This is a genomic window from Pinisolibacter sp. DMC100, assembly GCF_056313705.1.
This window is the reverse complement of the sequence record NZ_JBQUZT010000002.1, coordinates 448981-504125: the sequence shown is the minus strand read 5'-3', so window position 1 is coordinate 504125 and position 55145 is coordinate 448981. Positions and strand designations below refer to the sequence as shown.

The following is a 55145-nucleotide window of genomic DNA, read 5'->3' as shown; positions in this document are numbered from 1 at the left end:
GGATGTCGAGCACGCCGCGATCGATCAGGAAGCGGTTCACCACCGTGTCGAACCAGCTGTAGTAGACGACGTTGTTGACGTGGCCGTAGACGTCGTTGTCCATCCAGCGGGTGGGGACGGTCAGGAAGTGCGGATAGGCCGCGCGGGTCTCGCTCTTGCGCTCCATCGTGCCCTCACAGAACCGAGGCGTAGATCGCGCGGGCGTCGGCACGCGTGACCTCGCGGGGATTGTTGACGAGGAGGCGCGTCACCTTCATCGCGTCGTCGGCGAGGAGGTCGAGATCGCTCTCGGTGATGCCGACTTGGCCGAGCCGCTGCTCCATCGGCATGTCGGCGACGAGGCCGCGCATGGCTTCCAGCAGATCCTCGCCACGGGTCTTCCCCGGCAGGATCGCCGCGGCGATCTCGCCGTAGAGATGACCGGCGGCCTCCATGTTGAACTCCATCACCGGCACCAGCACGAGGGCATTCGACAGCCCGTGCGGCACGTGGAAATGCCCGCCGATCGGATAGGCGAGCGCATGGACGGCGGCGACCGGGGCATTGGCGAAGGCCATGCCGGCGAGCGCCGCACCCTGCAGCAGCGCCGCACGTGCCTCCGCGTTCTGCCCGTCGGCGATGACGGTCCGCAGATTGCCCCACAGGAGCTGCATCGCCTTCAGCGCCAGACCGTCGGAGATCGGGTTCTTCTTGTGCTTCGTCGTATAGGCCTCGATCGCATGGACCATCGCGTCGATCGCCGTCATCGCGGTGATGCGCGGCGGCAGGCCGAGCGTCAGCAGACCGTCGAGGATGGCGAGGTCGGGATAGAGCAGGGGCGAGACGACGCCCTTCTTCTCGTGTGTCGGCGTCGTCACGATGGCGATCGGCGTCACTTCCGAGCCGGTACCGGCGGTCGTCGGCACCTGGACGAGCGGCAGACGCGGCCCCTTGGCGAGCCCGATACCGTAGATGTCGGGGAGCCTCTGGTCGGTGCCGACGAGCAGCGCCACGAGCTTCGCCGTGTCCATCGACGAACCGCCGCCGAGCCCGACGACGCCGTCGACGCCGGCGGCCCGCGCCGCGGCGACCGCCGCCTCGACCGAGGCCTCCGGCGGATCGGCGAGGACGTCGGTGAAGAGGGTGATCCTGCGCCCCGCCTTCTCGAAGGCGGCGACGACCGGGGCGAGGAGACCGGCGGCGACCAGCCCCTTGTCGGTGACGACGAAGGCATGGCCGATGCCGAGTTCGCCGCAGAAGTCGGCGAGGCGGGCGGCCGCGCCGTTCTCGCAGACGAGGCGCGGCGTCGTCTCGAAGGTGAAGTCGATCATGGGTTCCTCCCGAGGTCTCAGCCGGCGCTGACCACGCCGCGTTCGATGCGATAGGCGCGATCGACCAGATCGGCGGAATGGGTGTCGTCGCTCTCCGACAGAATGACCGAAAGTCCGAGCGAGCGCAGCTTGGCGATGACTTCCGTCAGCCGCCGCGACAGGACCGGCGCGACGCCCTCGAAGGGCTCGTCGAGCAGCAGCAACCGCCGCCCCGGCACCAGCGCGCGGGCGAGCGCCACGAGCTTCTGCTGGCCGCCGGAGAGCTGGAGCGCCCGGCGATCCCGGAAGGTCGCGACCTCCGGCATGATCTCCCAGATCCATTCCAGACGCTCCTTCACGTCCGGGATCGGATTGGCCCAGGCCGGCATCAGAATGTTCTCCTCGACGGTGAGCGAGGGGATCAGCCGCCGGTCCTCCGGCATGTAGGAGACGCCGAGCGGGGCGCGGCGATGGGCGGGCTCGGCGGCGAGATCGACGCCGTCGAGCGTCATCGAACCGGCACGCGCCGGCAGGAGGCCCATGATCGAGCGGATCAGCGTCGTCTTGCCGGCACCGTTGCGGCCGATCAGGCCGATCATCGTGCCGTCCGGCACGTCGAGATCGACGCCGCGCAGGATCGGGATCTTCTCGATCGAGACGTCGAGGGAGCGGATCGAGAGACTCATGACGCCTTCCTCTTCGGACCGTGGCCGACCACCAGTTCGCGGACGCGAGAATCGTCGAGGACGGCATCCGGCGCCCCGTCGGCGATCACTTCGCCGGCGTAGAAGGCCAGGATCCGGTCGACGTAGCGGGCGACGATCTCCATGTCGTGCTCGACGAAGAGCACGGTGACGCCGTGCTTCTTCACCGCCGCCATCACCGCGTCCATCAGCGGGAACTTCTCCTCGACGGCGACGCCGGAGGTCGGCTCGTCGAGCAGCAGCATCTTCGGCTCGCCGATCAGCGCCATGGCGATGTCGACGAGCTTGCGGGTGCCCTGCGGCACCGCCGTGACGGTGCGGTCGCGCATCTCGAGCACGCCGAATTCCGCCAGCGCCGCCTCGGCCCGGGCGATGCGGGCGGGCGTCCTGAGCGGCTTCAGGAACGACGGCCGCGGGCTCTCGGCGGCAGAGAGCGCGATCAGCATGTTGTCGAGCACCGTCAGCTCGGGGAAGAGCTGCGCCACCTGGAACGACCGCGCCATGCCCATGCGGGTGATCTGGCGCGGCGCCTTGCCGAGGATCGAGCGGCCGTCGAAGTCGATCTCGCCGGAGGAGGGGGCGAGGTACCCCGTCACCATGTTGATGAAGGTGGTCTTGCCGGCGCCGTTGGATCCGATGACGCCGACGACCTCGCCGCGGCGGATCGCCACCTCGACGTTCTTGGCCGCCGTCACCGCGCCGAAGTTGCGGTGGAGCGCCCGGGTCTGGAGAATGGGGATCTCGCTCATGCGGGGCGCGCTCCCTTGTTGGAGAAGCGGGTGAAGAGGCTCCACAGGCCCTTCGGCAGGAAGACGATGATGCCGAGCAGCACGAAGCCGAGGATCATCTGCCAGGAGTGGGGCACGAACTCGATCGCGTAGGTGCGCACGAAGGAGAAGAGCGTGGCGGCGAGGAACGGCGCCGCGACGTGGCCGGTGCCGCCGAGCAGCGCGATGAAGACGAACTCGCCCGAGGTCGTCCAATAGGCCATCTCCGGATCGACGTGGCCGGTGGCGAACGCCGTCAGCCCGCCGCCGAGCGCCGAGGTGGCGGCCGCCAGCACGTAGGTCGCGTAGAGCGTCCAGCGCGGCGACACGCCGAGATATTCGACGCGCACTTCGTTCTCGCGGATCGCCTCGCAGACCGAGCCGAGGCCGGAGCGGGCGAAGCGATGCAGGAACACCGCGACGACCGCCGCCAGGAGGCAGGTCGCGACATAGACGAAGAGCTTGGCGTTGGCCGCCGGTGCCCAGCCCAGAAGCGTCGGCGCGCGGACGTTGAAGCCGTCGGTCGAGCCCAGCGACTGGCTCTTCGCCAGCACGCCGAAGAGGATCATCGAGAAGGCGAGCGACAGCATCGCGAAGAAGATCTCGCGATAGCGGGTCAGCAGCAGCCCGAGGATCATCGCCACGACGATCGCCGCGGCGACGGCGGCCGCGAGCAGCAGCGCCGCGTCGGAGATCTTGGCGAAGTGGCCGCCCATGCCGACGACGTAGCCGCCGATGCAGTAGTAGAGGCCCTGGCCGAAGGAGACGAGGCCGGCGCGCATCTGGACGACGACGCCCTGGATGACGAGGCCCTTGGCGAAGGCGATGGTGAGCAGGAAGGTGAGCCAGCCCGGCAGCACGAAGGCGCCGAGCGCCAGCACCACACCGGCGCCGAGAAGCAGGAGTTCGGTTCGATCGAGGCGCATCGTCAGATCTTTCTGGCAAGCGTGCGGCCGAAGAGGCCCTGCGGACGCACCGCGAGAACCACCGACATGACGCCGTAGATGACGAAGAGTTCGAGTTCCGGCGCGAGATGGACCGCGGCGGCGCGGGTCAGGCCGACCAGCACGGCGCCGGCGGCGGCTCCGCCGATCGAACCCATGCCGCCGACCACGACGACGGCGAAGGCGAGCACGATGACCTCGACGCCGATGCCTGGCGACACCGAGATCGCCGGGGCGGTCAGCGCGCCGGCGAGCGTGCCGAGCACCGTGCCGACGGCGAAGGTGACGGCGAACATCGTCTTGACGTCGACGCCCATGGCCTGCGCCACCTCGCGATCGTGGATGATCGCCTGGAGGAGCTTGCCGCGATGGGTGCGGTTGAGCACCAACCAGAGGAGGCCGCCGACCGCCAGCGACACGACGACCAGCGCCAGATCGTAGTTGGCGAAGGCGAGCGCCCCGATCGAGGTGCGGCCGAGGAACGAATAGGGCTGGTAGGTGAAATAGGGATCGACGCCCCACAGCAGCTTGGTCGCGTCCTCGAGGATGAGGAGCAGCGCATAGGTGACGATCACCATCAGGATCTCGTCGCGCCCGACCATGCGTCCGAGCAGGCCGTATTCGACGACGAGCCCGACCACCAGACCGGCGACCAGCGCCGCGGCGACGAGCAGCAGATAGCCGATCCACGGATTGCCGCCGACCGAGTTGAACCACCAGCCGACCAGAGAGGCGGCCGAATAGGCGCCGATGGCGTAGAAGCTGCCGTGCGCCATGTTGAGGATGCGCATGACGCCGTAGATCACGGTCAATCCGGCCGCGACCAGAAAGAGCCACGACGCATAGATGGCGCCGTCCATCAGGATGGCGAGAAGGGTCGTCATCGGTGTCTCCGTGGGGCTTCCCGGCGGCGGGCCGCCGGGATGTCTCGGGAATGGGGGCTCGGCCGGGTCGGGGCACCCGATCATCCACCCCGTTCCGCTTCACCCTGAGGTGCCCGACCGAAAGGTCGGGCCTCGAAGGGCGAAGCGACGACGGGCCGTGCCTCTCGGTCCATCACCCTTCGAGGCTCGCTTTCGCTCGCACCTCAGGATGAAGGACCTCTGCATCGGAGAGAGGATCGGAGCTCCCTTCGGTCGATCTCAGTCGCACTGGGCGCCGGGCATGCCGGCCTTGATCCAGTCCTGACCCGAGGTGCCGTCCGGCGGGGTGACGCAGGTGTCCTTGTAGGACTTCACGTTCTTCAGGACCGGCTTGCCGCCCTCGAAGTGATATTCGCCGTAGGCGATGCCCTGCATCGCCTGATGGCCGCCGGCGCGCGCCATCTTCACGGTGCCGGAGACCGACTCGAAGGTGAGGCCGGTGAAGGCCGCGGTGATCTCGTCGGCGGTCGGGATCTTGCCCGCCGCGCCGCCGGCCGCCTTCTCGGTCGCCGCCTTCAGGCCGAGGATCGCCTGGGCCATCTTGAAGGACGGGTAGATCGGCTGCTCGTTCCACTTGGCGACATAGGCCTGACGCAGCCAGTCGGAGAGCGCGTTCTTCGGCGCGAAGGCACCGAAGGGACCGCGGCCGCCGATGATCATGCCGTTCGGCGCCTGACCCTTGTAGTGGTCGATGCCGGATTCGCCGCAGGTCAGCACCAGGGCCGACTTCTCGAACAGGCCGCGGGCGTTGCCCTGGAGCACGAAGGCCTCCATGTCGCCGCCCCAGAAGCTCGAATGGATGACGTCCGGCTTGGCGACCGACAGGGCCGAGATCTCGGCGCCGTACTGGCCCTGGAAGATCTTCGGGAACTGCTCGGCGACGATCTTGGCGTCGGGCTTCACCTTCTTCAGCGTCTCGGTGAAGTCCGCCCAGCTGTCCTGACCCCAGGCGTAGTTCTGCTGGATGCCGGCGATCGCGGTCGCCTTCGGACGGGTGTCGGCGAGGTAGCGCACCGCGCCGACGTTGTCGACGACGGCGTCGAGGCCGGTGCGGAAGACGAACTTCGGCGACTTGTTCTCGACGAAGAGGCGCGAGGCGCCGCAGTCGTAGAGCACGGTCGGGATCTTCAGCTCCTCGGCCACCGGCGACACCGCGAGGCAGTCGCCCGACGAGATGTAACCGATCACCGCGTCGACCTTCTGACGCTCGACGAGATTGCGGAACTCCTCGACCTGCTTGGTCGCGCCGCCGTTCTCGTCGATGATCACGGCTTCGATCTCGAGGCCGTTGATGCCCTTCTTGTCGTAGGGCGCCGGCAGGCCGCCCTTGTTGAGCGCCTCGATCACCGTCTCCGCCGCATGGGCCGAGGGCACGCCGAACGGACCGGCGGCGCCGCCCGAGAGGAAGGTCACGATGCCGAGACGGAACTTGCCGTTCTCGGCGGCCGACACGCCGGTCGCTCCGAGGGCGACGAGACCGAGAACCGCGCCGGCGAGCAGGCGGCCGACCAGTGGCTTCACGAGTTTCATGCGTCTTCACTCCCTGTTTTTATGGGTATTTCCGATTTCGAGGCCGACCGCGGATCCCCGTCGCCGCGCCACCACGTCGGGCGGGGGCAGGAGATCCTCGGCGGCATAGACCCGCCAGTCGCCGAGCATGACCTCGGCCGGCGGGAATGCGCGGTTCGGCACGACCCGACCGATCGCCAGCGGATGGACGATCTGGTGGGTGTTCGCGTCGATGTAGGAGGTGAAGCCCTCCGGATCCTTCGGCGTGTGCAGCCGGAGCCCCTCGAGGGCGCGGATGTGGTCGTCGGCACTGCCGTTCGGCCCGGCGGCGGCGACGGCGGAGGCGATCGCCATGATCCCGGCATAGGCGCCCGCCGCGGCATAGGTCGGGTAGCGGCCTTCCATGGCGTGGAAGTCCGAAACGAACCGGCGGTTCTCGTCGGTCTCCGGCCAGTTGTTGTGGTGCCGGGCGGAGACGATCAGGCCGGGCGGCGGATTGGCGCCGAGCGCCACCATCACGTCGAAATTGCCGCCGGTGTCGAAGTTGGCGAGCCGGATCCTGTCGAAGAACGAGGTCGAGGCCGCCTGGCGCAGGAAGGCGATGAAGTCGCCGCCCCACAGCGCGGTCACGACGACGTCGGGCTTCGCCGCGATCAGCGCCTCGATGTAGGCGGAATAGTCGGGCTCGTAGAGCCGCGGCCAGAGCTCCGCCACCACCTCGGCCTCGACGCCGAGCTGGGCGAAGTTCTCCTTGAGGTCGCTCCACGACACGTGACCGTAGTCGTAGTCCGGGCCGATGAAGGCGATGCGCTTCCAGCCCGTCTCCTTCTTCAGCGCCGCGAGATGGCGGGCGCCGGCGGCGTTCGAGGCCCAGCTGTCGTTGGTGACGCGGAAATAGTGGCGATCGAAGGCGTCGAGCGTGAAGCGCGAGGAGGCGTGGTCGGTTCCGATCATCACCACCGAATGGGCGCTCGCCACCTCGCGCACCGCCTGGGCGACGCCCGAGGAGACCATGCCGCAGAAGAACTTCGCCTTGTCGCGCCGCAGGAAGTCTTCCGCCATGCGCACCGCGAAGGAGGCCTTGGAGCGGTCGTCCTCGACGATCACGTGGATCTTCGGCGGCGTCGCCCCGATCGCCCCGCGGGCGAGATCGGCGAGCGCCAGCCGGATGCCGGCGACGCTGTCGCGGCCGTAGATCGAAGAGCGCCCGGACATCGGATACATGCAGCCGACCACCACGTCGGCCTCGGCCGCCGGCACGCCGAACTCCATCCGCGCCTGCGCCGTCGCCGGTGCCAGCAGCACCGCGCAAAAGCCGACGACGATACGGACGAGACGACCGAACGCGTTCGGTCGCGGCCCCCTGCCTGGACGCATGTTTCTTCCCCCCGGAGCGATGGTTGATCCGTCGCTTCCGTAACCGAACGCCGTCGAGGGCGCTCGACAAATCGGTTCGCAATCGCCGTGCCAGTCGAGGCGACGAGGCGGCGCGCCGCTGCCGTCGGGGGAGGGGCGGGGCGCTCGAGCGGTTTCCGCTCGAGGCGCGCGTCAGGACGAGCGGTTTTCGCTCGAGAGGCCGAGCCGTTGCAGCCGGCGCTTCAGCGAATGGCGCGAGATGCCGAGGAGTTCGGCGGCACGGCCCTTCTGCCCGCCGGCCCGGGCGAGCGCGTCGGTCAGCAGGTGCCGCTCGGAGGCGTCGAGCCGATCGTCGAGCGCGGCGTCGTGCGCGCGGGCGGCCCCGTCGGTCATCTCCGGCGGCAGTTCGGCGGGCGAGATGGTGCGGCCGGGGTGGAGGATCGTCAGCCGCTCGACGAGGTTCTTGAGCTGACGCACGTTGCCCGGCCAGCCGTGGCGCTCGAAGAGCCGCGACGCCGCCTCGTCGAGGGTGATCGGCGCGACGCCGCTCTCCGCGGCGAGCTTCACCGCGAAGTGCCGCGCCAGCGCGACGATGTCGCCGCCGCGTTCCCTGAGCGCCGGCAACTTCAGCTGGATGACCGCGAGCCGGTAGTAGAGATCCTCGCGGAAGCGCCCGGCCTTCACTTCGGCCGCGAGATCGCGGTTGGTGGCGGCGATCACCCGCACCTCGGCGATCCGCGCCTGACCGGAACCGATCGGCCGGTAGCTGCCGTTCTCGAGGAAATGCAGGAGCTTCGCCTGCAGGGCGAGCGGCATCTCGCCGATCTCGTCGAGGAACAGCGTGCCGCCGTCGGCGAGTGCCACCAGACCGAGGCGGCGCTGGTGGGCGCCGGTGAAGGCGCCCTTCTCGGTGCCGAAGAGTTCCGCCTCGATCAGTTGCTCCGGCAGCGACGCGCAGTTGACCTCGACGAAGGGCCCCTTGGCGCGGGCCGAGCGATTATGGATCGAGCGGGCGACGAGGCCCTTGCCGGTGCCGGATTCGCCGAGCAGCAGCACGCGCGTCGTCGCCGACGCCGCGACCCGGCGGACGGTCTCGGTGAGATCGCGCATCACAGGGCTGTCGCCGACCATGCCGTCGTCGCCGAGGATCGCCTCGCGGTGCCAGCTCACCTCCGCCGCGAGCTTCTCCCGCTCGAGGATGGAGCGGATGGCGTGGATCAGGTCCTCGAGCTCGAAGGGCTTGGTCAGATAGTCCGACGCCCCAGCCTTCACCGCCTGCACCGCGGCGCGGGTGTCGCCGTGGGCGGAGATCATCACCACCGGCACCTGGATCTGCTCGCGCCGGAGCTTCTCGACCACTTCCGTGCCGGTCATGTCGGGCAGGCGCTGGTCGAGCAGCACCAGATCCGGCATGGCGCGGGCGATCTCGGCGAGGCCCTCGGCCGCCGTGTGGGCGCCGCGCGCCGCGATCCCTTCCTCGCGCAGGGCGAAGAGGAGCGAGCGGACCAGTTGCTGTTCGTCGTCGACGATCAGGACGGAAATGTCGGACACGTCAGTCTCCGTCGGCGGCGCGGGGCAGGAGGAGGGTCACCACCGTTCCTTCGCCCGGCCGGCTGGCGATGTCGATCGTTCCTTCGTTGACCGCGACGAGTTGTCGGCAGATCGACAGACCCAGGCCGGTGCCGAAGGAACGGGTGGTGAAGAAGGGTTCCATCACGTGCGGCAGGTCGCCGTCGGCGATGCCGTCGCCGGTGTCGGAGACCGCGACGAGGACGCCGCCCTCCGCGCCTTGCGCCTTCAGCGTCACCGCGCCGCCGGCGGCACACGCCTGCATGGCGTTGACGATCAGGTTGAGCAGGATCTGCATCATGTGGTCGCGGTCGGCGAGCAGCACGAGGTCGCCCTCGCCGAGCACGGCGAAATGCAGGTCGCGCCGCTCGATCTCCGGCGTCACCAGCGCCTCGACCCGGCGGAAGAGTTCGCGAACGGGGACGCGCGTCGTCTCCGGCGAGCGCGGGCGGCCGTATTCGAGCAGGTCCTCCATGACGCGGGCGAGCCGGTCGATCTCGGCCGAGACGCCGGTCAGGATCTCCTTGCGTTCGGCGACCTTCTCGTTGCGGGCGAGCGCCTGGACCGAGGTCTTGATCGCCGCCATCGGGTTGCGCACCTCGTGGGCGACGCCGGTGGCGAACTGGCCGAGCACCGCCATCTTCTCGACGCTGACGATCCGCTCGATCGACCGTTCCAGCTTCTCCGACATGGCGTTGAAGGCCCGCGAGACGACGTTGATCTCGTCGTCGCCGCGCTCCGGCAGGCGATAGTCGAGCCGGCCGGCCGACACCGCGTCGGCGCCGACGACCAGATGCCGCAGCCGTTGGCGCAGACGGTTGGAGAGGCGCAGGAACAGCACGATCAGCGCCGCCGCCGAGCCCACTACCAGCATGTAGAGCCAGTGGCGCGCCTGATTGAACGGCCCGAGCAGCGCCTCGGGCTGGATCGCCAGCGCGACCCGCCAGCCCGGCGCGATCTCCGGCCCCGACATCAGGTCGCCGACCGGCCGGGCAGGGCGCCCCACCGTGTCGAAGACCATGCCGCCGGGGGCGAGCAGCACCGGCTGGACGAGGTTGCCGAGTTCCGACGCCCCCATCAGCTCGGTCACCGAGGCGAGGCGGACGTGGAGGGCGATCTTGCCGCTCTCCGCACCCGTCGCGGGATCGCGCAGCGTCTGGCGCATCAGGAACCAGCCCGGCGCGCCGTTCTTCGGCGGCACGGGCCCGACGATCTCCGTCGCCCCGGTGCGGGCGCGCGGCAGTTCGGCGAGATCGGGCGCGGCTCCCTTCCAGTAGGGCGCGCCCGATGCCGCCTGACCCGCGATGACGCGATCGAGCCCACCGACCCGGTCGAAGAACCAGATGCCGTAGAGATCCGGCACGTCGGCCTCGATGCGGAGGATCGCGGCGATCTCGTTGTCGGCCGCGCTCTCGCCCTGGATCGAGGGATAGTTCGACAGCGTGTCGAGCTGGTAGATGCGCGAATCGAAGAAGGCGCCGATGCGGCTCGCGGTCGCGGCGAGCTGGGCGGAGAGGCGTTGGCCGGTCAGCGCCTCCAGCATGTCGCGGGCATAGGTGTCGTAGAGATGGCCGACCACGGCGAGCGGCACGACCGCCGCCAGCAGCGAGACGAGGAGATAACGCGAGACGAGCGACTTGGTACGGACCATGGCGCCATCATTTCAGCTTTCCCGCACGGTCGGCAAGGAAGACGCGTCGCGCAGGGCTCCCCCGCCTGTCGTCGCCTCGTCATGCGGCGGTGCCATCCTGCCCACGGCGAAGAGTGTCTTTTCGCCCCTGAAGGAGGACGGTCCCATGTCGCTCGACAAACTCGCCGATCGCCTCGCCGGCCTGATCGGGGCCGACGCCACCGTCACGCTCGACGATGCCGAGCGGCCCTCGCTCGTCCGCTTCCATCGGCCCGACCCGATCGCCGACGATCTGGTGCGCGCCGCACTCGCCCGCGCCCGCGACGAGTTCCCGGAGGAGATGCGCGCCGTCGCCGGCGCCGTGATCTCCTTCGACGGCGCTCACGGGCCGACCCGCCGCGCCGTCGCCCTCGACTGAGCGTCCGTTTCATCGGCTCGGACGGGCTCCGAACGGGCCCCCCGTTGCCCCGCTCGCCGGGACGTGCTTTGTCACGTTTCGACGGGAACGGCCGGCGGTGCCGGGGCGAACGGGGTGACGACATGACTTGGGACGACAGACCGGTATCCGTGCGGCGCGCCGCCGGCTTTTCGGTGCACGTCTTCACCGCCTCGGGCGGCGCCGTGGCGCTGCTCGCGCTCTATGCCGCGATCGAACGCGACTTCGCCGCCTGCTTCGCCTGGCTCGGCCTCGCGCTCTTCATCGACGGCATCGACGGCACGCTCGCCCGCGCCGCCAAGGTCACCGAGACCGCCGCCCGCATCGACGGCGTGGTGCTCGACCTCGTCATCGACTTCCTGACCTACGTGCTGGTGCCGGTGATCGCGCTGTGGCGCTCGGATCTGATGCCGACGCAGGTGTCGTTCTGGCTCGGCCTCGTCGTGACGCTCGCCTCGACGCTCTATTTCGCCGACGCCTCGATGAAGACCCGCGACTACTGGTTCCGCGGCTTCCCGGCGATCTGGAACGTCGCGGTGCTCTATCTCTTCGTGCTGCGCCTGCCGTGGCAGGCGAGCGCGGCGATCCTGATTCTCGGCACCATCGGCATGTTCGTGCCGGTCGTCTTCGTCCATCCGCTCCGGGTGGTGAAGCTGCGCGCCCTGACCATCGTCGTCACCATGGGCTGGTTCGGCATCGCCTCGGCGGCGATCGCGGCGAACTTCCAGGTCGGCTGGGCGATCAAGCTCGGCTTCCTCGCGGTCGCCGGCTACTTCCTGGCACTGCCCTTCTTCCGCCACTCGCCCTGGGCGGACGACTGAGAGCGGCAGCCAAGTCCGAGTCCATTTTCCTGTTCGGCTTCACCCTGAGGTGCCCGGCTATGCCGGGCCTCGAAGGGCGAAGCCACGACGGGCATTGCCACTCGGCCCTTCGCGTTTCGAGGCTCGGCTTCGCCGAGCACCTCAACATGAAGGGCCTCCGCGACAGCGCGGTTGCGACCCTCCGTTCGCCGAGCGAACGAGTGGTTCGGCGGGCCGCTTTTCCGTGTTGGGCGATCGTTCGATCGGGGGTAGGGTCGTGCCTTCGCCCCATGGGGGCGATGCCGAAGATTCCGCCGTTCCCATCGAGACGAGGACCTCGCGACCCATGTCCCATGCGCCCAATTCGCCCGAAGCCCGCGACGTGGCCAACCACCTCCACGGCTATACCAACGCCGTCCGACACGAAGAGATCGGCCCGCTGGTGTTGGAGCGCGGCGACGGCGTCCATGTCATCGACATCCACGGCAAGCGCTACATCGAGGCGATGGCCGGCCTGTGGTCGGTCGGCGTCGGCTTCTCCGAGCCGCGCCTCGTCAAGGCGGCGACCCGCCAGCTCGAGACGCTGCCGTTCTACCATACGTTCGGCCACAAGAGCCAAGGCCCGGTGATCGACCTCGCCGAGAAGCTGGTGCAGCTCGCCCCGGTGCCGATGTCCAAGGTGTTCTTCACCAACTCGGGCTCGGAAGCCAACGACACGGTGATGAAGCTGCTGCGCTACCGCGCCAACGCCATGGGCGAGCCGAAGCGCAAGAAGTTCATCTCGCGCATCAAGGCCTATCACGGCGTGACCATGGCCTCGGCGAGCCTCACCGGCCTCGTCAACAATCACCGCTCCTTCGATCTGCCGATCGAGGGCGTGTTCCACACGACCGCGCCGCACTACTGGCGCGAGGGCCGTCCCGGCGAGACCGAGGAGGCCTTCGCCACCCGTTGCGCCGACGATCTCGAGGCGCTGATCCTGAAGGAAGGCCCGGAGACCATCTGCGCCATGTTCGGCGAGCCGATCATGGGCGCGGGCGGCGTCGTGGTGCCGCCGGCGACCTATTGGGAGAAGATCCAGGCGGTGCTGAAGAAGTACGGCATCCTGCTGGTCGCCGACGAGGTGATCTGCGGCTTCGGCCGGACCGGCAACTTCTGGGGTTCGCAGACCTACGGCATGAAGCCGAACGTGCTCACCTGCTCCAAGCAGCTGACCTCGTCCTACATGCCGATGTCGGCGATCCTGATCGACGAGGAGGTCTATCGCCCGATCGCCGAGGAATCCGGCCGCATCGGCACGCTCGGCCACGGCTTCACCGCCGGCGGCCACCCGGTCGCCGCCGCCGTGGCGCTGGAGAACCTCGCGATCATCGAGGAACGCGGCCTCGTCGCCAACGCCGCCACCGTCGGCGCCCATCTGCAGAAGAGGCTGGCCGGTCTCGCCGGTCACCCGCTGGTCGGCGAGGTGCGCGGCCGCGCGCTGATCGCCGCGGTCGAACTGGTCGTCGACAAAAAGGCCAAGACCGCGCTCGATCCGGTCGGCAAGCTCGGCGGCACGGTCGCCAACATCATGCAGGAGAAGGGCGTGATCTCGCGCGCCATGGGCGAGGCCATCGCCTTCTGCCCGCCGATGATCATCACCGAGGCCCAGGTCGACACGATGGTCGACGTCTTCGCCGCGTCGCTCGACGAGGCGAAGGTCTCACTCGGTCTGTGACGGATCGCCGCCGCGCGGTGCGCGGACGTCCGGATAGAGAGGCTCGCGGCGGTTGATCCGACCGTCGCGGGCGAGCCGGTAGCGCTCGATCACGCCGCGCACGATGTTCGACCAGTCGAAGTCCCGCCCGCGCGCGATCGCCGCCCGGCTCATGCGCGTACGACGCGCGTCGTCGTCGAGCACGTCGACGATCGCCGCGGCGAAACCGGCGACGTCGTCGAAGTCGACGAGAACGCCCGCGTCCGTCTCGCCGATCACGTCGGGGATGCCGCCGACCCGCGTCGCCACGATCGGCAACCCCGCCGCCATCGCCTCGCACAGCGCGATGCCCTGCGATTCCTCCTGCGAATGCAGAACGAAGGCCTGTGCCCGCGCCAGCGCCTCGAGAATCGCCGCGCGCGGCGCGTCGGTGCGGATCGCCACGCGATCCTCGAGCCCGAACCGGGCGACGAGGGCGCGGAGCTCGTCGAGATGGCCCGCCGAGGCGAGCGAACCGATGATCTCGAGCCGCGCCTCCGGCACCTTCGCGGCGACGATCGCGAAGGCGGCGATGGTGCGGTCGTGACCTTTCCGCGGATGGACGACGCCGACCGACACCAGCGTCGGCGCAGACCGCGCGGCCTCGCGCGCGGCGGCGAATTCGGCGAAGTCGATTCCCTGAGGGATCGGCGAGGGCCGGACGGCGGCGCGTCCCTCGATGGCGCGCGCCACATAGGGCGTATCGACGATCAGCAGGCGCGCGAGCTTCAGCTGCGCCCGCTCGCAGCCGGCATGGAGCAGGAAGCGCAGTCGCGCCTTGAGCCCGCCGCCCTTGGCGAGCGCGTCGCGCAGCTCCTTCTCGACGATGCCGTGCAGCGTCCACACCAGCGGCAGCCCCAGCACCCGGCAGGCGACGGTCACGGCGAGTTCGAACAGGCCGGAGCCGTGCAGATGCACGACAGCGCCCGGGCTCTGTCGCAGCATGCCGATCACCATCGGCACGCGGGCGACCGACGAGACCTGGAACTTCCACGGCGCGTCGAGCCAGATCGTCTCGATCCCGGCGACGGCGCCGCGCTCGATGCCGCCGCCGACCTTCTTGGGCGTGGCGACGACCCGCAGCCGGGCGATGTCGGGATCGACGACGAGATGCCGTCCGAGGCCGAGGAGAGAGGCCTGGATGCCGCCTTCGACGTGGGCTTCGTCGCGGGGGAAGGGGCCGATGGTCAGAATGTCGAGGGCGGTCACGGGTCTGTCGAGGCTCGCGAAGGGACATGGAGGCCGCTGCGTCCGCCGGCCGATCCCCCTCCCGGCCGGCGACACGCGTCGACCCACCTTACCGCAAAGTGTGCGCCTGCGAAGCGTGTCACGCGACCATCGCGCGCGACGGTCGACGCCGTCGCGGCCGCCCGATGTCGAAGACTTCGCCGTCGCGCAGCGCCAGCGTCTCGCCCGGCACCAGTTCCCGCCATGCCTCGTCGCGGGTCAGCGGCCGCGTCGCCACGACGGAGACCACGTCGTTCGGCGTCGTCTCGGCCGAGAAGTCGACCTGCAGATCCTCGTCGAGCAGCGTCGCCCGACCGAAGGGCGCGCGGCGGGTGATCAGCGACAGGCGCTTGCCGCAATGGGCATAGAGCGTCCGCCCGTCGGAGAGGAGCGCATTGAAGACGCCGAGCGCGCCGAGTTCGGAAAACAGCGCCGGCAGCACGCCGTCGAGCCGGCGCGGGGTGGGGAGCGTCGACCAGCGCTCCTCGATTCGGCCGAGCAGCCAGCAGAAGGCGTGTTCGCTGTCGGTCGAACCGACCGGACGGAAGCGGCCGAGCGTCAGACGCTTCACGCCCTTGAGCTGGCCGTTGTGGGCGAAGGTCCAGGGCCGGCCCCACAGCTCGCGGGTGAAGGGATGGGTGTTCTCCAGCGCCACCCGGCCGCGATTGGCGCGCCGCACGTGGGCGACGACGACCCGACTCTTGATCGGATAGGCGCGCAGCAGCCGCGCCAGATCCGACTTCGCCGAGGGCTCGGGATCGTGGAACGAGCGGCAGCCGCGCCCCTCGTAGAAACTGATGCCCCAGCCGTCGGCATGCGGGCCCGTCTCGCCACCGCGTCGCGCCAGCCCCGCGAAGGAGAAGCGGATGTCGGTGGGCACGTTGGCGCTCATGCCGAGGAGTTCGCACATCGTCCGGGATCCTGCTCCGGTGGGTGGGTCGATCGGGCGCGACAAGGAAGCCTCGAGCCGGCCGCGATCACAAGACGCGGGCGGTCGGTGTTGAGCGACGGACGCGAAAAATCATTCTCCGTCGAAGCGATTCCGGGCGATGGCGCCGTTCTCCCGGCCGACGCGTCCGTGCGACGGCACCGCCGCACGAATTTCGCCGCATCGCAACACGTCGAGCGAATTTCTTCCTACTTTGCCGTCTATTGCACATGGACTTTCTCGCAATGCAGCAATCATCGGAGAATCAGGAAGCACTTTGCCGCTCGATCGAGGGAAAATACGCATGCCTTCGAGAGGGAGACGCCGATGCCGTCGATCGAGCCGATGCACCTTGCCGTCCTCTTCGTCGCCTCGCTCGCCGCGGGCGTCGTCAACGCGCTCGCCGGCGGCGGGTCGCTGGTGACCCTGCCGGTGCTGCTCGGCCTCGGCCTGCCGCCCGTCGTGGCGAGCGGCACCAACGCCGTCGCCGCCTGGAGCGGCCTTCTCGGCGGCGCCCTGCGCTGCCGCTCCGTCCTCGCCCCCCACGCCGTCGGCGTCCGTGCCTTCGCCGTCCTGTCGGCGATCGGCGGGGCGATCGGCGGCGGTCTGGTGATTCTGACGCCGCGCGGGCTGCTCGAGGCGACGATGCCCTGGATGATTCTCGCGGCCACCGTCTGCTTTCTCGTCGTGCCGTGGATTCGCGAATGGATCGGCGGCGGCGATTCCTGGGCGCCCGGCCGCTCGGCGGACGTCTTCGGCTGGCGCGGTGCGGTCCACGGACTGGTGTCGATCCTGACGGGCTTCTTCAACCCCGCCGGCGGCGTCGCCATGGTCGCCGCCTTCCAGGCCTTCGGCGTCGCCGATCTGGCGCTGGCGACCGCCCTGAAGATCGTGCTGGGCATGGCGATGACCGGTGCCTCCGTCGCGGTCTTCGTCTCGGTCGGTGCCGTCTCCTGGCCCTTGGCGGCGGTGATGATCGCCGGAACGGTCGCCGGCGGCTGGATCGGCGCGGCGATCGCGCTCGCCGTCGACGCCCGCCTGCTGCGCGGCACCGTGCTCGCCTGGGGCGGCGCCATGTCGGCGATGTTCCTCTTCCACGCCTGAAGACACGCCCGACGATTCGAACCGGCGACGATTCGATTCGTCCCGATCACGAATGCGGAGGTGCGGGGCAGGGAAGGGCGGCTCGCAAGGGCCCGGAAATGCGAAAGACCGGCGGCCTTTCGGCGCGCCGGTCTTTTGGCACATCTCTCTTCGGAGAGAGAGAATGGCGGGAGCGACGGGGCTCGAACCCGCGACCTCCGGCGTGACAGGCCGGCACTCTAACCGACTGAGCTACGCCCCCGCTGTCTCGCTTCCGGGGCAGCACCCCGTCGGCGATGGCGCTCGTTTAAGGCCCCCCGTCCGACCTGTCAAGCGTCGAAACTCGACGTTCTTTCCGAGCCTTCGCCGCGGTCTGTGGAAAAACACGCATGCGCCCCTCGTGCCGCCCGCGGCGGCGTTGGGTTTTTCACCGTCGAAGGACGATCGCTGAGATCGTCGCCGATCCGTCCGAAATTTCAATTCGCCGCGGAGAGCGCCGCGAACCGCGGGGAGAGACGATCGATCTCTCGGACACCCCCGACGCGAAACGTCGCTCTTCGCGCGGGACGCTCACGCGAAAGGGATTTCCACTTCCTACCAAAGAGGCTTTCCAATGTGCTTGCGTCGGTCACGGGGCTGGGCTAAGCGTGCCTCGTGACGAGACGTCGCACCCTGCGGGCGCGTTTCGCCGCCCTTGTGGCCCTTGCGAAATTCGCCTTCGCGCGTTCCATTTCGCGGGCTCCGGGGCGAATGCCGCCGACGACGCACCCACGCGCCGCGGCCCTCGGATCGGGAGAGGAACGGGATCGCCATGCAAGGCCTGCTCAGCGAATACCTGCCGATCGTCGTCTTCATCGCGCTCGGCGCCGTCATCGGCCTCGCGCTTCTCGTCGCGCCGTTCCTGGTCGCCTACAAGAAGCCCGACCCCGAGAAGCTGTCGGCCTACGAATGCGGCTTCAACGCCTTCGACGACGCCCGCATGAAGTTCGACGTGCGCTTCTATCTGGTGTCGATCCTCTTCATCATCTTCGACCTGGAAGTCGCCTTCCTGTTCCCGTGGGCGGTCGCCTTCGGCAAGCTCGGCTGGTTCGGCTTCTCCTCGATGATGGTGTTCCTGGGCGTGCTGACCATCGGCTTCGTCTACGAGTGGAAGAAGGGAGCCCTGGAATGGGACTGATCCGCGAGACCTCTCCGCTCGTCGCCCCGGCCCCCAAGGGCATCATCGACCCGAACACCGGCGAGCCGGTCGGTGCGAACGACCCGTTCTTCCTGCAGATCAACGACGAGCTGGCCGACAAGGGCTTCCTCGTCACCGCGACCGACGACCTCATCAACTGGGCCCGCACCGGCTCGCTGATGTGGATGACCTTCGGTCTCGCCTGCTGCGCCGTCGAGATGATGCAGCTGTCGATGCCGCGCTACGACGTCGAGCGCTTCGGCTTCGCGCCGCGCGCCTCGCCGCGTCAGTCCGACGTGATGATCGTCGCCGGCACGCTGACCAACAAGATGGCCCCGGCGCTGCGCAAGGTCTACGACCAGATGCCGGAGCCGCGCTACGTCATCTCGATGGGCTCCTGCGCCAACGGCGGCGGCTACTATCACTATTCCTATTCGGTGGTGCGCGGTTGCGACCGCGTGGTGCCCGTGGACGTCTATGTCCCCGGCTGCCCCCCGACCGCCGAGGCGCTCCTCTACGGCGTTCTGCTTCTGCAGAAGAAGATCCGCCGCACCGGCACCATCGAGCGCTGATCGCGCTTCCCGGGGCCGGTCGGCCTGCCCCGGTCCGCTGAAACGAAGGGACGCCGGAAGGCGTCGGGACGAAGGGTCAGGGCCAAGCGATGTCCGACACGCTCCAGTCTCTCGGCGAGACGATCGCGGCGAAGCTCCAGGGCAAACTGGAAGGCTGGTCCGTCGGCGTCGACATGGTGACGCTCGAGGTCGCGCCCGCCGCGCTGATCGACGTGCTCTCGGTGCTCTACGGCGACGCCGACTTGAAGTTCGTCAACTTCACCGACACCTGCGGCGTGGATTATCCCGCCCGCGAGAAGCGGTTCGACGTCGTCCACCACCTCATGTCGCCCACTCTGAACGCCCGCGTCCGCGTGCGCGTCCAGACCGACGAGGTGACGCCGGTGCCGTCCGCCACCGCGATCTACCCCGGCGCCGACTGGTTCGAGCGCGAGACCTACGACATGTACGGCATCCTGTTCTCGGGTCACCACGACCTGCGGCGGATCCTGACGGACTACGGTTTCGACGGTCACCCGCTGCGCAAGGACTTCCCCACCACCGGCTACGTCGAGGTTCGCTACGACGAGGTCGAGAAGCGGGTGGTCTACGAGCCGGTCAAGCTCGCGCAGGAATTCCGGAATTTCGACTTCCTCTCGCCGTGGGAAGGGCCGGATCGCGTCCTGCCGGGCGACGAGAAGGCGACGAACTGATCGGCGGGCGGCCGCACGCCGGCCGCCGAGGCGAAACGCCCCTCCGGGGGATGGACTGGAAGACGAGGGCCGCGCAATGGGCGCCGAAGCGACCGTTCGGAACTTCAACATCAACTTCGGACCGCAACATCCTGCGGCGCATGGCGTTCTTCGCCTCGTGCTGGAGCTGGACGGCGAAGTGGTGACCCGCGTCGACCCGCATATCGGCCTGCTGCATCGCGGCACCGAGAAGCTGATCGAGTCCAAGACCTACGCCCAGGCGACGCCCTATTTCGACCGGCTCGACTACTGCGCGCCGATGAATCAGGAGCATGCCTTCTGCCTCGCCGCCGAGAAGCTGCTCGGCGTCGACGTGCCGAAGCGCGGCCAGCTGATCCGCGTGCTCTATTCCGAGATCGGCCGTCTGCTCTCCCACCTCCTCAACGTGACGACCCAGGCGATGGACGTCGGCGCGCTGACCCCGCCGCTGTGGGGCTTCGAGGAGCGCGAGAAGCTGATGATCTTCTACGAGCGTGCCTGCGGCGCCCGCATGCACGCCAACTATTTCCGCGTCGGCGGCGTCCATCAGGATCTGCCGGACGCCCTCCTCGAGGACATCGCCAAGTTCTGCGACACCTTCCCCAAGGTGCTCGACGACCTCGAGGGCCTGCTGACCGAGAACCGCATCTTCAAGCAGCGCAACGTCGACATCGGCGTCGTCAGCCTGGAAGACGCGTGGAAGTGGGGCTTCTCGGGCGTCATGGTGCGCGGTTCGGGCGCCAAGTGGGACCTGCGCAAGTCGCAGCCCTACGAGTGCTACTCGGAGCTCGACTTCGACATCGCCGTCGGCAAGAACGGCGACTGCTACGACCGCTACCTGATCCGCATGTTCGAGATGCGCGAGTCGACCCGCCTGATGCATCAGTGCGTCGAGCGCCTGCTCGGCCACGATCGCGGACCGGTCTCGGCCGAGAACCACAAGATCGTGCCGCCCAAGCGCGGCGAGATGAAGCGCTCGATGGAAGCGCTGATCCACCACTTCAAGCTCTACACCGAGGGCTTCCACGTTCCTGCCGGCGAGGTCTATGCCGCCGTCGAGGCGCCCAAGGGCGAATTCGGCGTCTACCTCGTCGCCGACGGCACCAACAAGCCCTATCGCTGCAAGATCCGGGCTCCGGGCTTCGCGCATCTGCAGGCGATGGACTTCCTCAACCGGGGTCACATGCTCGCCGACGTCGCGGCGATCCTGGGCTCGCTCGACATCGTCTTCGGCGAGGTCGACCGGTGAAGGAGATCGATTGTCCCAACCACGGACGCCAGCACGTCGCCATCGCCTGCACGGCCATCCCGGCCGCTCTGCTCGACGGCGAGACGCGCGGCTTCCACTGGTACGAGGACGATCGCGGAATTGCCTGCGCGCTGTGTGACGACTGTGCGCGAGCGATGGAACAAGGTTCGAAACCGCCGCACGCCATGCAGGTGATGTGCGGCGCCTGTTTCGAGTCGGTCTGGAACATGAACGATCAGCCGCCGAGGATTTCATGAGCGTCCGCAGGCTCGCCCCCGCCGAGGTCCAACCGGCCTCCTTCGCCTTCACGCCCGAGAACGAGGCCTGGGCTCAGGTCGTTCTCGGCCGCTACCCTGCGGGCAAGCAGGCGTCGGCCGTGATTCCGTTCCTGATGCGCGCTCAGGACCAGGAGGGCTGGGTCTCCAAGGCCGCGATCGAGACGATCGCCGACCGACTGGGCATGAAGCACATCCGCGTCCTCGAGGTCGCGACCTTCTACACCCAGTTCCAGCTGGCTCCGGTCGGTTCGGTCGCCCACGTGCAGGTCTGCGGCACCACGCCCTGCATGCTCCGCGGCTCCGACGAGATCATCAAGATCTGCAAGAACCGGATCGCCCACCACGCCCACGAGCTCTCCGCCGACGGAAAGTTCTCGTGGGAAGAGGTCGAGTGCCTCGGTGCCTGCGTGAACGCGCCGATGGTCGCGGTCTCCAAGGACACCTACGAGGACCTGACGGCCGAGAGCTTCAACGCCGTTCTCGACGCCTTCGAGCGCGGCGAGACGCCGAAGCCGGGTCCGCAGAACGGCCGCGTCGGCGGCGAGGCCGAGGGCGGCGCCACCACGCTGACCGATCCGGGCCTCTACGACGGCTCCTACCGCGTCAACATCGTGACCGGCGGCGGGGCGAAGTGATTTCGAATTCCGTGCCCCTCGGGGCGCGGTAGAGACATCCGGCGCGAGCCGGGGGGTGCCGAAAGGCGAGCGGGAAGAGACCGATGCTCCACGACAAGGACCGCATCTTCACCAACATCTACGGCTTTCAGGACAAGAGCCTGAAGGGCGCGATGTCGCGTGGCCTCTGGGACGGCACCAAGCAGATCCTGGAAATGGGTCGCGACTGGATCATCGACCAGATGAAGGCCTCGGGCCTGCGCGGCCGCGGCGGCGCCGGCTTCCCGACCGGCCTCAAGTGGTCCTTCATGCCGAAGGTCTCCGACGGCCGTCCGCACTATCTCGTCGTCAACGCCGACGAGTCCGAGCCGGGCACCTGCAAGGACCGCGAGATCCTGCGCAACGACCCGCATCACCTGATCGAAGGCTGCCTCATCGCCTCCTTCGCGATGGGCGCGAATGCCGCCTACATCTACGTCCGCGGCGAGTTCATCCGCGAGCGCGAGGCGCTGCAGGCCGCGATCGACGAGTGCTATGCCGCGAAGCTCCTCGGCAAGGACAACATCCACGGCTATCCCTTCGACCTCTACGTCCACCACGGTGCCGGCGCCTACATCTGTGGCGAAGAGACCGCGCTGCTGGAGAGCCTCGAGGGCAAGAAGGGCCAGCCGCGCCTGAAGCCGCCGTTCCCGGCGAACGTCGGCCTCTACGGCTGCCCGACGACCGTCAACAACGTCGAATCGATCGCGGTGGCGCCGACCATCCTGCGTCGCGGCGGCGCCTGGTTCGCCGGTCTCGGCAAGCCGAACAACACCGGCACCAAGCTCTTCTGCGTCTCCGGCCACGTCAACAAGCCGGCGACCTTCGAGGAAGAGATGGGCGTGCCCTTCCGCGAGATGATCGACAAGCACTGCGGCGGCATCCGCGGCGGCTGGGACAACCTGCTGGCGGTCATCCCCGGCGGTTCCTCCGTGCCGATGGTGCCGGCGGCGCAGATGATCGACGCGCCGATGGACTTCGACACCCTGCGTGGGCTGGGCTCCGGCCTCGGCACCGCGGCGGTGATCGTGATGGACAAGTCGACGGATCTCATCCGCGCCATCGCCCGTCTCTCGGCCTTCTACAAGCACGAGAGCTGCGGCCAGTGCACGCCGTGCCGCGAGGGCACGGGCTGGATGTGGCGCGTGATGGAACGTCTCGTGAAGGGCGAGGCGGACGTCAAGGAAATCGACATGCTCTTCCAGGTGACGAAGCAGGTCGAAGGCCACACCATCTGCGCGCTCGGCGACGCGGCGGCTTGGCCGATCCAGGGACTGATCAAGCATTTCCGCCCGGTCATCGAAGAACGCATCGCCGCCCGCAAGGCCGGCCTGCGCATCGCGGCGGAGTGAGGAACGGGCATGGCCAAGATCAAGATCGACGGCACCGAGATCGACGTCGCCCCGGAAGCGACCCTGTTGCAGGCGTGCGAGGCGGCCGGCGCGGAAGTTCCGCGCTTCTGCTTCCATGAGCGCCTGTCGGTCGCGGGCAACTGCCGCATGTGCCTCGTCGAGGTGAAGGGCGGACCGCCGAAGCCGCAGGCCTCCTGCGCCATGTCGGTGAAGGACCTGCGTCCGGGCCCGAACGGCGAGCCGCCGGAAGTCTTCACGACCACCCCGATGGTCAGGCGCGCCCGTGAGGGCGTGATGGAGTTCCTGCTGATCAACCATCCACTCGACTGCCCGATCTGCGATCAGGGCGGCGAGTGCGACCTGCAGGACCAGGCGATGGCCTTCGGCGGCGACGCCGGCCGTTTCGCCGAGAACAAGCGCGCCGTCGAGGACAAGGACATCGGTCCGCTGGTCAAGACGGTGATGACCCGCTGCATCCAGTGCACCCGCTGCGTCCGCTTCACCGCGGAAGTCGCCGGCACCGCGGACATGGGCCTCATCTCGCGAGGCGAGGACGTCGAGATCACCACCTATCTCGGCTCGGCCATGGCCTCGGAGCTGCAGGGCAACGTCGTCGACCTCTGCCCGGTCGGCGCGCTCACCTCGCGCCCCTACGAGTTCAAGGCCCGTCCCTGGGAACTCTCCAAGACCGAATCGATCGACGTCATGGACGCGCTCGGCTCCAACATCCGCGTCGACGTGCGCGGCCGTGAGGTCGTCCGCATCCTGCCGCGTCTCAACGAGGCGGTGAACGAGGAGTGGATCTCGGACAAGACCCGCCACGTGGTCGACGGTCTGAAGACCCAGCGCCTCGATCGCGCTTACGTCCGCGTCGGCGGCAAGCTGACGACCGCGTCGTGGTCGAAGGCGCTCGAGACCGTCGCCGAGAAGATCAAGGCGACCGCGTCGGACAAGATCGGCATCGTCGTCGGCGACTTCGCCAGCGCCGAGGAGCTCTTCGCCGTGAAGACGCTCGCCGCCTCGCTCGGCATCGCCTCGGTCGACGCCCGCGCCGACGGCTCCTGCCTCGACGGCAAGGCCGGCCGCGGCTCGTATGTCTTCAACGCGACCGTCGCCGGCATCGAAGAGGCCGACGCGATCCTGATCGTGGGTTCGAACCCGCGCCTCGAATCGCCCGTCCTCAACGCCCGCATCCGCAAGCGCTGGCGCCGTGGTGGTCTCCAGATCGGCGTGATCGGCGAGGAAGCCGATCTCACCTACGCCTACAACTTCCTCGGCGAGGGCACCGCCGGCCTCGAGGCGCTCGCCTCCGGCCAGAACGGCTTCCTCGAGGTGCTGAAGGCGGCCAAGAAGCCGCTGGTCCTGGTCGGCAACGCCGTCACCACCCGTGCCGACGGCGCCGCCGTCATGGCCAAGGTGGCGGAAGTCGCCGCGACGATCGGCGCGGTCTCGGCCGAATGGAACGGCTTCTCGGTTCTCCACACCGCGGCGAGCCGCGTCGCGGCCCTCGACCTCGGCGTCGTGCCGGCGGCCGGCGGCAAGTCGACGAAGGAGATCCTCGACGGTGCCGCCTCCGGCGCGATCGAGGTGGTGATCCTCGTCGGTGCCGACGAGATCGACACCGCGAAGCTCGGTTCCGCCTTCGTGGTCTATCTCGGCACCCACGGCGACAAGGGCGCGCATGCCGCCTCGGTCATCCTGCCGGGCGCCGCCTATACCGAGAAGTCGGGCATCTTCGCCAACACCGAAGGCCGCATCCAGCTGGCGCAGCGCGCCGCCTTCCCGCCGGGCGAGGCCCGCGAGGACTGGGCGGTGCTGCGGGCGCTGTCGGCTCTGGTCGGCCGGACGCTGCCCTTCGACAGCCTCGGCGAACTGCGCGCCGCGCTCGTCGCCGCGCATCCGACTTACGCCGGGCTCGACGCGATCGCTCCGACGTCCCATGAAGACGTCGCCGGGCTCGCCGCCGGTGCCGGTTCGCTCGCGGCCGACGACTTCGTGTCGCCGGTGACGGACTTCTATCTGACGAACCCGATCGCGCGGGCGTCCAAGACGATGGCGGAATGCTCCGCGCTGGCAGCCGCCCGCGCGACGGCCGCCGCGGCGGAATGAGGGGGAGAGCCCGATGTACGCACTGTGGGTCGACTACCTCTGGCCGCTCCTGATCATCGTTCTGGAATCGCTGGCACTGCTCGTCGTTCTGCTGATCGGCGTCGCCTACGTCATCTATGCCGACCGCAAGATCTGGGCGGCGGTGCAGATGCGCCGTGGTCCCAACGTCGTCGGACCCTGGGGCCTGCTTCAGTCCTTCGCGGACATGCTGAAGTTCGTCTTCAAGGAGCCGATCATCCCGGCGGGTGCCAACAAGGGCATCTTCATCGTCGCGCCGTTCTTCGCCACGATGGTGGCGCTGGCGGCCTGGGCGGTGATCCCGGTCGCGGACGGCTGGGTGATCTCCGACATCAACGTCGGCATCCTCTACGTGCTCGCGATCTCCTCGCTCGGCGTCTACGGCACGATCATGGGCGGCTGGGCTTCGAACTCGAAGTACCCGTTCCTGTCGGCGCTGCGCTCGGCGGCGCAGATGGTCTCCTACGAAGTCTCGATCGGCTTCGTGATCATCACCGTGCTGCTCTGCGTCGGTTCGCTGAACCTCTCGGCGATCGTCCGCGCCCAGGATCACGGCCTCGCCACCATGCTGGGCGTGCCGTGGCTGAGCTTCCTCAACTGGTTCTGGCTGCCGCTGCTGCCGATGATGACGATCTTCTTCATCTCGGCGCTGGCGGAGACCAACCGCCCGCCCTTCGATCTGGCCGAAGCCGAGTCCGAACTCGTCGCCGGTTTCATGGTCGAGTACGGGTCGTCGCTCTACATGCTGTTCATGCTCGGCGAGTATGTGGCGATCGTGCTGCAGTGCGCCATGCTGACGATCCTGTTCATGGGCGGTTGGGCGTCGCCGATCGACCTGCCGCCGTTCAACTGGATCCCCGGCGTGTTCTGGTTCGTGCTGAAGGTCCTGTTCTGGTTCTTCATGTTCGCGATGGTGAAGGCCTTCGTGCCGCGCTATCGCTACGACCAGCTGATGCGTCTGGGCTGGAAGGTCTTCCTGCCGATCTCGCTCGGCATGGTGGTGATCGTCGCCGGCGTGCTGCAGGCGACCGGCTGGGCGCCGTGAGCGCGAACGGAAGGGGGCTCGCATGGAGATCTCTCTTCCCGGCCTGATCGGAGCCTTCATGGGCTCCGTGGTGGGCGTGATGGATTTCGGCATCGTCGCGGGTCTCCTGCGGCGAGCCTGGGAAAAGAAACCCGGCGACGCGGGCCTCACCGCGCGACGGGAGCTGATCTTGAAGGGGGCCTTCGCGGTCAACCTCTTCGTCTTCGCCGGCCTCGGATGGTGGTTCGGTGTGGCGATGACCGGGTTGGGCGGGGCGAACTGAACAGGACCCAGACCCTCGGGCATGTCCCGCGGGGTCAACGGAAGGGTAGACGTGATGAGACTCGATCGGGCGGCGAAGTCCTTGTTGCTGAAGGAGTTCGTATCGGCATTCTTCCTGTCGATGCGCTACTTCTTCGCGCCGAAGGCGACCCTGAACTACCCCTTCGAGAAGGGGCCGGTCAGCCCGCGCTTCCGCGGCGAACACGCGCTGCGCCGTTATCCCAACGGTGAGGAGCGCTGCATCGCCTGCAAGCTCTGCGAGGCGATCTGCCCGGCTCAGGCGATCACCATCGAGGCCGCCCCGCGCGGCAACGACCAGACCCGCCGCACCACCCGCTACGACATCGACATGGTGAAGTGCATCTACTGCGGCTTCTGCCAGGAAGCCTGCCCGGTCGATGCCATCGTCGAGGGGCCGAACTTCGAATTCGCCACCGAGACCCGCGAAGAGCTCTTCTACGACAAGGCGAAGCTGCTCGCGAACGGTGACCGTTGGGAGCGCGAGATCGCCCGCAACATCCAGTTGGACGCACCCTACCGCTGACCGAACGCCACGCCGGCCCTGCCGGCGGGTGTCGAGGACGACCGATGATCCAGGCCTTCTTCTTCTACGTCTTCGCCGCCGTGACCGTGGCTTCGGCCTTCGCGGTCATCTCGGCCCGCAATCCGGTGCATTCGGTGCTGTTCCTGATCCTCGCCTTCTTCAATGCGGCGGGGCTCTTCGTGCTGATGGGCGCCGAGTTCCTGGCCATGCTGCTGGTCGTCGTCTACGTCGGCGCGGTGGCGGTGCTGTTCCTCTTCGTCGTGATGATGCTCGACGTCGACTTCGCCGAACTGCGCACCGGGCTGCTCGAGTACGCCCCGATCGGCATGGTGATCGGCGGCATCCTGCTCGCCGAACTGCTGATGGTGGTCGGCGGCTGGGTGATCGACCCGAAGGTGGTCGGCCACGGCGCCAACCCGATCGATGCGGCGACCTCGAACGTCGCGGCCATCGGTCTGGTGCTCTACACCAAGTACATCTTCTTCTTCCAGGCCGCCGGCCTGATCCTGCTGGTCGCGATGATCGGCGCGATCGTGCTGACGCTGCGCCACAAGGCCTTCGTCAAGCGGCAGAACATTTCCGAACAGGTCGCCCGCGGCCCGGCCACCGCCATCGAGGTGGTCAAGGTCGAGATCGGCAAGGGCCTGTCGTGATCGGATGACGCGGCCGCCCTCGCGGGCGCCGCGATGGAACCCAAGGCCGCGGTGGGCGAGGGGGCTCGCTGCGGAAGAATGGTCGGGGTGATCGACGTCGCGCGTCGGTGATCCCGCAAACCTCGGATGAGACGGGGGAAGTCATGGTAATCGGCTTGTCGCACTACCTCTCGGTGGCCGCGATACTCTTCACGCTGGGGGTGTTCGGCATCTTCCTGAACAGGAAGAACGTCATCATCATCCTGATGTCGGTCGAGCTGATCCTTCTCGCCGTCAACATCAACTTCGTGGCCTTCTCCACCGCGTTGGGCGACCTCGTGGGGCAGATCTTCGCCCTGCTGGTCCTGACGGTGGCAGCCGCCGAGGCCGCCATCGGCCTCGCGATCCTGGTCGTGTTCTTCCGCACCCGCGGTTCCATCGCGGTGGAAGACGTCAACGTGATGAAGGGTTGATCGATCCATGTTCACGGCGATCGTCTTTCTCCCTCTCCTCGGCTTCCTGATCGCGGGCGCGATGACGCTCTTCGCGCATCCGGTCGCGCCGAACGGGGCCGCCAATCTCGGCCACGGCGACCATGGTCACGACGACCACGGTCCCGCCGACGCGCATGCCGCGGCCCATGACGACGACCACGGCCACGGCCATGGCGACCATCACGAGGAAAAGCCGCTGGCTCGTCCGGCGGAGCTGGTCACCACGACCTTCCTGATGATCGCCGCGGCGCTGTCCTGGGTGACCTTCTTCCAGGTCGGTCTCGGTCATCCGGCCGGCGTGATGAAGGTGAACATCCTGCCGTTCCTGCACACCGCCGGCCTCTCGGTCGACTGGGCGATCCGCGTCGACACGCTGACCGCGGTGATGCTGGTGGTGGTCAACACGGTCTCGGCGCTCGTCCATCTCTATTCGATCGGCTACATGAGCCACGATCCGGATCGGCCGCGCTTCTTCGCCTATCTGTCGCTGTTCACCTTCGCCATGCTGATGCTGGTGACCTCCGACAATCTGGTGCAGATGTTCTTCGGCTGGGAAGGCGTCGGTCTCGCCTCCTACCTGCTGATCGGCTTCTGGTTCCAGAAGCCCTCGGCCAACGCCGCCGCCATCAAGGCCTTCGTCGTCAACCGTGTCGGCGACTTCGGCTTCGTGCTCGGCATCTTCGGCGTGTTCTGGCTGTTCGGCACCGTCGACTACGACGCGATCTTCGCCAATGCCCCGACCATGGCCGGCAAGCAGCTGCACTTCCTGTCCTGGCAGTTCGACGCCATGACCGTGATCTGCCTGCTGCTGTTCCTCGGCGCCATGGGCAAGTCGGCGCAGTTCCTGCTGCACACCTGGCTTCCCGACGCGATGGAAGGCCCGACCCCGGTCTCGGCCCTCATCCATGCGGCGACCATGGTCACCGCCGGCGTCTTCATGGTGGCGCGCCTGTCGCCGCTGTTCGAGCTCAGCCACACCGCGCTCACCGTGGTGACGCTGGTCGGCGCCGTGACCGCCTTCTTCGCCGCGACCGTCGGTCTGGTGCAGAACGACATCAAGCGCGTCATCGCCTACTCGACCTGCTCGCAGCTCGGCTACATGTTCGTCGCGCTCGGCGTCGGTGCCTACGGCGCGGGCGTGTTCCACCTGTTCACGCACGCCTTCTTCAAGGCGCTCCTGTTCCTCGGTGCCGGCTCGGTGATCCACGCCGTCTCGGGCGAGCAGGACATGCGCAACATGGGCGGCCTCAAGGGTCACATCAAACTGACCTACGCCATGATGATCGTCGGCACCCTGGCGCTGACCGGCGTCGGCCTGCCGACCACCGAGTTCGGCTTCGCCGGCTACAACTCGAAGGATGCGATCATCGAGGCGGCCTATGTGGGTGAGAACGCCTTCTCCGGCCTCGCCTTCGGCCTGCTGGTCATCGCCGCGCTCTTCACCTCGTTCTATTCGTGGCGCCTGATCTTCAAGACCTTCTGGGGCGCGCCGCGCGCCTCCAAGGACGTCATGGATCACGTCCACGAGAGCCCGCTCGTCATGACGGTTCCGCTGATGGTGCTCGCCACCGGCGCGGTCGTCGCGGGCATGCTCTTCGCCGGTTCCTTCATCGGCCACGAGTACGGCGAGTTCTGGAAGGCGTCGCTCTTCACGGGCAAGGAGAACCACGTCCTCGAGCACATGCACCATGTGCCGACGGCGGTGAAGTTCGCCCCCTTCGTGGCGATGCTGGTCGGTCTGGTGACGTCCTACGTGTTCTACGTGGTGAACCCGAAGATCCCGGAGAAGCTCGCCGCTTCGCAGAAGGGCCTCTACGAGTTCCTGCTCAACAAGTGGTACTTCGACGAGCTCTACGACTTCCTGTTCGTCGAGCCGGCGAAGAAGCTCGGCCGCTTCCTCTGGAAGGAGGGTGACGGTCGCGTCATCGACGGGTTCGGCCCGGACGGCGTGTCCGCCCGCGTGGTCGCGATCACCGGCAAGGTCGTCGCGCTGCAGTCTGGTTATCTCTACCACTACGCCTTCGCCATGCTGATCGGCGTGGCCGCTCTGGTGAGCTATGTGATGTTCGGGGGAGTTCGGTGATGGGCAACTGGCCGCTGCTCACGATCGTCACGTTTCTGCCGCTGGTCGGCGTGGTCTTCGCCGCGCTGGTCAAGGGCGACGACGACGTGGCGAAGTCGCGCATCCGCACGATCGCGCTTCTCACGACCATCGTCGACTTCCTGCTCTCGCTCCTGATCTGGGCCCGGTTCGACCCGTCGAACCCCGGCTTCCAGCTCGAGGAGAAGGGGGCCTGGCTCGGCAACGTCTTCAGCTATCACATGGGTGTCGACGGCATCTCCGTCGCCTTCGTGCTGTTGACGACCTTCCTCATGCCCTTCTGCATCCTCGCCTCGTGGCAGAGCGTGCAGAACCGCGTGAAGGAATACATGATCGCGTTCCTCGTCCTCGAGGTTCTGATGATCGGCGTGTTCACCGCGCTCGACCTGATGCTCTTCTACGTCTTCTTCGAAGCCGGCCTCATCCCGATGTTCATCATCATCGGCGTGTGGGGTGGACCGCGTCGCGTCTACGCCTCCTTCAAGTTCTTCCTCTACACGCTGCTCGGCTCGGTGCTGATGCTGATCGCCATGCTCGCCATGTACTGGCAGGCCGGCACGGCCGACATCCCGGCGCTGCTCAAGCACGACTTCCCCGTCCAGCTGCAGACCTGGGCCTGGATCGCCTTCTTCGCCTCCTTCGCGGTGAAGATGCCGATGTGGCCGGTCCACACCTGGCTGCCGGATGCCCACGTCGAGGCGCCGACCGCCGGTTCGGTGATCCTGGCGGGCATCCTGCTGAAGATGGGCGGCTACGGCTTCCTGCGCTTCTCGCTGCCGATGTTCCCGGTGGCGTCGGAGATGTTCGCGCCCTTCGTCTTCACCCTGTCGATCGTCGCCATCATCTACACTTCGCTGGTGGCGCTGGCGCAGGAGGACATCAAGAAGCTGATCGCCTATTCGTCGGTCGCCCACATGGGCTACGTGACCATGGGCATCTTCACGATGAACCAGGCCGGCGTGCAGGGCGCCATCTTCCAGATGGTCTCCCACGGCTTCGTCTCCGCCGCGCTCTTCCTCTGCGTCGGCGTGATCTACGACCGCATGCACACCCGCGAGATCGCCGCCTACGGTGGCCTCGTGAACCGCATGCCGTGGTATGCCGTGGCCTTCATGCTGTTCACCATGGCGAACGTCGGCCTGCCGGGCACCTCCGGCTTCGTCGGCGAGTTCCTCACCCTGCTCGGCGCCTGGCGCGCCAACACTTGGGTGGCGTTCTTCGCGGCGACCGGCGTCATCCTGTCGGCGGCCTATGCGCTCTACCTGCTCGCCCGCGTCATGAACGGCAAGCTCGAGAAGCCCTCTCTTCAGGGGATCCTCGACATGGACTGGCGCGAGCGTGCGATCCTCGTTCCGCTGATGCTGGTGACGGTGTTCTACGGTGTCTATCCGATGCCGATCCTGAACGCCTCGGAGGCTTCGGTGCAGGCGATGCTCGCCAAGGTGACAGCGGCGATCGCCGCCGGCACCAAGGTGGCGCTGATCGCCAACTGATGCGACGGTGCGGTCGGACCCGGGTCCGATCGCACACGACCGACGTCTCGCCGACCGATCCGGCCGGCCAGACCCGACTGTTGAAAGACCTGACGCTGTCAGACCTTCTGGGGCCGAGACCAAGTCCATGACACTCGATCTGATGCCGGTGTTGCCGGAGATTGTCCTCGCGATCGGCGCGCTCGCGCTTCTCATGCTCGGCGTCTTCGCCGGTGAGAAGTCGACCGGCGTGGTCGGCTGGGGGGCCGTCGCCCTTCTCGCCCTGGCCCTCGTCGCCGTGCTGGCCGGGCCGAAGGCCGCCTCCGCCTTCGGCGGCGCGCTGGTCGTCGACCCGTTCTCCAGCTTCATGAAGGTGCTGGCGCTGATCGGCTCGATCGTCGCGGTGATCCTGTCGGCCGGCCCCGCCCGGGTCGACGGCTGGGGCCGCTTCGAGTACCCGGTCCTGGTCGTGCTCGCCACCGCCGGCATGCTGATGATGATCTCGGCGAACGACATGATCTCGCTCTACCTCGGCCTCGAGCTCCAGTCGCTGGCGCTCTACGTCGTCGCCGCGATGGATCGCGACAACGTGCGGTCGACCGAAGCGGGCCTGAAGTATTTCGTCCTCGGCGCGCTGTCCTCGGGCATGCTGCTCTACGGCGCCTCGCTGGTCTACGGCTTCACCGGCCAGACCGGCTTCGCTCCGATCGCCGCGGCGCTGAAGGGCCATGCCCCGTCGCTCGGCATCGTCTTCGGCCTCGTCTTCATGATGGCCGGTCTCGCCTTCAAGATCTCCGCCGTGCCGTTCCACATGTGGACGCCCGACGTCTACGAAGGCTCGCCGACCCCGGTCACCGCCTTCTTCGCCGCCGCCCCCAAGGTCGCCGCCTTCGCGCTGATCATCCGCGTCTGCGTCGAGGCCTTCGGCTCGATCGGCCCGTCGTGGCAGCAGATCGTCGCCTTCATCGCCATCGCCTCGATGGTGCTCGGCGCCTTCGCCGGTATCGGCCAGTCGAACATCAAGCGCCTGATGGCCTATTCCTCGATCGGCCACATGGGCTACGCGCTGGTCGGTCTCGCCGCCGGCACCATGGACGGCATCGCCGGCGTCGGCATCTACATGGCGATCTATCTCGTCACCACGCTCGGCGCCTTCGCGATGATCATCGCCATGCGCCGTGACGGCAAGCCGGTCGAACAGATCGCCGATCTCTCGGGCCTGTCGCGCTCGAGCCCGCTCGCCGCCTTCGGTCTGGCGATGCTGATGTTCTCGCTTGCCGGCATTCCGCCGCTCGCCGGCTTCTTCGGCAAGCTCTACGTCTTCCAGGCGGCCGTCCATGCCCAGCTCTACTGGCTGGCCGTGCTCGGCGTGCTCGCTTCGGTGGTCGGCGCCTTCTACTACATCCGCATCGTCAAGGTGATCTACTTCGACGAGCCGGCGGCCGATCTCGACGCGGCGACCATCGAGCAGAAGTTCGTCTTCGCCGCGGCGTCGATCTTCGTGCTGCTGTTCTTCGTCCTCGGCAACGGCCTCACCGTCGCCGCGACCGCAGCCGCCAAGTCGCTGTTCTGATGGCGACCGACAGTCCCGGCGGGGAGCGGGCCTCCGCCTCCGCCGGCGCCCCTTGGCGGGTGATCGCCAAGCCGACGACGGAATCGACCAACATCGACGCGCTCGATCTCGCCCGCTCCGGTGACCCGGGGCGGGTTTGGGTCGTTGCCGACCGGCAGGAAGGCGGACGCGCCCGCCGCGGCCGCAGCTGGACGTCGGAGAGCGGCAATCTCTACGCCTCGGCGCTGCTGATCGACCCCGGCCTGCCGCGCCATCTGCCCGAGCTTCCCTTCGTCGCCGCCGTGTCGGCCGCCGACGCGGTGGCGGAAGCGACGAGCGGGCGTCTCGTCCCCGGCATCAAGTGGCCGAACGATCTGATGATCGCCGGCCGCAAATGCGCCGGAATCCTGCTCGAAACCACGCGGGATCCGGCCGGCCGCACCGCGGTCGCCGTCGGCATCGGCGTCAACTGCCGCCACTTTCCGCTCGCCACCGAGACCCCGGCGACGAGCCTCCTGACCGAAGGCCACGACGTCCTGCCCGAGCGCCTGTTCGAGGCGCTCCGTTCGGCCTTCGCGACGCGGGTCGAGGAATGGGCGTCGGGCCTTGGTTTTCCCGCGATCCGCGCGGCCTGGCTGAAGCGGGCCGTCGGCATCGGCGGACCGATCCGGGTGCGTCTCGTCGACGGCGAGGACACCGGCATCTTCGAGGGCATCGACGAGGCGGGGCTGCTGCGCCTCGCCCGGCCCGACGGCACACATGGCAAGATTTCCGCGGGAGACGTCTTCTTCCCGCGTCCGGAGAAGGTCTCCGAGGAGTGATCATGGCGAAGAAGTCCCGCAAGGGCGACGAACTGGTGTTCCTGCCGCTCGGTGGCGTCGGCGAAATCGGAATGAATCTCGGTCTCTACGGCTTCGGGCCGGAAGACGACCGCCGCTGGCTGATGGTCGACTGCGGCATCACCTTCGCCTCGGAATACGACGAGCCGGGCGTCGATCTGATCTTCCCCGACATCCGCTTCATCGAAGAGGAGCGGAAGAACCTCGTCGGCATCGTCATCACTCATGCCCACGAGGACCATTTCGGCGCGCTGTCGACGCTGTGGCCGAAGCTGAAGGTGCCGGTCTGGATGACGCCCTTCGCCGCCGGCCTGCTCGAGGCCAAGGGCGCGGCCGACGGCGGCGCCTCCGACATTCCGGTGACGCGCTTCACCGCCGGCGACCGCTGGACGATGGGCGACTTCGACATCGAGGCGATCGCGGTGTCGCATTCGATTCCCGAAGCCGTGTCGCTCGCCATCCGCACGCCGCTCGGCACGGTGATCCACACCGGCGACTGGAAGGTCGATCCGACCCCGGTCATCGGCTGGTCGACCGACTTCGACCGCTTCCGCGCCATCGGCGACGAGGGCGTGCTGGCGATGGTCAACGACTCGACCAACGTTCTGCGCGACGGCTCGAGCCCGTCGGAGACGGAAGTCGCGGCGAGCCTCGCCGAGATCATCAAGGCGGCGCCGCACCGGGTGGCGGTGACGACCTTCGCCTCCAACGTCGGGCGCCTCCGCGCCGTGGCGGAAGCCGCCGCCAAGGCCGATCGCAACGTCGTCGTCATGGGCCGCGCCATGCGCCGCGCCATCGACGTGGCGAAGGAATGCGGCCTCCTCGACGATCTGCCGCCCTTCCTCGACGACGACGCCTACGGCTACCTGCCGCGCGACAAGGTGGTGACGCTGCTGACCGGTTCGCAGGGCGAGGCCCGCGCCGCGCTCGCCCGCATCGCCTCCGGCGAGCACCGGCAGGTCGCCATGTCGCCCGGCGACATGATGATCTTCTCGTCGCGCACCATTCCCGGCAACGAGAAGTCGGTGAACACGATCATGAACGCGCTCGCCGCCAAGGGCGTGAAGATCGTCACCGACCGCGATGCGCTGGTCCATGTCTCCGGCCACCCGCGCCGCGGCGAGATGACCATGCTCTACGAGGCGGTGCGGCCCGAGATCTCGGTGCCGGTCCACGGCGAGGCGCTGCATCTCGCCGTCCACGCCGAGTTCGCCCGCTCGCTCGGCGTGCCGAAGATCGGCCACGCCCTGAACGGCCGCATGCTCCGCCTCGCGCCGGGGCCGGTGGCGGAAGTCGACGAGGTCTTCACCGGCCGTCTCTTCCGCGACGGTTCGCTGCTCGTCACGCCCGACCAGTCGGGTGCCGCAGCGCGGCGCAAGGCGAGCTTCGCCGGCGTCGTCGTCGTGTCGCTGGTGGTCGACGCCAAGGGCAACGCGCTCGTCGACCCGTCGGCCGTGCTGATCGGCCTGCCGGACGAGGACGATCGCGGCCGCACCTTCCTCGACACCGTCGAGACGACCGCCTCGCTCACCCTCGACGGGTTGCCGCGGCCGAAGCGCAAGGACACGGCGCTGGTCGCCGACGCGGTCAAGCGCGCGGTGCGCGCCGCCGTCAACGAGCGCTGGGGCAAGAAGCCGATCGTCGAGGTGACGGTCCAGGTCGTGTGAGGCGAGGGGGCGCGGGGTCGTGCCCCCCGCTCATGGTTCGAGGCTCGCCCTTGGGGGCGAGCACCTCACCATGAAGCCGAGATGTGTGGATCGCTCGCTTCAATCTACAGCTTCATGGTGAGGTGCGAGCCGAAGGCGAGCCTCGAACCATGAGCGAGGAACGCACGTCGCCCCCCAAAGCCCGACGCAAGGCGAATTGCCGCGCTGCCGCCGCCGGGCTATGTCCGCCTGACGTTTCGAACCGACGGAGGGAAGACGGATGATCGGACGGCTGAACCACGTGGCGATCGCGGTGCCGAACCTCGAGGCGGCGACCGCCGTCTATCGCGACACGCTCGGCGCCAAGGTGTCGGCCCCGCTGCCGCAGCCCGAACACGGCGTCACCGTCGTCTTCGTCGAACTGCCCAACACCAAGATCGAGCTGCTGGAGCCGCTCGGCGAGAAGTCGACCATCGCCGGCTTCCTCGAGAAGAACACCTCGGGCGGCATCCATCACGTCTGCTACGAGGTCGAGGACATCCTCGCCGCCCGCGACCAGATGAAGGCCGCCGGCGCCCGCGTGCTCGGCGACGGCACGCCCAGGATCGGCGCCCACGGCAAGCCGGTGCTGTTCCTCCATCCGAAGGACTTCTGCGGCACGCTGGTCGAGCTCGAGCAGGTCTGAGCGATCGTCCGAAACGTTTCGGATGACGAGGGCGCGCCGGTGACGGTTGCGCCCTTTTCATTCGGCCCCGCCGCTTCCCCGCGCCGCGCCGGCGCCCTATCATCGCGACCAACCGGGGAGGCCTCATGCGCATCGGCACGGCGATCGCGATCTATTTCGTCATCTGGTGGACGGTGCTCTTCGCCGTTCTGCCGTTGAAGCTGACGACGCAAGGAGAAGCCGGCGAAGTGGTGCCCGGCACCTCCGCCTCGGCGCCGACCCGTCCGCGCCTGTTGCTGAAAGCCGCGATCACCACGGTCGTCGCTGCGATCGTCTTCGCCGGCTTCCTGGCCCTGAAGAATTCGGGCCTGGGGCTCGACGACATCCCCTTCCTGCCCAAGTTCTCCGGACGGTGACGATCGACGGCGCTGATCGGATCGATCGGTGAATTTCATGGCTCCCCCCCTCCCGAGAGGCGGGGCGACCTGCGATACTCCGCGCCCCTTCGATCGAGGTCCGTCGATGAACCAGACCGTTCCCGTCCGCACCGCGCGTTCCACCTGTCCGCACGACTGCCCCTCGACCTGCAGCCTCGAGGTCGAGGTGCTGGACGAGCGCACCATCGGGCGCGTGCGCGGATCGACCGAGAACACCTACACGGCCGGCGTGATCTGCGCGAAGGTCGCCCGCTACGCCGAGCGCGTCCATTCGCCCGACCGGCTGCTGAAGCCGCTCCTGCGCACCGGACCGAAGGGCTCGCGCCAGTTCCGCGAGATCGGCTGGGACGAGGCGCTCGACCGTGTGGCCGAGGCCTTCCTCGCCGCCGAGAAGGCGCACGGCGCCGAGGCCGTCTGGCCCTACTACTACGCCGGCACCATGGGGCAGGTGCAGCGCGACGGCATCAACCGTCTGCGCAACGCCAAGAAATACTCCGAGGAATACGGCACGATCTGCACCGCGCTCGCCTGGCCGGGCTGGATCGCCGGCCACGGCCGCCTGACGGGCGCCGATCCGCGCGAAATGGCGAAGTCCGATCTCGTGGTGATCTGGGGCACCAACGCGGTCGCGACCCAGGTCAACGTGATGACCCACGCGATCAGGGCGCGCAAGGAACGCGGCGCCAAGATCGTCGTCGTCGACGTCTACCGCACGCCGACCATGGATCAGGCCGACGTCGGCGTGATGGTGCGCCCCGGCACCGACGCGGCGCTCGCCTGCGCGATCATGCACGTGCTCTTCCGCGAGGGCTGGGCCGATCGCCCCCTCCTCGACAGCCACACCGACGTTCCGGCCGAACTCGAGGCGCATCTCGAAAGCCGCACGCCGGAATGGGCCGAGGCGATCTGCGGCGTCCCGGCGGCCGAGATCGAGGCGCTGGCGCGGATGATCGGCAGCACGCCGAAGACCTTCTTCCGCATCGGCTACGGCTTCACGCGCCAACGCAACGGCGCCGTCGCCATGCATGCGGTGAGCTCGATCCCGGTCGTCGCCGGCTCCTGGCGCCACGAGGGCGGCGGCGCCTTCCACAACAACGGCGCCATCTACCGCATCGACAAGTCGCTGGTCGAGGGCAGGGACCTGCGCGATCCGTCCGTGCGCCGCCTCGACCAGAGCCAGATCGGCCGGGTGCTGACCGGCGATGCCGCGGCCCTTCGCGGCGGCGGGCCGGTGACGGCCATGCTGATCCAGAACACCAACCCGATGGCGGTGGCGCCGGAACAGGAGAAGGTGCGCGCCGGCTTTGCCCGCGACGATCTCTTCGTCGCCGTCCACGAGCAGTTCATGACCGACACCGCGGCGATGGCCGACATCGTCCTGCCGGCGACGATGTTCCTCGAGCACGACGACCTCTATCGCGGCGGCGGCAATCAGTACGTCCTGGTCGGGCCGAAGCTGATCGAACCACCGGGCGAGGCGCGGGAGAACCATTTCGTCATCTGCGAACTGGCGAAGCGCCTCGGCGTGTCGCATCCGGGCTTCGAGATGACGGCGCGCGAGCACGTCGACTGGATGCTGCGCAAGGGCGGCTACGGCACCTTCGACGAGCTGAAGGATCGGCCGCTGGTCGATTGCCAGCCGCCGTTCGAGCGCGCCCACTTCCTCGACGGCTTCGGCCATGCCGACGGCCGCTTCCGCTTCGCCCCCGACTGGGCCTCCGTCGCGGTCGAGAACGACGGGCCGATGGGGCCTTTCGAGGACCTGCCGCGTCTGCCCGACCAGTGGAACGTGACGGAGGCCGTCGACGCGGATCATCCCTTCCGTCTGGTGACGCCGCCGGCGCGCAACTTCCTCAACTCGACCTTCACCGAGACCGCCACCTCGAAGGCCAAGGAACGCGGCCCCCGCGCCAAGATCCACCCGGACGATCTCGCCGCCCTCGCCATCGCCGACGGCGAGGAGATCCGCCTCGTCAACGCCCGCGGCGCGGTGCGTCTGCCGGCGGAAGCCTTCGACGGGGTGCGCCGCGGCGTGATCGTCGTCGAGGGCGTCCACCCCAACGGCGCACATGCCGACGGGCGCGGCATCAACACCCTGACCGGGGCCGATCAGCCGGCGCCCTTCGGCGGTGCCGCCTTCCACGATTCGCGCGTTCGCGTGGAAAAGTGGATTCCGTCCGAAGTGTAGCGGAAGCGCACTTGAGCCCCGGGCGGGGAGGGTCTATCGGGAGGGCGTTCCTTTCATGCCGCGGCGCAGCGTCGCGGCTTCGCCCGTTTTGGGAGTTCCCACATGACCCGTGCCGTCGCCGTTCTCCGTGCTGCCGTCTTCGCCACCGCCACCCTCGCCGTCGGTGCGGCCTTTGCCGCCTCGACCGACGTGACGGAGGCGCCGGCCGCCCCGGCGGCGCAGGTCGCCCAGGCCGAGAAGCCCGCCGCCGAGGAGGCCGCTCCGGTCAAGCACAAGGCCAAGAAGCCGAAGGCCGAGGAGAAGACCGAGGCGAAGCCCGACGCCAAGGCCGAGGCCGCGCCGGCTCCCGCCGCCGCGCCGGTGGTGACGCCGCCGCCGGCCAAGGCCTCGCGCGAGCTGCTCCGCCGCGTCCTGCTCGACGCCTGCGTCTATCAGGAGAACGCCAAGGAAGACGCCCCGGCCGACGACAAGCCGGAGAAGGCCGAGAAGGCGGAGAAGCCCGAGGTCAAGGCCAACAAGCTCTCCGCCAAGCAGCAGAAGATCCTCGACGCCTGCCAGTGCGCCTCGACCAAGGCGATCAAGCCGATCAAGGACGAGGAGATCGTCAAGATCGACGAGAACCGCCAGGTCCCCGACGCCTGGTATCAGGCGACGACCGAAGCCTACGCGACCTGTAAGCGTTGATCGGCGCGACGATGTGAAGAGGCCGGCGAGAGCGATCTCGCCGGCTTTTTTGTTGGTCGGTGGGCGTCGGCGGAACGCGCTTCGCCGGGCAGGGACGCGGCGCCTTCGGCCCGAACTCGGCATCGCGCCACGACGGATCTTCCCCTCCCATCAGGAGAGGGTGAAGGGCGGCGACGCCTCACCGCAGTGCGCGATCCTTCGAGACGCGCCTGCGGCGCTCCTCAGGATGAGGCGCTTTCAATTTCCAGAACAAAAACAAACGCCTCATGCTGAGGAGGGCTGCCTGCGGCAGCCCGTCTCGAAGCATCGCACGGCGTCGAAGCCGCTTTTCACGAAATGCACAAAGTCCCCGAGGGGAGGGTGACGAGCGGCAGCACCGCACCCGAGTCGCTCCGCGCCGCTGCCGTCACGCCTCGCCCGGCAGCCGCGGCGGCCTCCTCGGCCTCTCGCCGCGCAGTACTTCGCCGAGACGCGCCGCCCGCGCCGCGCCACGCCGTTCGCCGGCGCGCGGGCCGACGCCGGCACCGCCGGTCTTGGTGCGCCAGCCGGTCGCCACGACGACGACGGTGCGGTTGCCGCGGAAGTCGACCTCCGAGACGATCTTGCCGCGCTCCGCCATGTAGGAGAGCAGCCAGCGCCCGCGCGACGGCGAATGGCTGCCGTAGGCCCGCGCCAGCACGTCGTCGGCCGGGCAGGTCTCGGCCTCGCGCGCGGCGCGCGCCACCATCAGGAAGACGCCCTGCATCTCCTCCGGCAGATCGTCGGCCGCCTCGAGCACCGCCTGCCAATCCTCGTCGCCGTCGGTCGCACCGATCCCGGCGCGCGCCAGCGCCAGCCGGCGGCGGAAGCTCGGCATGTCGGCGGCGACGTCGCCGAGCCGGCGCAGACGGCAGTGGAAGGCGAAGTCCTGATAGACCACCGGAACCGGCCGGAACGCCGCTTCCGGGTCGGAGAGGATCTCGGCGAAGATCTCGTCGAGCGCCTTCTCGATCTCCTCCGGCGGCAGACGCGGCACGACCTCCTCCGTCGCCTCCGGTTCCGACGCGGCGGGCCGCGATGCGGCGACCTGGGCGAGGAGCTCGTTGGTGCCGAGCTTCGGCGCCCGCGGCGGCGGGGCAGGGCGGGCGATCACCTCCTCCGGCGTCGCCGGGGCGAAGATCAGATCCTCCAGCGCCTCGCGCGGCATCTCCGGCAGCGGCATCAGCTCCGGCCGGCCGGAACGGCCGCGGGTCGAGACCGTGCCGATGCGGATCGGCGTCGGCCGACGGAAGAGCGCCGGGCCGAGCGCCACGAACTGGCCGGGCACGAGATCGCGGAAGGCTTCCGCCTGACGCCGCTCCATGCCGAGGAGATCGGCGGCGCGCGCCATGTCGATGTCGAGGAAGGTGCGTCCCATCAGGAAGTTCGAGGCTTCCGCCGCCACGTTCTTGGCGAGCTTGGCGAGGCGCTGGGTGGCGATCATGCCGGCGAGACCGCGCTTGCGGCCGCGGCACATCAGATTGGTCATGGCGCCGAGCGAGATCTTGCGCGCCTCGTCCGACACCTCGCCGGCGATCGCCGGGGCGAAGAGCTGCGCCTCGTCGACCGCCACCAGCATCGGATACCAGTAGTCGCGATCGGCATCGAACAGGCCGCCGAGGAAGGCGGCGGCGGCCCGCATCTGGTCCTCGGCATCGAGGCCCTCGAGGGTGAGGACGACCGAGGCGCGATGGCGGCGGATGCGATCGGCGATGCGGGCGAGTTCGGCCGGAGAGCGCTCGGCATCGACCACGACGTGGCCGAAGGCCTCGGCCAGCGTGACGAAGTCGCCTTCCGGATCGATGATCGCCTGCTGCACGTGGGGAGCCGACTGTTCGAGCAGGCGACGCAGCAGATGCGACTTGCCCGAGCCCGAATTGCCCTGCACCAACAGACGAGTGGAGAGCAGCTCCTCGAGATCGAGACGCGCCGCCTCGCCCCCGCCGGTGTTGCCCAGATCGATTCCGACCTTCATGTCCGACCCGATTCCACCTCGCCTCGAAGGTCGCGACCCTATCACGCCGACCGCCGCGAGCGACCCGTTACGGGACGCCTCTCCACAGGGAATGGCGGAAGACGGGAAAGTGACCGGCCGGGCGCGCGAAGCGGGTACGCGTCGCGAGCGATCCGCGCTAGAGTGGGGCGACATCTGCCGGAGCTTCCATGCGTCGATCTCTTTCGTCCCGTCTCGGCGGCCTCCTTCTCGGTGCGGCGCTCGCGCTGGCGCCCGCCGCCGCCGCCACCGGCGGCGATGTCCACCCGCCGGCGGGGCCGGCGGCGCCGGTCGCCGAATGGATGGCCTGGTACTACGTGACGCCGCAGCCCGAGCGCATTCCGGACTTTCTCGTCTGGCTGTCGGCCGAGGGCGTGCTCGCCGATCGGCCGGCCTCGATCGCCTCCGTCGCCGCCTTCCTGGCGCCGATCTTCGCCGCCGAGCCCGAGAAGATCCGCGACCGCGTGCGCGCCGACCGGCTCGACGACAAGACCCGCGACATGACGATCCGCGCCCTCTGGCTCGCCGGCAGGGCCGAGACCGCACGCGAGATCTTCGGCACGCTACCCGACTTCGCGATCGCCACCCCGCCCGCCGTCGCGGCCCGGCCGCCGGCGTCGCCCGCCGACGTCGACGCGCTGTGGTCGACCTTCATGGCGACCGGCGATCCGGCGGCCGTCCGCCGTCTGGTCGACGCGATCGACGAAGCCGTGGCGCTCACCGACGACCGCACGGCGGAACGGGCGACGCGCGAGGCCGCCGCCGCCTCCTTCGCCACCACGGCCATCCAGCACGAGGTGGTGCTGCGCGTGCTGGTCGAGGAGGCGCGCCGCCGGCCGCCGCAGGCCGCCAAGCTGATCGTCGCACTCCTGGCGGGTGCGCGAGCGAACGCCGGCTCCTTCCCCAAGACGGCGGGCGACTTCTCCGCCCATGTCGCGGTCTCCGACGTCGCCGCGCTCGCCACCGCCGCGAAGGAGCCGGGCGAGGTCATGCCCTTCGCCAGGACCACCCGCGCCAGGACCGATCGCAAGGTGGTGGTGAAGGCCTTCTTCATGGGCCAGCAGCTCGACGAGAAGCTGACCAGCGACGTGACTTGGGACGTGGTGATCACCGATCCGCGCGGGCGGCCGTGGTCCGGCCCCGATCTGCTCGGCCTCGAGGGTCTGAAGGGCCGCACGCCGATGCGGCATCGAGTCTTCGACGCCCGCGGCTTCGCCACTCTGTGGTTCACGAAGACCGATCCGAAGGGTATCTATCGCATCCGCGCCGTGGTGCGCGACAATGTCGGCAAGCACGAGATCGTCTTCGACGAGACGCTCGAACACGTCCGGTAGACCCGGCGCAGAGGATCGGAACTCATCATGCAGAACCCCGGCGCCGACCGAGAAGAACGCCTCGCCAAGAAGCGAGACATGTTCGGCATGCTGATTCTGGCGCTGGTCGCCGGCGCGCTGATCCTGATCGCCTCGGTGATCGGCGGCGGGCTGGGCGACTGAGGACGGCGGGGGAGAGTTCCCGTCCGGAGCCCGCGATGCCTCCGCCGAGCGCCCCTCTTGTCACGGCGCGACTTTCTCGCCATTGAAGGGCGATCGGAAGTGTGGCCGAGTGGTTTAAGGCTCTGGTCTTGAAAACCAGCGAGCGGGAAACCGCTCCGTGGGTTCGAATCCCACCGCTTCCGCCAATTTCAGTTGGGTTTGTCAAAACCGTCTGGGTTCAAATCTCAGTATCAGGCTAGATGGGTTCGAATATATTGTTCTTGAGCCCACCCCGTTGAGGAATACAATCAAAAGACATTCGCAAGGGACGTGGAATGAATAACACATTTTTAGAAGAATTCAAAAAGCACCTTATTGCCAAAAAGATACCATTTAAGAATGGCATTTCCAACTCGGTTATTGAAAGAGCTGAAAGTAAATGTGGAGCAAAATTCCCCCACGATTTAATCTTTTTGTTATCGAACATCGTGATTAATGACGGACATTTTATTGATTGGGAGAAAATATCCGACAATCACCTTCAGAGCACGCTAAATTGGCCACATGAAGGTTTATGTTATGATATTGCACATAATAGCTTTTGGCTTGATAACTGGGGTAAGAAGCCTGATAATATCGTTGATAGGATTACTTTATTTACGGAATTTTACAAATCCAATGCCCCAGTGTTAATTCCGATATTTGGGCATCGTTATATTTCCAGCATTCCATGCGAACCAGAAAACCCAGTTTACTCTGTTTATCAGGGTGATGTAATTTTATATGGAGTGAATTTAGCAAGATATCTTGCGAACGAGTATAAAATGCCAGAATTCGATAATAACTCAGAAGCACCAAAGATGATTGATTTCTGGGGAGAACTGGCTTCTTAGGTCGCCCATCTCAGAGTTTGTGGAGCCGAATATAAACAGTGCGATCCTAATCTCTCTGGACAACTCGGTCCTACGACGGAAGCGCCATCACGATGGAGTGGCGGGAGGTCGAGAGACGGACCGCAGCTTTCGCGTCGCGACATTGGAACGTTGACGAACGTACCAGTTATTGGTACGCTTCTCGACGATGATAAAGAGCTTCCGAGACCGCGACACGGCCGACATCCACGAAGGCAAGGCCGTTCGTCGGTTCCCGGCCGATGTGCTCAAACGGGCGGTTGCCAAGCTCTTTCTACTCGACACGGTGACACGTATCGAAGATTTGCGCGTGCCGCCCGGTAACCGCTTGGAAGCACTGGCCGGAGACCGCGCCGGACAACACTCCATCCGTGTCAACGATCAATGGCGCCTGTGCTTCGTGTGGGACGGCGGAGACGCTTACGACGTGGAACTCTGTGACTACCATTGATTGAAGGAGGCCAACCCCATGCGCGAACTCTCGCTGCCACACCCCGGAGCGATCCTCCGCGAGGAATTCTTGGAGCCGATGGGGCTGTCGGTCTATGCGCTCGCCAAGGCGATTGGCGTACCCCGCAGTCGCATGAACGAAATCTGCCACGGTCGGCAGGGCATCACCGCGAACATCGCTCTGCGCCTCGGACGCTTCTTCGACGTGGACCCGCAATGGTTCATGAACATGCAGGCGAAGTATGACCTGGCGACCGAAGCCGAAAGTCTCGCCACCACGCTCGCGGGGATCAAGCCCCGTGCGGCGGCCTGAAAAGCGAACTGCTCGTCCGCCCGACGCCCCGTCCGCCCCGTCCCCCCTATCTCCCGAACCTCGCGAAGAACGCCCAGATCGTCTCCGTCGCGTCGATCGGCGCCTCACCGCCGCGTCGGCCGGATGCTCCCGGCCACGCATGCCCGCCCTCGGCGAGGTCGATGAACACCACCTCCGACCCACGCCGGCAGCCGGTGCTCGTCTCGGTCGTCACGCCCGGGGCGCGCGTCACCGTCGGCGGGCGGGTGCAGCCGTCGGCGGTGCGCCAGAAATCGACGGCGCGGGCGACCGGCTGGAAGGGGAGGGTCTGCGACCGCGCCACGAAACCGGTCGGGCTCTTGCCGCCGCCGAAGGGGACGACGTCGTCCTTCTCGCCGTGGATGATCAGCATCGGCACCGGCGCGCGTGGCCCCGCCTCGTTGCCGAAGACCGCGCCCGAGACCACGGCCGCCGCCGCGACCTTCTCGCCGAGCGCGATGGCGATGCGGTGGGTCAGCATGCCGCCGTTGGAAAAGCCGGCGACGTAGACGCGGCGCCGGTCGATCGTGACCTGCTTCTCGACGTCGTCGATCACCGCCGCGACGAAGCCGACGTCGTCGACCCCGCGCGCCACCGCCTCGCCGCAGCAGCCGCTCGCGTTCCAGGTGCCCATGCGGTCGTTGCGGCCGATCCCCTTGGGCGCGGCGATCACCAGACCCTCGGCGCGCGCCTTGTCGGCCCAGCGCGGGATCATCGTCTCCGGATTGCCGCCGCCGCCGTGCAGCACGATCACCAGCGGTGCCGGCCGGTCGCCACGCCGGGCGTCGAGGAGGAGATAGCTCCGCTCGAGCCCGCCGACCCGCAGCGTCTTCGTCGCCGCACCGCCCTCGGAGGCCTGCGCCTCGCCGCCCAGCCGCTCGAGCAACCGCGGTCGCGCCTCGGTGCCCGAGGCGACGGCGAGCGCGGCGGCGGCGAGGCCGCAGGTCACGGCGCGTTTCGTCCAGTTCATGGGGGAGGCTCCTCTTGTCGATCCGTCGTCGGGTGATGGAGCCTCGCGCCTGAACCGACCCTGAACGGGTCCGCCGAGGGACGGCACCGCCCGCGCGATCAAGAGGATCGCCAGACGAATCGACCCGGTCGACTTGGGCGCCACGGCCGCGTCACGTCGAACGCGCGGCGATGCTCCGGCCAGCGAGGTCGAAGCCGAGTTCGCCCGGCGCGAAGACGCCCGCGCCGCGGAAACGCGCCGCCGCGCCCCCGCAAAGCCACCGACTTTTCCAAACCATTCGTTTACCCTATACATTCACCAGGGAGTAACCGCGTGTGACGATGATCGAATCCCGTGGAGCCGGCTGCGGTCGGCCTCGCGGGACGAGCCGCATGGCGGCAGGGAGAAATGGCATGGCGAATTCCGGTGCGGCTCGGCGGCGCGCGTTCTCGCGTGCAGGGGTCTGGGGCGCGTTGGTGGCGGTGTCGGCGGTCTCGCTCGCCGGCTGTTCCGCGATCCAGCCCAATCGTCTCGCCGGTGCCGAACCGCTCGAGCGCGTCGTCGGCCCCAACGACCCGGTCAAGCCGGGCGGCGGCCGCTATCAGGTCGGCAAGGCCTATTCGATCGGCGGCCAGACCTACGTTCCGCGCGAAGATCCCCATCTCGACGAGGTCGGCATGGCCTCGTGGTACGGCGGCGCCTACCACCACGGCACCCGCACCTCGAACGGCGAAGTCGTCGACCGGACTGCGATCACCGCCGCTCATCGCACCATGCCGCTGCCGTCCTATGCCCGCGTCACGTCGCTGGCGACCGGCCGCTCGATCATCGTCCGCATCAACGATCGCGGCCCCTTCGCCCGCGGCCGCATCATCGATCTCTCCGAGAAGACCGCCGAGCTGCTCGACATCAAGGGCCGCGGCGTCTCCAAGATTCGCGTCCAGTATGTCGGCAAGGCCGGTCTCGCCGGCTCCGACCAGAAGACGCTGATGGCCTCGCTGCGCGGCCCCGGCATCGGCCCCGGCCCGGACGACCGCACGCTGGTCGCCGCCGCCGATCTCGGCGTCGGCCCGCGCCGCAACGCGCTGCCGCAGGGCGGCACGCAGCTCGCCTCCGCCTCGCCGACCGCGCCGGTCACCCCGGCCAACGTGCTGGCGCCCGCCCGTCCGAGCCTGCCGTCGTCGGCGCGCGCGCTGGTCGGCACCTCCGACCCGACCGCCTTCGAACTCGCCGGCGTCGGCGTCGGCAAGTCGCGCGAGATGATCGCGGCGATGCCGAAGCCGGCCACCACGGTGGCGGAAGTGATCGAGGCCGAGATGCCCGGCGCCTCCGGTGCCCCGATGGCGCTGGTGCCGGTCTCCGCGCCCGCCACCCCGCCGGGCTGGCAGGTCGGCCCCGCCGGCGTCGACGCGCGCTCGTCCTTCGCCGCCGAACGGCACGCCGCCTCGCATCATGCTGCCGCGACCTTCGCCCGCTTCGGCGCCGGCGACGCGATGTCGGATCTCGTCGACTGAGGCGAGGCGCCGCCGTCCGAGGGGCAGCCCGTCCGCTCACGCGGTTGGTTCGGCCCCCGCGTCGTTCCATACTTTGCCCGATTCGTCGGGCAGGACATGGACGTGGTGCGGTACGACGCCGCCGACGGAGAAGAGGGTGGCCATGCGCGTGAGTATCGCCGGAATGACCGGATCGGCACGGCCGACGGTCGTGCGCGTCGCCGCAGCGCTGCTGTGCCTCGCCTTCGTCGCCGCCGGCAAGCCCAATGCCCCGGCGCCGGGCAAGGGCGGTCCCGCCGCCAGGTCCGATGCACTCGAGGTCAAGGCCGACGTCGCACTGCTCGCCGACGCCGCGACCGGCGCGACGCTGTGGGTGAAGAACCCGGCGAAGCCCTTCGCGCCCGCCAGCCTCACCAAGATGATGACCGTCGCGGTCGCCGCCGAGGAGCTGAAGCAGGGCCGCCTGTCGCTCGACGGCGAGTTCACCATGTCGGAACACGCCTGGCGCACCGGCGGCGCGCCGTCGCACACCTCGACGATGTTCGCCCCCGTCAATTCCAAGGTGAAGATCGCCGATCTCTTCCGCGGCACGATGATTCTCTCGGCCAACGACGGCGCCATCGCCATCGCCGAGGGCATCGCCGGTTCCGAGGCCGCCTTCGCCGAGCTGATGAACCGCCGCGCCGCCGATCTCGGCATGACGGGGACGAAGTTCGGCAATCCGTCCGGCCTGCCCGGCGCCGACAACGTCACGACCGCGCAGGATCTGGCCAAGCTCTCCCGCCACCTGATCTTCGAGCACCCCGACGTCTACAGGATCTGGGCCGAGCGCGAGTTCACCTACAACAAGATCCGCCAGCTCAACCGCAATCCGCTCTTCGCCACGGTGCCGGGCACCGACGGCATGAAGACCGGATACCTCAAGGAAGTCGGCTACAATCTGGTCGGCTCGGCGGTGCAGAACGGCCAGCGGCTGATCGTCGTCATCGGCGGCGCGCCGACCGAGAAGGACCGCGGCGAGGATGCCCGCAAGCTGCTCGAATGGGGCTTCCGCTCCTTCGAGACCGCCCGGATCTACACCGCCGGCGAGGTCATCGGCCAGGCCACCGTCTTCGGCGGCGAGCAGACCGCGGTGCATGTCGCCGCCAAGAACAACGTCGACATCCTGGTGCCGCGCGGCTCGCGCGAGCAGGTCCGCGCCAAAGTGATCTACACCGGCCCGATCAAGGCGCCGATCGAACCCGGTCAGGCGATCGGCCGTCTGGTCTTCACCATCGAGGACCGGCCGCTGACCGAGTTCCCGGTGGTGGCGACGGAGGCCGTGCCGCTCGGCGGCATCGGGCGACGCGCCCTCGACGGCACCCGCGAACTCCTGATCGGACTGCTGCGGCGATGACGCCTTCCGTCCGCACCCGTCGCGACGATCCGACCCGCGTGCCCCTCGCGCGCGGGCGCTTCGTCACGTTCGAGGGCGGGGAGGGGGCCGGCAAGTCGAGCCAGATCACGACGCTCGCCGAGCGCCTGCGCGGTCGCGGGGTCGAGGTGGTGCAGACCCGCGAGCCCGGCGGCTCGCCGGGGGCGGAATGCGTCCGCCACGTGCTGCTCGGCGGTGCCGGCGAAGTCTTCGGTCCCGTCGCCGAGGCCTGTCTCTTCGCCGCCGCCCGCGCCGACCACGTCGACCGTACCATCCGCCCGGCGCTGCGCGACGGCGCCTGGGTGCTGTGCGACCGCTTCTACGATTCCTCGCGCGTCTATCAGGGCGGCGCCGGCGTGAAGCCGGAGATCCTGCGTCTGCTCGAGGACGTCGCCGTCGACGACGTCCGCCCCGATCTGACCATCCTGCTCGACGTGCCGGCCGAGATCGGTCTGGCGCGCGCCGGCGCGCGACGCGGCAATGCCGCCGCCGACCGTTTCGAGCGCGAGGGCGTCGAGATCCACGAAGGACGCCGCAGGGCCTTCCTCGAGCTGGCGCGGGCCGAGCCCGCCCGTTTCGTCGTGGTCGACGCCACCGACGTGCCGCCGGCCGTCGCCAGCGCCATCTGGCAGGCGGTCGTCGATCGCCTCGGTCCACCGGGCGGGGAGGGCTGAGCATGGCGCGCGCACCGGTCGCCCAGGACGGAGCTCCGGAAGTCGACGCCATCGACGGCGTCGCCCTGCCGCGCGAGCGGGCGGACCTCTTCGGCCAGGGTCAGGCGGAGGCGACGCTGCTCGACGCCTATCGCTCCGGCCGCATCCACCATGCCTGGATCCTCGGCGGACCGAAGGGCATCGGCAAGGCGACGCTCGCCTTCCGCTTTGCCCGCTTCGTCCTCGCCAATCCCGATCCGCGCGCGCCGCAGGTCATGGCCGCACGCGACCTCGCGGTCGCCGAGGACCACCCGGTCGCCCGCCGCATCGCCGTCGGCGCCCATGGCGATCTCCTGCATCTTCGCCGTCCCTGGGACGAGAAGGCCAAGCGCTTCAAGACCGAGCTGCCGGTCGACGAGATCCGCCGCACGGTGTCCTTCTTCGGCTCGACCGCGGGTGCCGGCGGCTGGCGCATCGCCATCGTCGATTCGGCCGACGAGATGAACGCCTCGGCCGCCAACGCGCTCCTCAAGATCCTGGAGGAGCCGCCGCCGCGCTCGCTCTTCCTGGTGATCTCCCACACACCGGGTCGGCTGATGGCGACCATCCGCTCGCGCTGCCGTCGGCTCGATCTGGCGCCGCTCAGCCCGCATGCCGTCGCCGACGGGCTGACGGCGATCGGCATCGACGGCGATCCGTCCCATTTCGCCGCCGCCGCCGAACTCGCCGACGGCTCGCTGCGTCGTGCCGCGGCACTCGTCGCCGCCGACGGCGTCGCCTTGCGGCGCGCGCTCGACGCCATCGTCGCCCGTGCGCCCGATCTCGACCCCGCCGCCGCCCATGCCTTCGCCGACAAGGTGGCTGTCAGGGGCTCGGAGGATGCCTTCGACATCGCCGTCGACTTCATCGGCGACGTCGCCCGCGACGCGGCCGAGAAGGCGCTCGCCACCCGCGGCATCGCGGCTGCGGCCGCCGCCGCGCAGGCCCATCGCGAGATCGGCGAGATCTTCGCCCGTTCCGAGGCGCTCAACCTCGATCGCAAGGCGGCCGTCCTCGCCGCGCTGCGAGCCCTTGCCGAGGCGGCGCGGAATTGAGTATGCCTCGGTGACGACGAGGATTTCCGGCCCTCCGGCCACATCCGCGAAACAGGCGCGTGCGATCGGACGCCGATCGCCCTCCGCGCTCCAAGGAACACCGATGACCGCGCCCAAGTATTTCATCACCACGGCGATCGACTATCCCAACGGCCGGCCCCACGTCGGCCACGCCTACGAGAAGATCGCCACCGATGCGCTCGCCCGCTTCAAGCGGCTCGACGGCTTCGACGTCTTCTTCCTGACCGGCACCGACGAGCACGGCCTGAAGATGCATCAGACCGCGGCGAAGGAGGGCCTGACGCCCCGCCAGCTGGTCGATCGCAACGTCGCCGTGTTCAAGGCGATGGACGCGACGCTCGACGTCTCCTACGACCGCTTCATCCGCACCACCGATGCCGATCACCACGCCTCGGTGCAGGAGATCTGGCGCCGGATGGAGAAGGCCGGCGACCTCTACATGGCCAAGTACGGCGGATGGTACTCGGTCCGCGACGAGGCCTACTACACCGAGGCCGAGACCGAAGTCGGCGAGGACGGCGTCCGCCGCGCCACGCCCACCGGCACGCCGGTCGAGTGGAACGAGGAGGAGAGCTGGTTCTTCCGCCTCTCCGCCTTCCAGGAGCGCCTCCTCGCCCATTACGAGGCGAACCCCGACTTCATCGGTCCCGACAGCCGCAAGAACGAGGTGATCAGCTTCGTGAAGGGCGGTCTCGAGGACCTCTCGATGAGCCGCACCACCTTCGACTGGGGCATCCCGGTGCCGAATTCGCCCGGCCACGTGATGTATGTCTGGGTCGACGCGCTGACCAACTACATCACCGGCGCCGGCTTCCCCAAGGAAGACAGTGCCGAGTACAAGAAGTGGTGGCCCGCCGATCTCCACGTGATCGGCAAGGACATCGTCCGCTTCCACGCGGTCTATTGGCCGGCCTTCCTCATGTCGGCCGGTCTGCCGCTGCCCAAGCGGGTCTTCGCCCACGGCTTCATCTTCAACAAGGGCGAGAAGATGTCGAAGTCGACGGGCAACGTCGTCGACCCCTTCACGCTGGCCGAAGACTACGGCACCGAGGCGGTGCGCTACTTCTTCCTGCGCGAAGTGCCCTTCGGTCAGGACGGCTCCTACAGCCACGAGGCGATCGTCGGCCGCATGAACGCCGACCTCGCCAACGATCTCGGCAATCTCGCCCAGCGCTCGCTGTCGATGATCGCCAAGAACTGCGACGGCAAGGTGCCGACGCCCGGCCCGCTCGCCCCGGAGGACGCGGCGATGCTGGCGTCTGCCGACGCGCTGCTCGAGACCTCGCGCGCCGCCTACGACCGCCAGGAGATCCACAAGAGCCTCGAGGCGATCTGGGCCGTGGTGGCCGATGCCAACCGCTGGTTCACCGCCGCCGCCCCCTGGTCGCTGAAGAAGACCGATCCCGCGCGCATGGAGACCGTCCTGTGGGTGACGGCCGAGGTCATCCGCATCGTCGCGCTGCTCGCCCAGCCGGTCGTCCCGACCGCCGCCGGCAAGCTCCTCGACGCGCTCGCCCAGGCGCCGGAAGACCGCAACTTCGCCGCGGTGACGAAGCGTCTGGCGGCCGGCCTCGCGCTGCCGGCGCCGACCCCGGTCTTCCCCAAGTGGGTCGAGCCGACGGCGGACGCCCCGGCCAAGGGGGCGTGAGGCCATGACGGCGCCGATCCTCGTCGACAGCCACTGCCATCTCGACTTCCCCGACTTCGCCGGCGACATGGACGGGATCCTGGCGCGGGCGAAGGCGGCGGGCGTCGCCAAGATGGTGACGATCTCGACGCGGGTGCGGAAGTTCCCGCAGGTGCGCGCCATCGCCGAGGCGCACGAGCAGATCTTCTGCTCGGTCGGCACCCATTGTCACAACGCGGCCGAAGAGGCCGACGTGACGCTCGACGAGATCCTGCGCCTCGCCGCCCACCCGAAATGCGTGGCGATCGGCGAGGCCGGGCTCGACTACCACTACGACCTCGCCCCCCGCGACCTGCAGGAGGTGGGCTTCCGCATGCACATCGCCGCGGCGCGGACGACCGGCCTGCCGCTGGTGATCCACTCGCGCGAGGCCGACGACGACATGGCGCGGATCCTGGAGGAAGAGACGGAGGCCGGGGCCTTCCCCCATCTCCTCCACTGCTTCTCCTCGGGCCCCGATCTCGCCCGCCGTTCGCTGGCGCTCGGCGGCTACGTGTCGTTCTCCGGCATCCTGACCTTCAAGAAGGCCGAGGAGGTGAGGGCGGTCGCCGCCGACGTGCCGCTCGACCGCCTGCTGCTCGAGACCGACGCGCCCTATCTCGCGCCGCTGCCGCACCGCGGCAAGCGCTGCGAGCCGGCGCACGTCGCCGAGACGGCGAAGGTACTGGCCGCGGTGAAGGGCAAGTCCGTCGAGGACATCGCAGCCATCACCACGGCCAATTTCCATCGCCTGTTTTCGAAGGTACCAAGGGAAACGTCGCCCGCCTGAACGAGGCGACGCACTGAAATTCCAGGGGGATCCCCATGTCGGCGACCATGAGCTTCCGGATTCTGGGCTGCGCCTCGTCGCCGGGCAATCCGCGCATCGGCAACGACTGGGGCGCCTGCGACCCGAAGAACCCGAAGAACCGTCGTCGCCGCGCCAGCCTGCTGGTCACCCGCACCGACGCGGCCGGCAAGATCACCCGCGTGCTGGTCGACGCCGGGCCGGACCTGCGCGAACAGATGCTCGATGCCGGCGTCGGCCAGGTCGACGGCGTGATCTTCACCCATGCCCATGCCGACCACGTCCACGGCATCGACGATCTGCGCGCGCTCTATCTCCACGGCCGCCGTCTGGTCGACGTCTGGGCCGACGAGCGGACGTCGAAGCGGCTGCACGAGGCCTTCGACTACTGTTTCCGCTCGCCGCCCGGCTCGGCCTATCCGCCGATCCTCGAGGAGCATCGGCTGGTCGCCGGCCATGCGGTGTCGATCCAGGGGGAGGGCGGCGCCATCGTGGTGACGCCGTTCCGCCAGATCCACGGCGACACCGAGAGCCTCGGCCTGCGCTTCGGCGACGTCGCCTATTCGACCGACGTCAGCGATTTCCCGCCGGAGAGCCTGCCGCACCTGCACAGGCTCGATCTGTGGATCCTCGACGCGCTCCGGACGCGCTCGCACCCGAGCCATCTCAGCGTCGACGAGGCGCTCGGCTGGATCGAGCGCAAGAAGCCGAAGCGCGCCGTGCTGACCCATCTGCACAACGAACTCGACTACGAGGTGCTGAAGGCACGCCTGCCGGCCGGCGTCGAGCCGGCCTTCGACGGACTGGAGTTCGTCGTCCCGGCGTGAAATGTCACGAGCGGAGAGGGCGGTTCAGTCGATCTCTTCCTCGGTGCACTCGATCCCGCGGGTCGGAAGGGCGACGATCCGGCCGGCGGCGAGATCGAAGGCGAAGGCCTGCGTGACCGGCGACAGGCGGAAAACCTGCCGCTTCTTGTCGTGGAGCATCTTGCCGAAGGCGACGAAGTCGCGCTTCTCGCCGGCGAGCCGGCAGGCGCCCGTCTCCATGCCGTCGCTCTGCGGCAGGACGATCGCGTCGATCACCCGCCACACCGCATTGCCCTTGTCGTCGTGCGAGACACCGCGGTTCAGCACCAGGAGGTCGCGGCCGCCGACGCGCCATTTCTCGTAGGCGAAGGCACAGTCGGCGAGACAGACGCCGGCGCGGTACTCGATGCCGCGACCGACGTGGAAGTCGGACGCCGAATTGTACTCGAGCCCGACGAATTCGCCGGCGCGCGCGGGCTCGGCTGGGGCCGGCGCGGATTGCGCCGCGGCGAGGTCCGGGCTCGCGGCGAGTGCGACGACGACGGCGGACGACAGGAAGAGCTGGCGAAGCGACATGACGAAGCCTCCGGCGCCGCGGACGAAAGCCCGTCGACGCCCGGAGGATCGTCGCTCGCCATGCGATCCGCCGCAATCACCGGGCGCGGGAAATCGCCGGGATGCGACGAAGCGCGGCATCCGAGAGCGACGACGGAGCGACGCCGGCCGCATGGTTCACGCTCGGCGCTGCATGGGGGAACGGCATCGCGTATCCTGGCGCATGGGCACGACGACGTATCGAGGGAGCGAAGCCGAACCGCGTAGGGTGAGAATCACCGAACCCGCACAGGGTGAGAATCACCGTTTCTTGCGCCTTTTCCGGATCCCACGCCATCTTTTATGTTCCATAATCCGTCTTATGCGAATCACGGACATGGGCGGGACGGCAAGGACGGACGGTCTCTCCCCGGTCCGAACTGCTCCCGTCTCATCGGATGATCGAGCCTGCGCGGGTCGATCGCTCCGCAGAGCCAACGGCCCGTTCGGCGCGTCACGACCACCCGGCCGTGACGGCCCCTCGTACCGCCACCGCCATTCGCCCGCCGCCGCCGCTTGAGGCACACTGCGACGAACCGAATCGTCGCGAGGTCGCGCATGTCGAACACGCTCGCCCGCCGGCTCGCCGGCTCGCTGGTCCGCCCGCGCATGACCGTCTCGGCGGCGATCGGCGCAATCGTCGCCGCCGTGCTGGCCCTCCTCGTCTCCTGGCAATGGCCGACCATTCTGCTGGTCGCCTGGAACGTCGGCGTCGGACTGCATCTCTTACTGATATTTCACATGATGGCGACGTCGAATGCCGAGCGCACGCTGAGCCGCGCCCGCAGGCTCGACGAGACCGCGCTCGTCATCCTGGCGATCTCGGCCCTCGCCGCTTCCGCGAGCCTGCTCGCCATCGTGCTGGAACTCGCCGTGGTCAAGGAACTCACCG

At 68.4% G+C, this 55145-nt stretch carries 54 protein-coding genes and 2 tRNA genes (2 of these 56 only partly in view); 40 read left to right on the top strand and 16 right to left on the bottom strand.

Features of this window, described 5'->3' with window-relative positions; translation table 11 throughout:
• The 10 genes from ACT541_RS11225 to ACT541_RS11180 form a co-directional block, all read right to left on the bottom strand.
• Positions 1 to 166: the start of an acyl-CoA thioesterase gene (locus tag ACT541_RS11225; RefSeq protein ID WP_476136863.1), read on the bottom strand. The gene continues 275 nt to the left of window position 1, outside the view; 166 of the gene's 441 nt are visible here — the first part of the coding sequence; the start codon lies at positions 164 to 166; the stop codon falls past the left edge of the window.
• A 7-nt stretch (positions 167 to 173) separates the two neighbouring features.
• Entirely contained in the window at positions 174 to 1310 is a 1137-nt protein-coding gene (locus ACT541_RS11220) for an iron-containing alcohol dehydrogenase (RefSeq protein WP_476136861.1), read from the bottom strand.
• Between the two features lie 17 nt (positions 1311 to 1327).
• A complete protein-coding gene (locus ACT541_RS11215; protein WP_476136860.1) occupies positions 1328 to 1975 on the bottom strand; it encodes a branched-chain amino acid ABC transporter ATP-binding protein in 648 nt (215 codons plus the stop codon).
• Positions 1972 to 2742: an ABC transporter ATP-binding protein gene (locus tag ACT541_RS11210; protein ID WP_476136858.1), complete on the bottom strand. Its 771-nt coding sequence runs from the start codon at positions 2740 to 2742 to the stop codon at positions 1972 to 1974. Before ACT541_RS11210 ends, ACT541_RS11215 begins: the two co-directional genes overlap by 4 nt.
• Positions 2739 to 3686 (bottom strand): branched-chain amino acid ABC transporter permease, encoded by a 948-nt coding sequence (locus ACT541_RS11205; protein ID WP_476136856.1) that lies wholly within the window; start codon positions 3684 to 3686, stop codon positions 2739 to 2741. Before ACT541_RS11205 ends, ACT541_RS11210 begins: the two co-directional genes overlap by 4 nt.
• 2 nt (positions 3687 to 3688) lie before the next feature.
• Positions 3689 to 4588: a branched-chain amino acid ABC transporter permease gene (locus ACT541_RS11200; protein ID WP_476136854.1), complete on the bottom strand. Its 900-nt coding sequence runs from the start codon at positions 4586 to 4588 to the stop codon at positions 3689 to 3691.
• A gap of 258 nt (positions 4589 to 4846) precedes the next feature.
• The gene (locus tag ACT541_RS11195; RefSeq protein ID WP_476136852.1) at positions 4847 to 6157 is read right to left on the bottom strand and encodes an ABC transporter substrate-binding protein; all 1311 of its coding nucleotides are present in this window, start codon (positions 6155 to 6157) and stop codon (positions 4847 to 4849) included.
• A gap of 6 nt (positions 6158 to 6163) precedes the next feature.
• A complete protein-coding gene (locus ACT541_RS11190) occupies positions 6164 to 7513 on the bottom strand; it encodes an ABC transporter substrate-binding protein (protein ID WP_476136850.1) in 1350 nt (449 codons plus the stop codon).
• Positions 7514 to 7684: 171 nt separating this feature from the next.
• On the bottom strand, positions 7685 to 9043 hold the full coding sequence (locus ACT541_RS11185) for a sigma-54-dependent transcriptional regulator (RefSeq protein ID WP_476136848.1): 1359 nt from the start codon (positions 9041 to 9043) through the stop codon (positions 7685 to 7687).
• A 1-nt stretch (position 9044) separates the two neighbouring features.
• Complete coding sequence (locus tag ACT541_RS11180; protein WP_476136846.1) at positions 9045 to 10712, bottom strand: sensor histidine kinase; 1668 nt, start codon at positions 10710 to 10712, stop codon at positions 9045 to 9047.
• Between the two features lie 145 nt (positions 10713 to 10857).
• Between ACT541_RS11180 and ACT541_RS11175 the strand changes: the two genes are divergently transcribed.
• The 3 genes from ACT541_RS11175 (at position 10858) to ACT541_RS11165 (ending at position 13644) form a co-directional block, all read left to right on the top strand.
• Positions 10858 to 11109, top strand: coding sequence for a hypothetical protein (locus tag ACT541_RS11175; RefSeq protein WP_476136844.1), 252 nt, complete (start codon positions 10858 to 10860; stop codon positions 11107 to 11109).
• Between the two features lie 122 nt (positions 11110 to 11231).
• Positions 11232 to 11948 carry a CDP-alcohol phosphatidyltransferase family protein gene (locus ACT541_RS11170; protein ID WP_476136843.1) on the top strand — a complete coding sequence of 239 codons (717 nt, stop codon included), beginning with the start codon at positions 11232 to 11234 and terminating at the stop codon, positions 11946 to 11948.
• Positions 11949 to 12273: 325 nt separating this feature from the next.
• A complete protein-coding gene (locus tag ACT541_RS11165) occupies positions 12274 to 13644 on the top strand; it encodes an aspartate aminotransferase family protein (RefSeq protein ID WP_476136841.1) in 1371 nt (456 codons plus the stop codon).
• Here the strand turns inward: ACT541_RS11165 and ACT541_RS11160 are convergent.
• Both ACT541_RS11160 and ACT541_RS11155 read right to left on the bottom strand, forming a co-directional pair.
• Complete coding sequence (locus ACT541_RS11160) at positions 13630 to 14871, bottom strand: glycosyltransferase family 4 protein (RefSeq protein ID WP_476136839.1); 1242 nt, start codon at positions 14869 to 14871, stop codon at positions 13630 to 13632. The genes ACT541_RS11165 and ACT541_RS11160 overlap by 15 nt on opposite strands.
• A gap of 118 nt (positions 14872 to 14989) precedes the next feature.
• Positions 14990 to 15799, bottom strand: coding sequence for a class II glutamine amidotransferase (locus ACT541_RS11155; RefSeq protein ID WP_476136838.1), 810 nt, complete (start codon positions 15797 to 15799; stop codon positions 14990 to 14992).
• A 345-nt stretch (positions 15800 to 16144) separates the two neighbouring features.
• On the opposite strand from ACT541_RS11155, the gene ACT541_RS11150 reads away from it, so the two are divergent.
• On the top strand, positions 16145 to 16921 hold the full coding sequence (locus ACT541_RS11150) for a sulfite exporter TauE/SafE family protein (RefSeq protein ID WP_476136836.1): 777 nt from the start codon (positions 16145 to 16147) through the stop codon (positions 16919 to 16921).
• Between the two features lie 164 nt (positions 16922 to 17085).
• Here ACT541_RS11150 and ACT541_RS11145 read toward each other — a convergent pair.
• A tRNA-Asp gene (locus tag ACT541_RS11145) sits at positions 17086 to 17162 on the bottom strand.
• A 549-nt stretch (positions 17163 to 17711) separates the two neighbouring features.
• Between ACT541_RS11145 and ACT541_RS11140 the strand changes: the two genes are divergently transcribed.
• The 22 genes from ACT541_RS11140 to ACT541_RS11035 all read left to right on the top strand — a co-directional run bounded on the left by ACT541_RS11140 (position 17712) and on the right by ACT541_RS11035 (position 39577).
• Positions 17712 to 18077, top strand: coding sequence for an NADH-quinone oxidoreductase subunit A (locus ACT541_RS11140; RefSeq protein WP_476136834.1), 366 nt, complete (start codon positions 17712 to 17714; stop codon positions 18075 to 18077).
• Positions 18068 to 18649 carry a NuoB/complex I 20 kDa subunit family protein gene (locus ACT541_RS11135; RefSeq protein ID WP_476136832.1) on the top strand — a complete coding sequence of 194 codons (582 nt, stop codon included), beginning with the start codon at positions 18068 to 18070 and terminating at the stop codon, positions 18647 to 18649. Before ACT541_RS11140 ends, ACT541_RS11135 begins: the two co-directional genes overlap by 10 nt.
• 89 nt (positions 18650 to 18738) lie before the next feature.
• A complete protein-coding gene (locus ACT541_RS11130; RefSeq protein ID WP_476136831.1) occupies positions 18739 to 19341 on the top strand; it encodes an NADH-quinone oxidoreductase subunit C in 603 nt (200 codons plus the stop codon).
• Between the two features lie 76 nt (positions 19342 to 19417).
• The gene (locus tag ACT541_RS11125; RefSeq protein ID WP_476136829.1) at positions 19418 to 20608 is read left to right on the top strand and encodes an NADH-quinone oxidoreductase subunit D; all 1191 of its coding nucleotides are present in this window, start codon (positions 19418 to 19420) and stop codon (positions 20606 to 20608) included.
• Positions 20605 to 20865 carry a hypothetical protein gene (locus ACT541_RS11120; protein WP_476136827.1) on the top strand — a complete coding sequence of 87 codons (261 nt, stop codon included), beginning with the start codon at positions 20605 to 20607 and terminating at the stop codon, positions 20863 to 20865. Before ACT541_RS11125 ends, ACT541_RS11120 begins: the two co-directional genes overlap by 4 nt.
• Positions 20862 to 21521, top strand: a complete 660-nt coding sequence (gene nuoE, locus ACT541_RS11115) for an NADH-quinone oxidoreductase subunit NuoE (protein ID WP_476136825.1) — start codon at positions 20862 to 20864, stop codon at positions 21519 to 21521. Before ACT541_RS11120 ends, nuoE begins: the two co-directional genes overlap by 4 nt.
• Before the next feature lie 83 nt (positions 21522 to 21604).
• On the top strand, positions 21605 to 22891 hold the full coding sequence (gene nuoF / locus ACT541_RS11110) for an NADH-quinone oxidoreductase subunit NuoF (RefSeq protein ID WP_476136823.1): 1287 nt from the start codon (positions 21605 to 21607) through the stop codon (positions 22889 to 22891).
• Positions 22892 to 22900: 9 nt separating this feature from the next.
• Positions 22901 to 25000 carry an NADH-quinone oxidoreductase subunit NuoG gene (gene nuoG, locus ACT541_RS11105; protein ID WP_476136821.1) on the top strand — a complete coding sequence of 700 codons (2100 nt, stop codon included), beginning with the start codon at positions 22901 to 22903 and terminating at the stop codon, positions 24998 to 25000.
• A 13-nt stretch (positions 25001 to 25013) separates the two neighbouring features.
• A complete protein-coding gene (gene nuoH / locus ACT541_RS11100) occupies positions 25014 to 26063 on the top strand; it encodes an NADH-quinone oxidoreductase subunit NuoH (RefSeq protein WP_476136819.1) in 1050 nt (349 codons plus the stop codon).
• 22 nt (positions 26064 to 26085) lie between these two features.
• Positions 26086 to 26325, top strand: a complete 240-nt coding sequence (locus tag ACT541_RS11095) for a hypothetical protein (protein WP_476136817.1) — start codon at positions 26086 to 26088, stop codon at positions 26323 to 26325.
• A 54-nt stretch (positions 26326 to 26379) separates the two neighbouring features.
• Positions 26380 to 26868, top strand: coding sequence for an NADH-quinone oxidoreductase subunit NuoI (gene nuoI, locus ACT541_RS11090; RefSeq protein WP_476136815.1), 489 nt, complete (start codon positions 26380 to 26382; stop codon positions 26866 to 26868).
• 44 nt (positions 26869 to 26912) lie between these two features.
• Positions 26913 to 27521 carry an NADH-quinone oxidoreductase subunit J gene (locus ACT541_RS11085; RefSeq protein ID WP_476136813.1) on the top strand — a complete coding sequence of 203 codons (609 nt, stop codon included), beginning with the start codon at positions 26913 to 26915 and terminating at the stop codon, positions 27519 to 27521.
• A gap of 143 nt (positions 27522 to 27664) precedes the next feature.
• Positions 27665 to 27973 carry an NADH-quinone oxidoreductase subunit NuoK gene (gene nuoK / locus ACT541_RS11080; RefSeq protein WP_476136811.1) on the top strand — a complete coding sequence of 103 codons (309 nt, stop codon included), beginning with the start codon at positions 27665 to 27667 and terminating at the stop codon, positions 27971 to 27973.
• 7 nt (positions 27974 to 27980) lie between these two features.
• On the top strand, positions 27981 to 30077 hold the full coding sequence (gene nuoL / locus ACT541_RS11075) for an NADH-quinone oxidoreductase subunit L (RefSeq protein ID WP_476136810.1): 2097 nt from the start codon (positions 27981 to 27983) through the stop codon (positions 30075 to 30077).
• Positions 30077 to 31588, top strand: coding sequence for an NADH-quinone oxidoreductase subunit M (locus ACT541_RS11070; RefSeq protein WP_476136807.1), 1512 nt, complete (start codon positions 30077 to 30079; stop codon positions 31586 to 31588). Before nuoL ends, ACT541_RS11070 begins: the two co-directional genes overlap by 1 nt.
• Positions 31589 to 31715: 127 nt before the next feature.
• Positions 31716 to 33140 carry an NADH-quinone oxidoreductase subunit NuoN gene (nuoN, locus tag ACT541_RS11065; RefSeq protein WP_476136806.1) on the top strand — a complete coding sequence of 475 codons (1425 nt, stop codon included), beginning with the start codon at positions 31716 to 31718 and terminating at the stop codon, positions 33138 to 33140.
• Entirely contained in the window at positions 33140 to 33940 is an 801-nt protein-coding gene (locus tag ACT541_RS11060) for a biotin--[acetyl-CoA-carboxylase] ligase (RefSeq protein WP_476136804.1), read from the top strand. Before nuoN ends, ACT541_RS11060 begins: the two co-directional genes overlap by 1 nt.
• Before the next feature lie 2 nt (positions 33941 to 33942).
• Positions 33943 to 35625: a ribonuclease J gene (locus ACT541_RS11055; protein ID WP_476136802.1), complete on the top strand. Its 1683-nt coding sequence runs from the start codon at positions 33943 to 33945 to the stop codon at positions 35623 to 35625.
• Positions 35626 to 35884: 259 nt separating this feature from the next.
• Complete coding sequence (mce, locus tag ACT541_RS11050) at positions 35885 to 36289, top strand: methylmalonyl-CoA epimerase (RefSeq protein ID WP_476136800.1); 405 nt, start codon at positions 35885 to 35887, stop codon at positions 36287 to 36289.
• Between the two features lie 125 nt (positions 36290 to 36414).
• On the top strand, positions 36415 to 36684 hold the full coding sequence (locus ACT541_RS11045; protein WP_476136798.1) for a DUF1467 family protein: 270 nt from the start codon (positions 36415 to 36417) through the stop codon (positions 36682 to 36684).
• 106 nt (positions 36685 to 36790) lie between these two features.
• Positions 36791 to 38893, top strand: a complete 2103-nt coding sequence (locus ACT541_RS11040) for a molybdopterin oxidoreductase family protein (RefSeq protein WP_476136797.1) — start codon at positions 36791 to 36793, stop codon at positions 38891 to 38893.
• A gap of 102 nt (positions 38894 to 38995) precedes the next feature.
• Positions 38996 to 39577, top strand: coding sequence for a hypothetical protein (locus ACT541_RS11035; RefSeq protein WP_476136795.1), 582 nt, complete (start codon positions 38996 to 38998; stop codon positions 39575 to 39577).
• A gap of 406 nt (positions 39578 to 39983) precedes the next feature.
• Here the strand turns inward: ACT541_RS11035 and ACT541_RS11030 are convergent, their stop codons facing one another.
• A complete protein-coding gene (locus ACT541_RS11030; RefSeq protein ID WP_476136793.1) occupies positions 39984 to 41570 on the bottom strand; it encodes a helicase HerA domain-containing protein in 1587 nt (528 codons plus the stop codon).
• Positions 41571 to 41758: 188 nt separating this feature from the next.
• On the opposite strand from ACT541_RS11030, the gene ACT541_RS11025 reads away from it, so the two are divergent.
• The 6 genes from ACT541_RS11025 (at position 41759) to ACT541_RS11000 (ending at position 44737) form a co-directional block, all read left to right on the top strand.
• Complete coding sequence (locus ACT541_RS11025; protein ID WP_476136792.1) at positions 41759 to 42922, top strand: hypothetical protein; 1164 nt, start codon at positions 41759 to 41761, stop codon at positions 42920 to 42922.
• Positions 42923 to 42949: 27 nt separating this feature from the next.
• Positions 42950 to 43084 carry a hypothetical protein gene (locus tag ACT541_RS11020; protein ID WP_476136791.1) on the top strand — a complete coding sequence of 45 codons (135 nt, stop codon included), beginning with the start codon at positions 42950 to 42952 and terminating at the stop codon, positions 43082 to 43084.
• 95 nt (positions 43085 to 43179) lie between these two features.
• A tRNA-Ser gene (locus ACT541_RS11015) sits at positions 43180 to 43269 on the top strand.
• Between the two features lie 129 nt (positions 43270 to 43398).
• Positions 43399 to 43956: a hypothetical protein gene (locus ACT541_RS11010; RefSeq protein ID WP_476136789.1), complete on the top strand. Its 558-nt coding sequence runs from the start codon at positions 43399 to 43401 to the stop codon at positions 43954 to 43956.
• A 187-nt stretch (positions 43957 to 44143) separates the two neighbouring features.
• Positions 44144 to 44425, top strand: a complete 282-nt coding sequence (locus ACT541_RS11005; RefSeq protein WP_476136787.1) for a type II toxin-antitoxin system RelE/ParE family toxin — start codon at positions 44144 to 44146, stop codon at positions 44423 to 44425.
• A gap of 18 nt (positions 44426 to 44443) precedes the next feature.
• Complete coding sequence (locus ACT541_RS11000; RefSeq protein WP_476136785.1) at positions 44444 to 44737, top strand: HigA family addiction module antitoxin; 294 nt, start codon at positions 44444 to 44446, stop codon at positions 44735 to 44737.
• 46 nt (positions 44738 to 44783) lie between these two features.
• Here ACT541_RS11000 and ACT541_RS10995 read toward each other — a convergent pair whose 3' ends face one another.
• Positions 44784 to 45725 (bottom strand): extracellular catalytic domain type 1 short-chain-length polyhydroxyalkanoate depolymerase, encoded by a 942-nt coding sequence (locus ACT541_RS10995; protein ID WP_476136783.1) that lies wholly within the window; start codon positions 45723 to 45725, stop codon positions 44784 to 44786.
• A 392-nt stretch (positions 45726 to 46117) separates the two neighbouring features.
• Between ACT541_RS10995 and ACT541_RS10990 the strand changes: the two genes are divergently transcribed.
• From ACT541_RS10990 to ACT541_RS10960, 7 genes are all read left to right on the top strand, one after another.
• Positions 46118 to 47218: a septal ring lytic transglycosylase RlpA family protein gene (locus ACT541_RS10990; RefSeq protein ID WP_476136781.1), complete on the top strand. Its 1101-nt coding sequence runs from the start codon at positions 46118 to 46120 to the stop codon at positions 47216 to 47218.
• A gap of 142 nt (positions 47219 to 47360) precedes the next feature.
• Positions 47361 to 48593, top strand: a complete 1233-nt coding sequence (locus ACT541_RS10985; RefSeq protein ID WP_476136779.1) for a D-alanyl-D-alanine carboxypeptidase family protein — start codon at positions 47361 to 47363, stop codon at positions 48591 to 48593.
• On the top strand, positions 48590 to 49285 hold the full coding sequence (gene tmk / locus ACT541_RS10980) for a dTMP kinase (protein ID WP_476136778.1): 696 nt from the start codon (positions 48590 to 48592) through the stop codon (positions 49283 to 49285). Before ACT541_RS10985 ends, tmk begins: the two co-directional genes overlap by 4 nt.
• Positions 49286 to 49287: 2 nt before the next feature.
• Entirely contained in the window at positions 49288 to 50358 is a 1071-nt protein-coding gene (locus tag ACT541_RS10975) for a DNA polymerase III subunit delta' (protein WP_476136776.1), read from the top strand.
• 103 nt (positions 50359 to 50461) lie between these two features.
• A complete protein-coding gene (gene metG, locus ACT541_RS10970) occupies positions 50462 to 52027 on the top strand; it encodes a methionine--tRNA ligase (RefSeq protein ID WP_476136774.1) in 1566 nt (521 codons plus the stop codon).
• A gap of 16 nt (positions 52028 to 52043) precedes the next feature.
• The gene (locus ACT541_RS10965; protein ID WP_476137522.1) at positions 52044 to 52835 is read left to right on the top strand and encodes a TatD family hydrolase; all 792 of its coding nucleotides are present in this window, start codon (positions 52044 to 52046) and stop codon (positions 52833 to 52835) included.
• A gap of 35 nt (positions 52836 to 52870) precedes the next feature.
• Positions 52871 to 53680: an MBL fold metallo-hydrolase gene (locus tag ACT541_RS10960; RefSeq protein WP_476136772.1), complete on the top strand. Its 810-nt coding sequence runs from the start codon at positions 52871 to 52873 to the stop codon at positions 53678 to 53680.
• 24 nt (positions 53681 to 53704) lie between these two features.
• Here ACT541_RS10960 and ACT541_RS10955 read toward each other — a convergent pair whose 3' ends face one another.
• The gene (locus ACT541_RS10955; RefSeq protein ID WP_476136770.1) at positions 53705 to 54235 is read right to left on the bottom strand and encodes a hypothetical protein; all 531 of its coding nucleotides are present in this window, start codon (positions 54233 to 54235) and stop codon (positions 53705 to 53707) included.
• A gap of 576 nt (positions 54236 to 54811) precedes the next feature.
• On the opposite strand from ACT541_RS10955, the gene ACT541_RS10950 reads away from it, so the two are divergent.
• A protein-coding gene (locus ACT541_RS10950; protein ID WP_476136768.1) for a DUF1345 domain-containing protein crosses the window boundary here: on the top strand, positions 54812 to 55145 show its 5' portion. It continues 338 nt past the right edge of the window; 334 of the gene's 672 nt are visible here — the first part of the coding sequence; the start codon lies at positions 54812 to 54814; the stop codon falls past the right edge of the window.

Excerpts from the sequence above, each read along its gene's own strand:
- ACT541_RS11220 (WP_476136861.1), bottom strand. The coding sequence starts at position 1,310 with ATGATCGACTTCACCTTCGAGACGACGCCGCGCCTCGTCTGCGAGAAC.
- ACT541_RS11215 (WP_476136860.1), bottom strand. The coding sequence starts at position 1,975 with ATGAGTCTCTCGATCCGCTCCCTCGACGTCTCGATCGAGAAGATCCCG.
- ACT541_RS11210 (WP_476136858.1), bottom strand. The coding sequence starts at position 2,742 with ATGAGCGAGATCCCCATTCTCCAGACCCGGGCGCTCCACCGCAACTTC.
- ACT541_RS11205 (WP_476136856.1), bottom strand. The coding sequence starts at position 3,686 with ATGCGCCTCGATCGAACCGAACTCCTGCTTCTCGGCGCCGGTGTGGTG.
- ACT541_RS11200 (WP_476136854.1), bottom strand. The coding sequence starts at position 4,588 with ATGACGACCCTTCTCGCCATCCTGATGGACGGCGCCATCTATGCGTCG.
- ACT541_RS11195 (WP_476136852.1), bottom strand. The coding sequence starts at position 6,157 with ATGAAACTCGTGAAGCCACTGGTCGGCCGCCTGCTCGCCGGCGCGGTT.
- ACT541_RS11190 (WP_476136850.1), bottom strand. The coding sequence starts at position 7,513 with ATGCGTCCAGGCAGGGGGCCGCGACCGAACGCGTTCGGTCGTCTCGTC.
- ACT541_RS11180 (WP_476136846.1), bottom strand. The coding sequence starts at position 10,712 with ATGGTCCGTACCAAGTCGCTCGTCTCGCGTTATCTCCTCGTCTCGCTG.
- ACT541_RS11175 (WP_476136844.1), top strand. The coding sequence starts at position 10,858 with ATGTCGCTCGACAAACTCGCCGATCGCCTCGCCGGCCTGATCGGGGCC.
- ACT541_RS11170 (WP_476136843.1), top strand. The coding sequence starts at position 11,232 with ATGACTTGGGACGACAGACCGGTATCCGTGCGGCGCGCCGCCGGCTTT.
- ACT541_RS11165 (WP_476136841.1), top strand. The coding sequence starts at position 12,274 with ATGTCCCATGCGCCCAATTCGCCCGAAGCCCGCGACGTGGCCAACCAC.
- ACT541_RS11155 (WP_476136838.1), bottom strand. The coding sequence starts at position 15,799 with ATGTGCGAACTCCTCGGCATGAGCGCCAACGTGCCCACCGACATCCGC.
- ACT541_RS11150 (WP_476136836.1), top strand. The coding sequence starts at position 16,145 with ATGCCGTCGATCGAGCCGATGCACCTTGCCGTCCTCTTCGTCGCCTCG.
- ACT541_RS11140 (WP_476136834.1), top strand. The coding sequence starts at position 17,712 with ATGCAAGGCCTGCTCAGCGAATACCTGCCGATCGTCGTCTTCATCGCG.
- ACT541_RS11135 (WP_476136832.1), top strand. The coding sequence starts at position 18,068 with ATGGGACTGATCCGCGAGACCTCTCCGCTCGTCGCCCCGGCCCCCAAG.
- ACT541_RS11130 (WP_476136831.1), top strand. The coding sequence starts at position 18,739 with ATGTCCGACACGCTCCAGTCTCTCGGCGAGACGATCGCGGCGAAGCTC.
- ACT541_RS11125 (WP_476136829.1), top strand. The coding sequence starts at position 19,418 with ATGGGCGCCGAAGCGACCGTTCGGAACTTCAACATCAACTTCGGACCG.
- nuoE (WP_476136825.1), top strand. The coding sequence starts at position 20,862 with ATGAGCGTCCGCAGGCTCGCCCCCGCCGAGGTCCAACCGGCCTCCTTC.
- nuoF (WP_476136823.1), top strand. The coding sequence starts at position 21,605 with ATGCTCCACGACAAGGACCGCATCTTCACCAACATCTACGGCTTTCAG.
- nuoG (WP_476136821.1), top strand. The coding sequence starts at position 22,901 with ATGGCCAAGATCAAGATCGACGGCACCGAGATCGACGTCGCCCCGGAA.
- nuoH (WP_476136819.1), top strand. The coding sequence starts at position 25,014 with ATGTACGCACTGTGGGTCGACTACCTCTGGCCGCTCCTGATCATCGTT.
- ACT541_RS11095 (WP_476136817.1), top strand. The coding sequence starts at position 26,086 with ATGGAGATCTCTCTTCCCGGCCTGATCGGAGCCTTCATGGGCTCCGTG.
- nuoI (WP_476136815.1), top strand. The coding sequence starts at position 26,380 with ATGAGACTCGATCGGGCGGCGAAGTCCTTGTTGCTGAAGGAGTTCGTA.
- ACT541_RS11085 (WP_476136813.1), top strand. The coding sequence starts at position 26,913 with ATGATCCAGGCCTTCTTCTTCTACGTCTTCGCCGCCGTGACCGTGGCT.
- nuoK (WP_476136811.1), top strand. The coding sequence starts at position 27,665 with ATGGTAATCGGCTTGTCGCACTACCTCTCGGTGGCCGCGATACTCTTC.
- nuoL (WP_476136810.1), top strand. The coding sequence starts at position 27,981 with ATGTTCACGGCGATCGTCTTTCTCCCTCTCCTCGGCTTCCTGATCGCG.
- ACT541_RS11070 (WP_476136807.1), top strand. The coding sequence starts at position 30,077 with ATGGGCAACTGGCCGCTGCTCACGATCGTCACGTTTCTGCCGCTGGTC.
- nuoN (WP_476136806.1), top strand. The coding sequence starts at position 31,716 with ATGACACTCGATCTGATGCCGGTGTTGCCGGAGATTGTCCTCGCGATC.
- ACT541_RS11060 (WP_476136804.1), top strand. The coding sequence starts at position 33,140 with ATGGCGACCGACAGTCCCGGCGGGGAGCGGGCCTCCGCCTCCGCCGGC.
- ACT541_RS11055 (WP_476136802.1), top strand. The coding sequence starts at position 33,943 with ATGGCGAAGAAGTCCCGCAAGGGCGACGAACTGGTGTTCCTGCCGCTC.
- mce (WP_476136800.1), top strand. The coding sequence starts at position 35,885 with ATGATCGGACGGCTGAACCACGTGGCGATCGCGGTGCCGAACCTCGAG.
- ACT541_RS11045 (WP_476136798.1), top strand. The coding sequence starts at position 36,415 with ATGCGCATCGGCACGGCGATCGCGATCTATTTCGTCATCTGGTGGACG.
- ACT541_RS11040 (WP_476136797.1), top strand. The coding sequence starts at position 36,791 with ATGAACCAGACCGTTCCCGTCCGCACCGCGCGTTCCACCTGTCCGCAC.
- ACT541_RS11035 (WP_476136795.1), top strand. The coding sequence starts at position 38,996 with ATGACCCGTGCCGTCGCCGTTCTCCGTGCTGCCGTCTTCGCCACCGCC.
- ACT541_RS11030 (WP_476136793.1), bottom strand. The coding sequence starts at position 41,570 with ATGAAGGTCGGAATCGATCTGGGCAACACCGGCGGGGGCGAGGCGGCG.
- ACT541_RS11025 (WP_476136792.1), top strand. The coding sequence starts at position 41,759 with ATGCGTCGATCTCTTTCGTCCCGTCTCGGCGGCCTCCTTCTCGGTGCG.
- ACT541_RS11020 (WP_476136791.1), top strand. The coding sequence starts at position 42,950 with ATGCAGAACCCCGGCGCCGACCGAGAAGAACGCCTCGCCAAGAAGCGA.
- ACT541_RS11010 (WP_476136789.1), top strand. The coding sequence starts at position 43,399 with ATGAATAACACATTTTTAGAAGAATTCAAAAAGCACCTTATTGCCAAA.
- ACT541_RS11005 (WP_476136787.1), top strand. The coding sequence starts at position 44,144 with ATGATAAAGAGCTTCCGAGACCGCGACACGGCCGACATCCACGAAGGC.
- ACT541_RS11000 (WP_476136785.1), top strand. The coding sequence starts at position 44,444 with ATGCGCGAACTCTCGCTGCCACACCCCGGAGCGATCCTCCGCGAGGAA.
- ACT541_RS10995 (WP_476136783.1), bottom strand. The coding sequence starts at position 45,725 with ATGAACTGGACGAAACGCGCCGTGACCTGCGGCCTCGCCGCCGCCGCG.
- ACT541_RS10990 (WP_476136781.1), top strand. The coding sequence starts at position 46,118 with ATGGCGAATTCCGGTGCGGCTCGGCGGCGCGCGTTCTCGCGTGCAGGG.
- ACT541_RS10985 (WP_476136779.1), top strand. The coding sequence starts at position 47,361 with ATGCGCGTGAGTATCGCCGGAATGACCGGATCGGCACGGCCGACGGTC.
- tmk (WP_476136778.1), top strand. The coding sequence starts at position 48,590 with ATGACGCCTTCCGTCCGCACCCGTCGCGACGATCCGACCCGCGTGCCC.
- ACT541_RS10975 (WP_476136776.1), top strand. The coding sequence starts at position 49,288 with ATGGCGCGCGCACCGGTCGCCCAGGACGGAGCTCCGGAAGTCGACGCC.
- metG (WP_476136774.1), top strand. The coding sequence starts at position 50,462 with ATGACCGCGCCCAAGTATTTCATCACCACGGCGATCGACTATCCCAAC.
- ACT541_RS10960 (WP_476136772.1), top strand. The coding sequence starts at position 52,871 with ATGTCGGCGACCATGAGCTTCCGGATTCTGGGCTGCGCCTCGTCGCCG.
- ACT541_RS10955 (WP_476136770.1), bottom strand. The coding sequence starts at position 54,235 with ATGTCGCTTCGCCAGCTCTTCCTGTCGTCCGCCGTCGTCGTCGCACTC.